Genomic DNA, 55911 nt, shown 5'->3' on the forward strand with positions numbered 1-55911 from the left:
TCGATCTGCTCGGGGGTCGCATCGGTCTGCTCGAGGGCGGCGCGGAGGTCGTCGTTGCTGACGAAGTTGAGGTTGTCCATGTCGACCTGCGTGACGAGCGAGGGCGGCAGCTCAGGATGCTCGACGACCGCACGACCGATGCTCAATCCGAGGAGCGATACGAGGAGTGCGCCGGCCAGAGCGGTGCCGACCGCGGAGGCGAGGTTCTGCGTGGTGCCTCGGAGCGAACCGACATCCCCCGCGAGCTCGGCGGGCGCCGAGGTGACGAGCACGTTGAACACGAGCGTCACGAGCGCGCCCTGGCCGATGCCGAAGACGATCAGCCCCAGGATCGTGGGCAGGGTCTCCCAGTTGTTGTTGACCACGACGGACAGCCAGACGAGCGCGACCGTGGTCAGGATGAACCCGAAGACGCCGATCACCCGCGGCGGGTAGCGCTTGTAGAAGCGGACGACGAGGGTGGCCGTGATGAAGACCGTCAGGTTGAAGGGCATCATCGCGAGGGATGTGTCGAAAGGCGTCCTCCCCTGCACGATCTGGATGTACAGCGGGATGGTGAAGTTCACGCACGCCTCGAGAGCCACGACGATGAACATCGCGTAGACGGCCGCTCGCTCCTTCGAGGAGTCCAGGATGCTGAGGTCGATCAGCGGCACCTTGCCCTCGGCCATCCGCCTCCGCGTCCACACGAAGAAGCACTGCCCGAGCACGATTCCCACGACCACGAAGGCGGGAGCTGGCGAGAGCCCCAGGATGCTGAAGGGCGCAGCCTCCGTCGCGGCGACGGCACCCCACCCGTTGAGGTTGTTGAAGCCGAGGGTGAGGAGGACGATCGCCGCACCTATGAGCAGCGACGCCACGAGGTCGATGCGGATCGACGCGTCGCCGCGATCGCCGCGAAGCGTGAAGCTGAAGGCGAACACCACCACCGCGATGCCGAACACGATGAAGAACATCGGACGCCATCCGACGAGCGTTCCCAGGGTGCCGCCGATCAGGAAGGCCGTGACCCCCGAGATGGCCCTGGCCGAGCCGATCGCACCGATCGCGGTCGCCTGCTGCGCTCCGCGATAGTTCTCGGCGATCAGCGCCACGATCGAGGGCACGATGATCGCCGCGGCAGCGCCCGCGACCGCCTGCCCGGCGATGGCCCAGCCCACGCTCGGCGACACGATCATGAGCACCGAGGATGCGGCGAAGAGGCCGATCACGATCCGGAAGATGAGCACCCACCCGATGCGCTGGCCGAGCTTCGCGCCGGTCATCACCAGTGCGGCCACGGCGAGCCCGTACATCACGATCGTCGTGCTGGCGACAGTCGGCGGCACGCCGAACTCGCTGACCATGCCGCCGAGCGAGATCGGAAGGGCGGCCACGTTGAACGACATGAGCACCTGGGCGAGGAAGAGGCTGACGAGCGGCATCCAGGAGGTCTTCGTGGGAGCCGGAGCGGTGTGTGTCATGACAGGGTCCTCCGAGCGGTGAGAGGGGTCAGTCCGTCGAGCGAGGGGTCGCCGACGGCGCGGAAGCGAAGAGGTTCAGGCCGAGTGCGCGCGAGAGATGGCCGATCGCGAGCTGCGACCGCACAGAGTTGCCGGCTCGGTCGAGGCGAGGTGAGAATCCGGCGACCGCCCCCTTGCCGGGGGCGACAGCCACGATGCCTCCGGCGACCCCCGACTTGGCCGGCAGGCCGATCTCGAACAGCCACTCCCCCGAAGTCTCGTAGAGGCCGGTCGACGCCACCACGGCGAGAGTGTCGCGGCAGACGTCCGCCGAGACGACGCGCTCACCCGTGATGGGGTTCACGCCGCCGTCTGCGAGCGTCGCGCCCATCACCGCGAGGTCATGAGCGGTGACGCTGAGCGCGCACTGACGCGTGTAGACGTCGACCACGTCATCCGGGTCGCCGGTCAGCCGCCCGTAGCTTCGCAGCAGCCACCCCATCGCTCGGTTCCGCTCGTTCGTCTCCGCCTCGGACGCATAGACGACCCCGTCAAGACTCAGCGGGCGTCCGGCGAAGGCCGACAACCCCTCCCGGACGCGCTCCCACTGCTCGACGGACGTCTGCCCCGGCATCAGCGCCGTGGTGGCGATCGCACCCGCGTTGACCATCGGATTCATCGGATGCCCCGCGTTGAGCTCGAGCGCCATCAGCGAGTTGAAGGCGAGCCCGGTGTTGTTGACCCCCACGATCTCGCGCACCCGCTCATGGCCGTGCTCCTGGATGGCCAGCGCGTACACGAACATCTTCGAGATCGACTGGATCGAGAACGGATGCAGCGCGTCTCCGGCGTCATGCAGGCCGCCATCGACCTCGATGACCGCGAGACCGAACAGCTCGGGGTCGGCCTCCGCGAGCACGGGGATGTAATCGGCGACTGCACCCGTGCGGTCGTCCGCATAGCGGCGGTGGGCTTCGCGCACGAGCTCGTCGACGCGGTCCCACCCCGGCAGGGCGCCGGTCGACACCTGCTGCGGGATGTCTGTCAGTGCCGCGACGTCCATGCGTTCTCCTCCGAGTCCACGACCCCCCAGCCGTCACCGCTCACCGTAGTGGCAATGCCTCGCTCTGCCTAGAGCACGGAGCGCCGGTTTCAGGCTGCGCCCTGAAACGCCGAGACCCACCGCCGCACGCATGCGGGGTGGGTCTCGGTGGTGCCGGTCGGGCGGCGGAGGCTCAGTACCAGTTCACGGACTGGGAGTGCCCCCACGCGCTGCAGGGGGTGCCGTACACGGAGGAGATGTATCCGAGACCCCAGCGGATCTGCGTGGCCGCATTCGTCTGCCAGTCGGATCCGGCAGACGCCATCTTGCTTCCGGGCAGAGCCTGCGGAATCCCCGTCGCGCCGCCCGAGGCGTTGTACGCCTGGTAGTTCCACCCGGATTCCTTGGTCCACAGCGAATCCAGGCAGGAGAACTGGTCGGCGCCCCACCCGTACTGACCTGACGCGATGTCGCGCGCCGCGGCCTTCGCGCCGTCGACGGTGTTCGTCTGAGCGAGTGCGGCGGCTTCAGCGGCCGCCTGCTCGGCAGCCGCATCCGCAGCGGCTTTGGCCTGCTGAGCCGCCACGTAGGATTCCTGCAGGGCGGCGGTCTCAGCGACGATCTCGTCCGTGCCGGTGACCGCATACGCAGTGAGGCTCGTGAGCTGCCTGTTCGAGAACTCATCGCGGTCGGCGAGCTGATCGACCCAGGCGGTCACGTCGGAGGTATCGACCGAGGAGGGTGCCGCGCCGAGGTCGAGGCCCGATGCCGCGACCTCGGCGTTCAGCGCCTCGGCCGCAGCAACGGCGTCCTGAGCGGCGACCATCGTCAGGGCTGAGTCGTCGGCGCTCTTCGCCGGCTGCTCGGTCTCGCCGGTGACGAAGGACGTGACGCCGGCGACGGCGTCCGGCACCTCGGCACCAGCCGCGGGCGCCGACACCATGCCGACGGTCAGGGCGAGGCCGAGCACACCGCCGGTGATCGTTCCGAGAATCAGCTTGGGGCGACGTGCCGTGATCGCGTTGCGGGCTGACGCCGCCGCGTGGGCGCGCCGAAGCGCACGGGTGTTCTGAAGCATGGGTTCGACTTTCGGGTCGTCGTACGCCCGTCACAGGACACTCATCGGGAGATCGCCCCAGGCGCAAGGTAACGATTCTGCAACGGCTCGCCTGGACGTTTCGTGAGAAAAGGGCCCTGTACAGCCGTTTTCGGCGGTACAGGGCCCTTCTCTTAGACGATTCTCAGGAGCCGGCGTCCTGACGCTTCAGGCGCGCGGTGTCGCGAGCACGCGTGTTGGCGTCGAGGTTGACCTTGCGGATGCGGACGACCTCGGGCGTGACCTCGACGCATTCGTCGTCACGCGCGAACTCGAGGCTCTCCTCGAGGGTGAGCTGGCGCGGAGGGGTCATCGACTCGAAGGTGTCGGAGCTCGCCGCACGCATGTTGGTGAGCTTCTTCTCCTTCGTGATGTTGACGTCCATGTCGTCGGCACGCGAGTTCTCGCCGATGACCATGCCCTCGTAGACCTCCTGAGTGGGCTGCACGAAGAAGGACATGCGCTCCTGCAGGGCGATCATCGCGAACGGGGTGACGACACCCGAGCGGTCGGCGACGATCGAGCCGTTCTGGCGGGTCGTGATCGACCCTGCCCACGGCTCGTAGCCGTGCGAGATCGCGTTGGCGATTCCGGTGCCGCGGGTCGTGGTGAGGAACTCGCTGCGGAAGCCGATCAGACCACGAGACGGGACGATGAACTCCATGCGCACCCAGCCGGTGCCGTGGTTCGTCATGTTCTCCATGCGGCCCTTGCGGTTCGCGAGCAGCTGCGTGATCGCGCCGAGGTGCTCCTCAGGAGTGTCGATGGTGAGGTGCTCGAACGGCTCGTAGGTCTTGCCGTCGATCTTCTTCGTGACCACCTGCGGCTTGCCGACGGTGAGCTCGAAGCCCTCGCGACGCATGTTCTCGACCAGGATGGCGAGCGCCAGCTCGCCGCGGCCCTGGACCTCCCAGGCGTCGGGGCGTCCGATGTCGACCACCTTGAGCGAGACGTTGCCGATCAGCTCCTTGTCGAGACGGTCCTTGACCATTCGAGCGGTGAGCTTGTGGCCCTTGACCTTGCCCATCAGCGGCGAGGTGTTCGTGCCGATCGTCATCGAGATGGCGGGGTCGTCGACCGTGATCGCGGGAAGCGGGCGGACGTCCTCGGGATCGGCGATGGTCTCGCCGATCGTGATGTTCTCGAAACCGGCGATGGCGACGATGTCGCCGGGGCCGGCGGACTCGGCGGGGTAGCGCTCGAGCGCGCGCGTCTTGAGCAGCTCGGTGATACGTGCGTTCTGGTGCGTGCCGTCCGCACGGACCCAGGCGACGGTCTGGCCCTTCTTCAGCGTGCCGTTGAAGACGCGGAGAAGCGCGAGGCGGCCGAGGAACGGGCTGGAGTCGAGGTTCGTGACCCAGGCCTGCAGCGGGTGCTCGTCGTCGTACTCCGGAGCGGGAACATGCTCGAGGATCGCCTCGAAGAGCGGCTCGAGGTCGTCGTTGTCGGGCAGCGATCCGTCGGCCGGACGGTTGCGCGACGCGGCGCCGGCACGGCCGGACGCGTAGACGACGGGGACGTCGAGCAGAGCGTCGACGTCGAGGTCGGGCACGTCGTCGACGAGGTCGGACGCGAGGCCGAGCAGCAGGTCGTGGGCCTCTTCCTCGACCTCGGCGATGCGAGCGTCGGGGCGGTCGGTCTTGTTGACCAGGAGGATGACGGGAAGCTTGGCCTCGAGAGCCTTGCGCAGCACGAAGCGGGTCTGCGGGAGCGGGCCCTCGCTGGCGTCGACGAGCAGCACGACGCCGTCGACCATCGACAGGCCGCGCTCGACCTCTCCACCGAAGTCGGCGTGGCCGGGCGTGTCGATCACGTTGATCGTGATCTCCTTACCCTGAGCATGCTTGCCCTTGTAGGTGATCGCCGTGTTCTTGGCGAGGATCGTGATGCCCTTCTCACGCTCCAGATCGTTGGAGTCCATCGCGCGTTCATCGACGTGCGCGTGTTCGCCGAAGGAGCCCGTCTGACGCAGCATGGCGTCGACGAGGGTGGTCTTACCGTGGTCGACGTGAGCGACGATAGCGACGTTGCGGAGGTCAGAACGGAGGGCGTGCGCCATGCAGATGTCCTAAAGAGTGTGGGGTTTTGTCGAGAAGCCGACGTTCCAGACTACCGTATGCCGACGACTCGTTCCTGAGCGCTCGAAGTACGATCGGGAGCGTGACCGTCGTCGACCTCTCTCCCCCGCCCTCGCGCGCTCGTCTGTGGTGGGAGATCGCCATCGTCCTCGCCCTCGGACTCGGTCAGTCCGCGGTGTATGCGATCGTGCAGCTGGCCTACCGGCTCACCGACGAGACGCCGCTGGCCGATCAGACCGCGACCCTGAATCCGTCCCGGAGCGACAGGGAGATCTTCGACCTGATCTACCAGGTCCTGTCGATCGGGTTCTCCCTCGTCCCGGTGCTGCTCGTCTGCTTCCTGCTGTGGCAGTCGTCCAGACCGCATCTGAGCAGGCTGGGTCTCGACGGCACCCGGGTCGGAGCGGATGTGGGCCGCGGGATCCTCCTGGTCGCAGCCATCGGCATCCCCGGTCTCGGTCTGTATCTCGCCGGTCGTGCCCTCGGACTCTTCGTCGCGGTGAACCCCGCGGGGCTCGACAGTCACTGGTGGACCATCCCGGTCCTTCTCCTCGCGGCAGCGCGCGCATCACTGCAGGAGGAGTTCGTGGTGCTCGGCTACCTCTTCGCCCGACTCCGGCAGCTGGGCTGGGGGCCGTGGGCGATCATTCTCACCACCTCCGTGCTGCGCGCGAGCTACCACCTGTACCAGGGCCCCGGAGCGTTCATCGGAAACCTCGCCATGGGGCTGCTCTTCGGATGGCTGTTCCAGCGCAGCGGACGGCTCATGCCGTTCCTCGTCGCGCACTTCCTGATCGACGCGACGGTGTTCGTCGGCTACCCCTGGGCGGCGGCCACCTGGCCGACGCTCTTCGGGCTCCCCGGCTGAGGCAGCTCCGCGCGATCAGGCGTTCGCGATGACGATCGACGTCACGGCCCAGATCACGATGACACCGAGCGCGATGAGCGCCTGAGAGTCCCAGGTGCGGCGGATCGGCGCGTCCGCGGTCGAGGGAGCCGCCTGCCAGCGGTCACGGATGTCGGTGAGCTCGCGGAGGCCGGCCGGCGCCTTGGCCTCGTCGTCCTCGCGCACCTGGCGCCGAATCGGACGCGCTCTCGCAGGCCCCCCGTAACTCGAGAGCTCCGAGCCGTCCTCGAGCGAGAAGACGAGCTGCCAGCGCAGGTCGATGTCGCGGACGCGGCTCCAGCCGAAGGTCGTCCGGCGCAGCATGTTCTGCACCATCGCTCCCTCGCCGTCGACACGCACGACCGAGACGAAGGCGATCTCGTACACGACCCAGAGACCGAGCAGCACCCAGGGGGCGAGCAGCAGCATCTGCCCCCATCCCGCGCGCACGACCGCATCGCCGAGCAGGAAGATCGCGAGCAGCGAGCAGAGGACGAGGGAGACAGGCCCGGAGGCCGCACGGAATCTCCGTGCGGCCTCCGGTCGAGGTTCGGTGCTCACTCTCAGTGACCGCCGAGGGTGATCGTCGCACCGGGGATCGCCTTCAGCAGACGATCGGTGTACTCCTGCTGCGGGTTGGCGAAGATCTCGTCGACGGTGCCCTGCTCGACGATCTTGCCCTTCTCCATGACGCACACGAGATCGCTCGAGACACGGACGACGGCGAGGTCGTGCGTGATGAACAGATACGTGAGCCCGAGCTCTGACTGGAGTTCGGCGAGCAGCTGCAGCACCTGATCCTGCACCAGCACGTCGAGCGCCGACACCGCCTCGTCGAGGACGATGATGTCGGGCTTGAGCGCCAGCGCACGCGCGATGGCGACACGCTGACGCTGTCCGCCCGAGAGCTCGTTCGGATACCGGGTCGCCAGAACGCGCGGCAGCGAGACCTGGTCGAGAAGCTCCTCGACCCGCTCACGCTGTGACGTGCGGTCGCCGACGCCATGGATCTGCAGCGGTTCTGCGATGGTGTTGCCGATGTTGCGCAGCGGGTCGAGCGAGCCGTACGGGTCCTGGAACACCGGCTGCATGCGGCGACGCAGTCCGAACGCCTGGGCGTTCGAGAGCTTCGACACGTCCTGGCCGTCGATCTCGATCACGCCGCTGGTCGGCTCCTCGAGCTTCAGCACCATCTTCGCGACGGTGGACTTGCCGGAACCCGACTCCCCCACCAGTGCGAGGGTCTTGCCTCGAGGGATCGCGAACGAGACGTCGTCGACCGCACGGAAGGCTTCGCTGCGGAAGCCGCCCTGACGGATCCGGTAGTCCTTCGTGAGCCCGGCGACGCGCACCGTCGGCGGGATGGCGGCGAGGTCGTCGAGAGTCTCGATGCCCCGGTCCTCCACCACCGCCTGGATGCGCTGCGATGCCACGCTGGGCGCCGCGGCGACCAGACGCTTCGTGTACGGATGCTGCGGGTTCTCGAGGATCTCGCGGCTGGGGCCGGCCTCGACGATGTTGCCGCCGTTCATCACGATGATCTTGTCGGCACGCTCGGCCGCGAGGCCCAGATCGTGCGTGATCAGCAGCACCGAGGTGCCCTTGTCGCGGGTGAGCGAGGCCATGTGATCGAGGATCACGCGTTGCACCGTCACGTCGAGAGCCGAGGTCGGCTCGTCGGCGATGAGCAGCTTCGGGTCGGCCGCGAGGCCCATCCCGATCAGCGCGCGCTGACGCATGCCACCCGAGAACTGGTGCGGGAACTGGTGCAGACGCTTCTCGGCGTCGGCCAGGCCCGCCTGCTGCAGCACCTCGACGGTGCGTGCTTTGGCGGCGTCGCGCCCCTGGGCGATGCCGTTCGCACGGATCGCCTCCTTGACCTGGAAGCCGATGCTCCAGACAGGGTTGAGGTTCGACATCGGGTCCTGCGGCACGAAGCCGATGTCCCGACCGCGCACAGCCTCGATCTCGCGACGGTTGAGTGTCGTGAGCTCGCGCCCTTCGAGGGTGATCGACCCGGCGGTGACCTGACCGGTGCCCGGGAGCAGGTTCACGATGGCCGTGGCCGTCGTGGACTTGCCCGAGCCCGACTCGCCCACGATCGCGACGGTCTCGCCCGGCATGACGTCGAAGCTGACTCCGTGGAGCACTTCGCGCAGACCCTCCTGCGTGCGGAACGCGACTGTGAGGTCGCGGATGCTCAGCAGCGGGACCTGTTCGGTGATTCGCTCGCTCATCGGCGTGCCCTCGCCTTCGGGTCGAGGGCGTCTCGGATGAGCTCGCCCAGGGTGACGAACGCCAGCACCGCGAGGGTGAGCGCGATCGACGGATAGATGAGTGCCATCGGTGCGACACGCAGTGATGCCTGAGCCTTCGCGATGTCGTTACCCCACGACATCACGTCACTGCCGAGCCCCACGCCGAGGAACGACAGCGTCGCCTCCGCGACGATCGCCGCCGCGAGTCCGAGGGTCGAGACGACGAGGAGCGGCGCGATGGCGTTCGGGACGACGTGATTCAAGAGGATCTTGAACTTGGACTGCCCGAGCGCCTGTGAGGCCATCACGAAGTCCGCTTGACGCACCCGGAGCACCTCAGCGCGTACGACGCGAGCCGTCGAGGCCCACGCGAATGCTCCGATGGCGAATGCGAGTGTCCACACCGAACGGGAGTCCCGGAACACGGTCATCACGACCACGGCCGCGAGGATGTACGGGATCGCGAAGAAGATGTCGCCGATGCGCGACAGCAGGCCATCGAGCCAGCCGCCGTAGAAGCCCGCGAGGGCTCCCATGATCAGTCCGAGGATCGACGAGATCAGGGTCGCGATGAGGCCGACTGCGAGAGAGGTCTGCGAACCCCAGACGATGCGGGCGTAGATGTCACAGCCCTGGAACGTGAACCCGAGCGGGTGGCCGTCGGTCGGACCGCCGTTGCTGTTCGCCAGCTGGCAGTCGTCGTTCGGAGGTGTGGCGGTGAACAGTGTCGGCCACAAAGCCATCACGAGGAAGAAGAGCGCCAGCACTATCGAGAACCAGAACAGCGGTCGACGCCGCACGTCGAACCAGGCGTCTCGCCACAGATTGCTGGGCTTGTCGGAGATGCGGACGGCGTCGACAGCGATCGACTCCGTCTCGATCGGAGCGACGTAGTGCTTCTGAGAGGTGGGATCAGGCATAGCGAATCCTCGGGTCGAGCAGACCGTAGAGCAGGTCGATGAGAAGGTTCACCAACACGTACAGGATGACGAACACGGTCACGAACGAGACGACCGTGGGTCCCTCGCCGCGCTGGATCGCCTGGAACAGCGTGTTTCCCACACCGGGGACGTTGAAGATGCCCTCGGTGACAGTGGCACCCACGAGCAGCACGCCGAAGTTCGTGGCGGAGTTGGTGATCACGGGGATCAGCGAGTTGCGCAGCACGTGCACGGGCAGCACGCGGTTGCGCGAGAGGCCCTTGCTGTACGCCGTGCGCACCCAGTCCTGGTTGAGGGTCTCGATGACGGAGCTGCGCATCAGACGCATGCTGACGGCGTAGAGGCTGAAGCCGAGCACGATCGCCGGCAGCCAGAGACCGCCCCAGTCGTTGTCGGCGCCGACAGTGGGCTTGAACCATCCGAGCTGGATCGCGAGGAAGTACTGTGCGAGGAACGCGACGACGAAGATCGGGATCGCGATCGCGACCAGCGCGACGACGAGCGAGATGTTGTCGAAGAGCTTGCCCTTGCGCAGCGCTGAGATGGTGCCGATGATGATCGCCAGCACGAACTCGATGGCGATCGCCATCACCGCGAGGCGCCCCGTCACCGGAAGCGTGGCGGCGAGCACTGCAGAAACCGGCCGACCGGAGTAGGTGGTGCCCAGGTCGCCTTGGAACACGCCGGTGATGTAGTACCAGTACTGCACGATGAACGGGTCGTTCAGGTGGTACTGCTCGCGCAGCTGCGTGACGACTGCCGGACTCGGCGTCTTGTCGCCGAACAGGGCGAGGATCGGATCGCCGGGCATGGCGAACACGAGGAAGTAAATGAGCAGGGTGGCTCCGAAGAAGACCGGGATCACCTGCAGTAGACGTCTCAGAATGTAACCGAGCATCCGCTTGTCCCTTCTTAGAGGGCAGAGAAAGCCGTGCGAACACAAGCCTGTGAGGCGGTGACGAAGAATCGTCACCGCCTCACAGGTGAAGTGCCGTCAGACTTTACTCGCCGGCCTTCGTGATCTCGTAGTACAGCGGAACCGAGTTCCAGCCGAACGTGACGTTGTCGACGTTCTCGCTGAAGCCACCGGTCACGTTCGAATACCACAGCGGGATCGCGGGAAGGTCCTGGAAGAGGACTTCCTGAGCCTTGCTGAAGTCCTCGATCTGCGCGTCGGCGTCGGGGTTGCTGATTCCGGCCTTGATGAGGTCGTCGAACTCGGGGTTCGAGTAGTCACCGTCGTTGGAACCGGCGCCCGTTGCGTAGAGCGGTCCGAGGAAGTTGTACAGACCCGGGTAGTCGGCCTGCCAGCCCGAACGCGCTGCCGTGGTGATGGAGCGGTCGTTGATCTTGGTGCGAAGATCCTGGAAGGTCGGGTACGGGTCGCCCGATGCCTCGATGCCGAGCGTGTTCTTGATGCTGTTGCTCACCGCGTCGACCCAGGCGTCGTGCCCGCCGTCGGAGTTGTAAGCGATCTTGAACTCGCCGTCCCACGGCGAGATGGCGTCGGCCTCGGCCCACAGCTCCTTCGCCTTCTCGGGGTCGTAGTCGAGGACCTCGCTGCCGGGAACCGAGTCGGACCAGCCCGCGATGACCGGCGACGTGAAGTCGGCTGCCGGGGTGCGAGTGCCCGAGAAGATGGTCTCGGTGATCTCTTCGCGGTTGATGGCCATCGACAGCGCCTGACGACGCAGCTGGCCCTCTTCGCCGCTGAAGTGCGGGAGGAACTGACCGATGGTGAACGACTGGAACACAGCCGACGGCTGGTTCACCGCGCGGTCGCCGAGCTCGTCTGCGAAGACGGGCAGGGAGTTGGTCGGGATCGCGTCGATGACGTCGACCTCGTTCGACAGCAGGTCGGCGTATGCCGCTTCCTGCGTGGCGTAGAACTTGATGGTCAGACCGCCGTTGGCCGCCTTGCGGGGGCCGTCGTAGTCGTCGTTGCGCACGAGGTCGATCTGCACGTCGTGCTGCCACGCGTCTTCGCCGTCGATCATGTACGGGCCGTTGCCGATCGGGAACTGGCCGAAGGCCTCCATGTCCTCGAAGGCGGCGTCGGGCAGCGGGTAGAACGCCGAGTATCCGAGACGCAGAGCGAAGTCGGAAGCCGGCTTGTTCAGCGCGATCGTGAAGGTGTAGTCGTCGACCTGCTTGAGGCCGGCCATGTCGCCCTGCGCGCCGAACACGTCGTCATCGGGGTTCGCGGGGTCACCGGCGTCGTTGATGAAGCCCTCGATGTCCTCGAAGAAGTAGCCCGAGAGCTGAGCGTTCTCCGCCTGAGCGCCGTAGTTCCACGCCTTGATGAAGTTGTCGGCGGTGACTTCTTCACCGTCGGTGAAGGTCAGGCCTTCCTTGATCTTGACGGTGAGGTTCTGCGGGTCCTCCGTGGTGATCTCCTCAGCGACGTCGTTGACGGGCTTGCCGTCGGCGTCGTAGTAGATCAGACCGGCGAAGATCTCGTCGAGGATCTTTCCGCCACCCACCTCGTTGGTGTTGGTGGGGATCAGCGGGTTCTCGGGCTCCGAGCCGTTCGTCGTGATGATGGCGTCCGCGTCACCGGTTGCACCGGATCCGCCGTCGCCGTCGTCGCTTCCACCGCTCGCGCAGCCCGCGAGCGCCAGGGCGCCGATCGCGAACAACGCAGTGCCCGCAAGGGCGATCTTGTTGCGCTTCACTTTGTGTCCTCCTGTGGACGGGTATTCATCAGACTGCGCGCTCATCGTCGAACGCGTAGGGATAGTTGACTGTAACCCGCGATTCAGGGGACTCCGCTCTCGGCTAATGAACCGTTACTGAGTGGTGATCAACTGAAACATCCCTGAAACACGCGGAAATGCACGGAAACGAGCGACGGCGTCGCGTCCGGATGGACGCGACGCCGTCGCTCGTCAGGATTCGTCTCAGGCGAACGCCTCGATCGGCGGGCAGGCGCACACGAGGTTGCGATCGCCGTACGCCTGATCGATGCGGCGCACCGGCGGCCAGTACTTGCCTGCCACGAGAGCGTGCACCGGGTAGGCCGCGTCCTCCCGCGTGTAGGCGTGGTTCCACTCCCCCGCGATCAGCGAGACCGCGGTGTGCGGAGCGTTGACCAGCGGGTTGTCGTCCGCGGGCCAGCGCCCGGCGGCGACGGCATCCGCCTCGGCCTTGATCATGATCATGGCCTCGATGAACCGCTCGATCTCGCCGAGGTCCTCGGACTCCGTGGGTTCCACCATGAGCGTGCCCGCGACGGGGAACGACATGGTGGGGGCGTGGAATCCGTAGTCGATGAGTCGCTTGGCCACATCGTCGACCGTTATTCCGGTCTCCTCTCGGAGGGGCCGCAGGTCGAGGATGCACTCGTGCGCCACCCGACCGTCTTCTCCCGCGTACAGCACCGGGAAGTGCTCGCCGAGGCGCGCTGCGATGTAGTTCGCCGACAGCACGGCCGCTGCGGTCGCATGGCGGAGGCCGTCCGCCCCCATCATCCGCACGTACGACCAGGAGATCGGCAGGATGCCGGCCGACCCGTACGGCGCGGCGGACACGGCGCCACCCTCGAAGACGAATCCGCCCGCATGCTCCGCGCGCTGAGCGAGCGGGTGCGACGGCAGGTACGGAGCGAGGTGCGCCTTCGCAGCGACGGGGCCGACGCCCGGGCCGCCACCGCCGTGCGGGATCGCGAACGTCTTGTGCAGGTTGAGATGCGAGACGTCGCCGCCGAGATCGCCGAAGCGGGCGTAGCCGAGCAGCGCGTTGAGGTTCGCGCCGTCGACGTAGACCTGTCCGCCGGCGTCGTGCACGGCGGTCGTGATCTCCACCACGTCCTGCTCGTACACGCCGTGGGTCGACGGGTAGGTGATCATCAGAGCGGAGAGCTCGTCGGCGTGCGCCGCGATCTTCGCCCGCAGGTCGCCGAGGTCGACGTTGCCGAGTTCGTCGCAGGCCACGACGACGACCTTCATTCCGGCGAGCACCGCCGACGCCGCGTTCGTGCCGTGCGCGGACGACGGGATCAGGCACACGGTGCGCTGGGTGTCGCCGTTCGCGAGGTGGTAGCCGCGGATCGCGAGCAGGCCCGCGAGCTCCCCCTGCGAACCCGCGTTCGGCTGCAGCGACACGGCGTCGTATCCGGTGACCTCGGCGAGCCACGCCTCGAGCTGCGTGATCATGTCGAGGTACCCCTCGACATCGGATGCCGGGGCGAACGGGTGGATGCCCGCGAACTCGGGCCACGTGATCGACGCCATCTCTGTCGCCGCGTTGAGCTTCATCGTGCACGAGCCGAGCGGGATCATGCCGCGGTCGAGCGCGTAGTCGCGGTCGGCCAGGCTCTTGAGGTAGCGCATCATCGCGGTCTCGCTGCGGTGCGCATGGAAGACCGGATGCGTGAGGTAGTCGTCCTGACGGAGCAGGTCGGCGGGAAGGCCGCCCTGCGATCCTGAGCCGAAGAACCCGAAGGCGCGCTCCCGGGCCCCACCGAACACCTGAGCCACCTGGTGGAGCTCGGCGACCGTCGTGGTCTCGTCGACCGAGATCCCGATCGTGTCGGCATCGGCGGCGTGCAGCAGGATGCCGAAACCGTGGTGCGCCTGCTCCGCATACTCCGCCGCGCGCCCGGGCACCCGCACCTGCAGGGTGTCGAAGAACGAGTCGTGGACGATTTCAGAGCCTGCGTCGACGAGCCAGTCGCGCAGCATCACGGTCTTGGCCGCGACCTCCCGAGCGATCGCCTTGAGCCCGTCGGGTCCGTGGTACACCGCGTACATCGATGCCATGACCGCAAGCAGCACCTGCGCGGTGCAGATGTTGCTGGTCGCCTTCTCCCGGCGGATGTGCTGCTCTCGGGTCTGCAGAGACAGTCGGTACGCCGGCTTGCCGTCCGCATCGACCGAGACGCCCACAAGGCGCCCCGGCAGCTGCCGCTCGAGTCCTGCACGCACGGCCATGTAGCCCGCGTGCGGCCCTCCGAAGCCGATAGGCACGCCGAAGCGCTGCGTGGTGCCGACCGCGACATCCGCACCGAGCGAACCGGGCGACGAGATGAGGGTGAGAGCGAGCAGGTCGGCTGCGACGACGGCGAGCCCGCCGGCGAGGTGCGCGGCGTCGATCACGGCGCTCGGGTCCCAGACGCGCCCTGAGGCGCCGGGGTACTGGACGAACACACCGAAAAGCTCGGAGGGTAGCTCCTCGCCTGCGGCGAAGTCGACCGTCACGAGCTCGATGCCCACGGCCTCGGCGCGGGTCTCGAGCAGCGCCTTGGTCTGCGGGAACGCATCTGCGTCGACGGCGAAGACGTTCGACGCCTTCTTGGATGCGCGACGTGCCAGCAGCATCCCCTCGACGACAGCGGTCGACTCGTCGAGCATCGACGCATTGGCCGTGGTGAGACCGGTGAGCTCGGCCACCATGGTCTGGAAGTTGATGAGCGCCTCGAGACGACCCTGCGAGATCTCCGGCTGATACGGCGTGTAGGCGGTGTACCAGGAGGGGTTCTCGAGCACGTTGCGCTGGATCACCTGAGGGGTGACGGTGCCGTAGTAGCCGAGGCCGATCATCGGCCGGTTCACCGTGTTGCGAGCGGCGATCGCCCGCAGCTCGGCGAGCGCCTCGGTCTCGCTCGCCGCGCGCGGGATGACCGAGTCCGTGGAGGCGGGGGTGAAGATCGAGGCGGGCACGGCCTGGCGCATCAGCGCCTCGACGGGGCTCCAGTCCTCGAGCTCAGACTCGACGCCGAGGGCATCGAGCATCTGACGCTGGGTGGCGGCGGTGGTTCCGATATGACGATCGGCGAAAGAGACCACTGGTCGATCAGCCCTCCGTGAGAGCGACGTACGCGTCGCGGTCCATCAGGCCGTCGAGCGCACCGGCACCGACGGAGACCTTGATGAGCCAGCCTCCGGCGAACGGCTCGGCGTTCACGAGCGAGGGGTCGTCGACGACGGAGTCGTTGATCTCGACGATCGTGCCCGTGACCGGGGCGTAGAGCTCGCCGACCGACTTGGTCGACTCGATCTCGCCCACGACCGAACCGGCGGTGACCTCGGTGCCGACAGCCGGGAGCTCGACGAAGACGACGTCTCCGAGCTTGTCGGCCGCATAGTCGGTGATGCCGATGGTCACGGTGTCGCCGTCAGCGGCGATCCACTCGTGCTCGTCGGTATAGCGCAGTGCGTTGAGGTCGGTCATTTGGTCCTCCGGTAGAAAGGCAGAGCGGTCACGGTCGCAGGGATCCTGGTTCCCCGCACATCAAGGAATACTGCGGTTCCCGCCGCAGCGGAAGAAGGGGCGACGTAGGCCATTGCGATCGGATGGCCTAGTGTCGGGCTCAGGGCGCCACTCGTGATCTCACCCAGGGCGACACCGTCTGCGTCGACCACGGAGTAGCCCGCCCGTCCGGCGCGCTTGCCCTCGGCGACGAGACCGACGAGAACCGGAGCGTCGGATGCGGCATCCACCGCTCCCTTGCCGATGAAGTCCTCTTTGTCGGACACGACGACGCGACCGAGCCCGGCCTGCGACGGCTTCGTCTCACGGGAGAGCTCGTGGCCGTAGAGCGGCATGCCCGCTTCGAGTCGGAGAGTGTCGCGCGCTGCGAGGCCGGCGGGCACGAGTCCGTGCTTCTGTCCGGCTTCGGTGAGTGCGTCCCAGAGTGCAGGGGCATCGGCGACACGCACGAGCAGTTCGAAGCCGTCTTCGCCGGTGTACCCGGTGCGGGCGAGAAGAAGCGGCGCCCCCAGGAACATCGCGTCGGCCCACGCGTAGTACTTCTGCTCGGACCAGGGAGTGCTGAGGTCGGTGATGCCGGCCGTCGACGAGACGATCGCCTCGGATGCGGGGCCCTGCACGGCGAGCAGCGCGTACTCGTCGGAGACGTCCTCGACGTCGACCCCGCGATCTCCGAGGAAGCCCTCGAAAGTGCGGTCCTCCCCTGCGGCGAGCGGCGCACGTTCACGTTCGATCCGCGAGGGGAACGAGCGCACTCGTGAAGCGAACGCCGAGTCGACGAATCCGCGGTTGCCCGCGTTCGCGATCACCAGGAAGCGGTCATCGGCGAGCCGGTAGACGATCACGTCGTCGATGATCCCGCCGTCGTCCGCGAGCATCAGCGAGTACTTCGCCTTGCCCACGGGCATCGCGGAGAGTCGTCCGGCCAGGGAGTAGTCGAGGAACTCGCCGGCGAAGTCACCGGTGACCAGGAACTCGGCCATGTGCGAGATGTCGAAGATCCCGGCGGCCTGCCGCACGGCGTGGTGCTCGGCGAGGTCGGATGTGTAGCGCACCGGCATCTGCCAGCCGCCGAAGTCGGTGAACGAGGCGCCGAGCGCCTCATGGCGCTCACGGAGCGGGGTGTAGCGAGGGTCGGACATGGAGTTCTCCCGGGCTGGGTCGGGCGGAACAGCGCAGACGCCGTTCCTCGGAACTCCCCCTCTGTCATGGGCCTGAGAGCTTCGCCCAGAGACTGGGCTTTCACCGTCGGCGGACCGCCGGCGAAGAGACGGAGACGCGCAGAATGCATGTCGCCAGGGTTTCGACTCGGGCGCCTCCGGCGGCCTCGCTCAACCCGATTTCTCGCTTCGCTGGAAATCGCTTTTCAGAGTGGCCGGAACCGCGCGGTACGCGTACCTGAGAGATTGGCGGGGAGGCTTGCTCCTTCGGTGCCCGGCTGCGTTCGCCGGGGCTCTCCCGCGTGGGTCATTCGGCCTGTCTTCACTTGTGGGATCAGTCTAGCGGGTCGTGTGCTCCGAGACGGATGCCGTTCCGGTCGCCCTTCGTGCCGCGCGAACGAGTGGACGGCGGCGCGAAGGGGGACCGGAACGGATGCTCAGCGACCGGCGAGCTCCGCCCTGACCTCATCCCGGAGGCGGCCGAGGTTCTCGGGCTCCGGCGCCGCCCCGAGGAGCGTCTTCGTGTACTCGTGCTGCGGATGGAGGATGACCTCGTCAGCGGGCCCGCGCTCGACGACGTCGCCCTTGTAGAGCACCATGATCTCGTCGCTGAAGTGCCGAGCCGTCGCGAGGTCGTGCGTGATGTAGAGCACGCCGAGATTCTCCTCCCGCTGCAGGTCGGCCAGCAGGTTGAGCACGCCCAGCCGGATCGAGACGTCGAGCATCGAGACGGGCTCATCGGCGACGATGAAGCGTGCCCCCGGCGCGAGCGCCCGCGCGATCGCCACACGCTGACGCTGACCACCGGACAGCTCATGCGGGCGGCGCTCGGCGAAGCTCTCGCCGGGTGACAGCCGCACGCGCTCGAGCAGCTCGATGGCGCGCGCACGCACTTCCCCACCGGAGAGCTTGGGGTGGTGGAGCCTGATCGGGCGCTCCAGGTGGTGGACGATCGTGTGGAAGGGGTTCAGCGAGGCGAAGGGATCCTGGAAGACCATCTGCACCTGCGAGCGGTAGTCCTCGACCGCGCGGCCCCGCATGCCCGCATCCTTGCCGTCGAGCAGGATCTGCCCGCTGGTCGGAGTCTCGAGCTTCATCAGCATCCGCGCGATGGTCGATTTGCCCGACCCCGATTCGCCCACGAGGGCGACCGTCTTACCCGCTTCGATCGTGAACGAGACGTCCTTGACCGCGTGGAGGGTCGATGTCTTGAGCCCGGATCGCAGGGTGAAGTCCTTCACCAGGTTGCGGGCTTCGAGGGTGGGAGCACTCATCGGATCTCCTCCTGACTGGGCTGGTTGCCGGTGCGGACGAAGTCTCCGCGCTCGCCGGTCAGACTCGGGAAGCTCGACAGCAGCTTCTTCGTGTACTCGTGCTGAGGCGTGCGGTAGATCTCCTCGGCGGTGCCCTCTTCCACGATCTGGCCCTGCAGCATCACGGCGATGCGGTCGCTGATCTCGATCAGCATCGGCAGGTCGTGCGTGATGAAGATCACTGCGAACCCGAGCCGCTCGCGCAGCCGCATGATCTCGCGGATGATCCCGCGCTGCACCACGACGTCGAGCGCGGTGGTGGGCTCGTCCATGATCATGACCTGCGGATCCAGTGCGAGCGCCATGGCGATCATCATGCGCTGCCGCATACCCCCCGACAGCTCGTGCGGAAAGCTCGTCAGACGCGACGGGTCGACCCCGACCAGAGTCAGCAGCTCTTCGGCCCGAGCCTGCTTGTCCTTCTTGGACATTCCGGGACGATGCGTGTCGAAGATGTCGAAGATCTGCGCCTTGACGCTGATCACCGGGTTGAGCGAGTTCATCGCCCCCTGGAACACCATCGAGATCTTGTCCCAGCGGAACGCGCGCAGACCGTCGCCGTCGAGCGCGACGATATCGATGTCGTGCCCGTCGCGGTCGTGGAACACGATCTCGCCGCTCGTCATGAGCGCCGGCGCCTTGAGCAGCCGGTTCATGCCGTAGGCGAGGGTGGTCTTGCCGCAGCCCGATTCGCCGGCCAGCCCCAGGATCTCTCCTCGGTTGAGAGTGAGCGAGACGTTGCGAACCGCCTTGACGGGCGGGTCCACCTCGTACTCGATCGACACGTTGCGTGCAGTGAGCACGGCATCCGGAGCGCTCATACAGCGACCCCCTTCGTCTTGGCCGCCTTGCGCACGCGTCGAGCGGCGTCGGGCGCATTGCGCAGCTTGGGGTTGATGACCTCGTCGATCGCGAAGTTGATCAGGGCGAGACCCGCACCGAGCATCGCGATCATGACACCCGGAGGCACGAACCACCACCACGCACCTCGTCCGAGCGCCTGCCCCGACTGCGCGTCGTTGAGGATGGTGCCCCAGGTGATCGAGGAGTTCGGTCCGAGGCCGAGATACGAGAGGCCGGCCTCACCGAGGATGGCGAAGATGATCGCGAACAGGAACTGGGCCGTGAGCAGCGGCAGCAGGTTCGGCATGATCTCGACCAGGATCACCCGGAAGGATCGCTCCCCGGCGACTTTGGACGCGTAGACGTAGTCGCGGGTGCGCAGTGATCGCGTCTGCAGCCGGAGCACGTAGGCGGCCCCGGCCCAGGAGGTGATGCCGAGCACGAAGGCGACGAGCTGCCAGCTTCGCTGCGGGACGAAGGACGAGATCACCATCACGAGCGGCAGGCCGGGGATCACGATCATCACGTTCGTCAGGAGCGCGAGAGTGTCTTCACGCCATCCGCCGAGGTAGCCGGCGAGAACGCCGAACAGCAGGGACAGGATGATGGCGATGCCGCCCGCCACCACGCCGACCAGGAGCGAGCCCTGGGCGCCGATGGCGAGCTGGGCGAACATGTCGTTGCCGAGCTTGGTGGTGCCGAGCCAGTGCTCCGGCGACGGCGGGAGCAGAGCCGGGTTGTCGGTGCTCCGCGGGTTCTGCGAGAACATCGGCGCGATGATCGCGAACAGGACGATCGCGATCACGATCGTCGCCCCGGTGATGAACTTCGGCGAGGTCGTCGGGAGCACCCTCCGGCGCTTGCGTCCCCGCTGCGTGGCCAACGAGATCGTGCTCGCCGGCTGGGTCATGGGCTGATCCTTGGTGATCAGGACTGCGTTCTCGGTGTCAGACATTCTGGCGCGCCCTCGGGTCGATGAATCCATAGACGAGGTCCATGATGAAGTTGGCGGCGAGCACCGTGATGGTGATGACGAGGAAGAGCCCCTGCATCAGCGCATAGTCGTTGTTCGTGACCGCCTGGAACATCAGCTTCCCGATGCCCGGGTAGGTGAACACCTGCTCCATGACGATGGAACCGGCTACCACGAAGCCCAGGGTGATCGAGAAGCCGGCGATCGACGGGATCGCGGCGTTACGTGCCGCGTAGGTCGTCATGATGCGACGAGGACGGAGCCCCTTGGCCTCGGCCGTGAGCACGTAGTCCTCGGCCATGGTCTGCACCATCATGTTGCGCATGCCGAACATCCACCCGCCGACCGATGAGATGACGATGGTCAGCGCGGGCAGGATCGCGTGCGAAAGCGCGTCCGTGAAGAACGCCCAGGTCGGTTCGGGGCCGTCCGGGAAATCGAACACGTCGTAGCCCCCGAAGATCGGGAACCAGCCGAGCCCGACGGCGAACACCGAGACGAGGAGCAGCGCCATCCAGAAGTACGGGATGGACTGCAGCACGGTGGTCGCCGGGATCAGGTGATCGACCCAGGTTCCGCGCTTCCATCCGGCCCAGGCGCCGAGCACGACGCCGAGGATGAAGGAGATCACGGTCACCGTGCCGACAAGGATGAGCGTCCAGGGCAGGGCCTGCCCGATCAGCTCACTCACCGGGGCCGGGAACTTGGTGACGGAGATGCCCAGGTCGCCCTGGAACATGCGTCCCCAGTACGCGATGTACTGCTCCCAGAGAGACGAGTCGTCGCCGCCGAGCAGCAGCTTGATGTTGCGGATCGTGGTCTCGGAGACCTCGCCGCCCGCTCGCTGCATCTTGGCGATCATGATGTCCGCCGGGTTCCCCGGCATGAGCCGGGGAAGCAGGAAGTTGAGTGAGATCGCGGCCCACAGCGTGAACGCGTAGAACCCGATTCTTCGTGCATAGAACTTCATGTCACTGACCGTGCTTCCTGCTCCCCCGTCTTCATGTGCTTACTTGACCGGCTCGAGCTGCGTCAGGACGTAGCCCGCCGCGATCGCTCCCCAGGACGGCGGGAAGGCGTAGAGGTCCTCTTCCGTCGGCCATCCCGTGAAGTCCTTCGTGTTGTAGAAGGTCTGGGTCGCGTTGATCACGAGCGGGATGTAGGGCAGGTCACGGACGATCTCGGTCTGGATCGTGCCGTACAGCTCCTTCTTCTCCGCCTCGTCGTTCGTGCTGACGGCGGCCTGGATCGCCTGGTCCACGACCGGGTTGCTGTAGCGGCTGAAGTTCCAGCGGCCTGCCGGCACCTCAGTGCCGACCGCAGCCGTCGACTCGACGGCCGTGCCGCCGAACCAGTCGCGGTAGATCTGGAACGGGTCGGCGACCGAGGTGCCGATGACTCCGCCGACGATGAGCTGGAAGTCGCCGCCCTGACGGGCGTCGGAGAACTCCTGCCACTGCACGGTGGATGCCGTGACCTTGATGCCGGCCGCCTCCGCCTGCTCGGCGATCAGCTTGGCGGCGTCGTTGTAGTCGGTCCATCCGTCGACCGAGATCAGGCTGAGCTCGACGGGCACGCCGTCCTTCTCGTAGATGCCGCTCGATCCCTTGGTGTAGCCGGCGGCCTCGAGGATCTCGCCCGCCTCATCGACGTTCGCCTCCTGAGGGCTGACCTCGTTGGCGGAGTCCGCGACCCACTTCTCGTCGCGCGGCAGCAGTGCGAAGGTGGGCGAGATGTCGCCGGTCAGGCCGACGAACGCCTTGTCCTTGATCGCGGTGCGGTCGATCGCGACGTTGAGCGCCTGGCGAACGGCCACGTCCGTCTGGGGACCGGTGCAGCCGAGCTCGGTGTTCGAGCAGGTGTACAGCACGGTCGGGTCCTGCGGGGTGTTGATCCAGTCGATCGCTCCGTTGCCCGTCACGTCGTCGGGGTTCGGGATGAACATTCCGGTCCAGTCGAGCTTGCCCGCGGCGAGCAGGTCCTGAGCGGTCTGGTTGTTGTCGACGGCGATGTACTGGACCTTCTTGACGCCGAGCTCGTCGGCATCGCGGAAGTTCTCGTTGGCCACGAGCGTGTACGACTCACTCGTCGTCTTGTCGACCACGTAAGCGCCCGAGCCGACCGGCTCCTCGTTGGCGAAGTTCGCGAAGTCGGTGACCTCCGACCACACGTGCTCGGGGAGGATGTAGGTCGAGCCGAGTCGCTGGAACTCGGTCGTGTACTGCGCGGTCGTGTAGGTGAGCACGACGGTGGTGTCGTCGGTCGCCTCGGCGGAGACGAGGCCGTTGCCCTCGGGGTTGTTCGCCTCGAAGGTGAATGAGAACGCGACGTCGGCCGCGGTGAGCGGCTCTCCGTCGCTCCACTTGAGGTCGGGCTTGATGGTGATCGTGATCGCCGTGCCGTCTTCGTTGTACTCGAAGGAGTCGCCGATCAGGCCGACCGGTTCGGCATCCGCCGTCTTGTTGTAGAAGAACAGCGGCTCGTAGATCGGCCCGAGCGCACCGTGGAGCACGGTCGGTGCGAACGGATTGTAGTTCGCGGTGATGGGGGTCTGGCTGCCGGCCCACACGCGAAGAGCCCGGTCGCCGTCGCCACCGCTCCCCTCGTTGCCGCCGCCTGCGCCACAGGCTGTCAAACCCAGGGCGAGGACGGATGCCCCCGCCACAGCGGTGAGCGCGATCTTGCGCCTTCCGTTACGGATCATTCTGTATTTCCTCTCGGTGCTGCACTGCAGGAGGGATCTCCGGGATGGAGCCGAGTCCCAGATCGGAACCCGCGACAGATCCCCGCGAAGGGATTTGTTAGGACAGTAACCTAACAAATCGCTTTCATAGCGACAAGAGGTCAGAACGCTGGTATATAACGTTTCGGCCTCAGGACTCATCGGGTCACGGAGGTGCACTAACAGTCCCGATGACACTAAGATCGGATCAGGAGGTTAAGGTACTTATGACCCAAAGCGGAGGGATCGACGTCGCCGTGTCGACGGTGATCCTCACTCTTCGGCGCACCGATGACGGTTCGGCGGTGCTGGCGCTGCCTCTCGTGCTGCGTACGCGCGAGCCCTTCGCCGACCAGTGGGCGCTCCCCGGAGGGTGGCTCACCGAGACCGAATCACCCGTCGACGCCGCAGCTCGAACCCTTGCGGAGACCACCGGACTGACCCCGAGCTATCTCGAGCAGCTCTATGCGTTCGGGGCGGTCGACCGCTCCCCTACGCGCGTCGTGTCGATCGTGTACTGGGCGCTGCTCCGCCAGGACGACGTCGACGCGCAGAGCTCGGCACACCGCGCATCGGGTCGCGCCCCCGAGAACGTGCGCTGGTTCGGGCTCGACGAGCTGCCAGCGCTGGCCTTCGACCACGCGAAGATCGTCGAGTACGCCCTGTGGCGGCTGCGGAGCAAAGTCGGCTACAGCCGCGTGGCGCATGGTTTCCTCCCCGCCGAATTCACTCTGGCCGACCTTCGCGAGGCCTACGAGGCGATCCTCGGCAAGAACCTGGATCCCGCCAACTTCCGCCGTCAGGTCGAGTCGGCCGGCAACCTCCTTCCCACAGACCGCTTCCGCACCGGCAACCACCGCCCCGCCCGCCTGTACCGCTACAACACCGACGTCGAGCTCGCCGATCACGGCCCGCTCGGCCCTGAGGAGACGAGCACCCGATGAGCATCACCTTCGTTCCGACACCGGCCGTGCAGCCGTTCGACGCCTCCGTCGACCACGCGATCCAGTCGATCGTGTCGGGCGCTTCGACCGACGCGACGTGCACGACCGACCTCGCCGCCGGCCCCTGGGACTTCGACTCCCGCCCCGGCTACGGCCCAGGGTCGTCGATGGGCGACGTCATCCCGACCGGAGCACCGCGTCAGGGTGAGCTCCCCGCCGCGTACCGGGAGGCGAGCGAAGCCGAGCTCGACGAGCGCATCCGCACGGCGAAGGCGGTGCTGGGCGACCGCGCCGTCATTCTCGGGCACTTCTACCAGCGCGAAGAGGTCGTGCGTCACGCCGACTACGTGGGCGACTCCTTCCAGCTCGCGACCGCGGCGAAGGAGCGGCCGGATGCCGAGGCCATCGTCTTCTGCGGCGTGCACTTCATGGCCGAGACGGCCGACCTGCTCTCCGGCCCCGACCAGGCCGTGATCCTGCCGAATCTCGCAGCCGGATGCTCGATGGCGGACATGGCGGACATCGACCAGGTCGAGGACTGCTGGGAGCAGCTCGCAGAGGTTCTCGGCGACCTCGACGCGCAGGACGAGGACGGCCGCGTGCCCGTCATCCCCGTCACGTACATGAACTCCTCCGCCGCGATCAAGGGCTTCGTCGGCCGACACGGCGGAATCGTCTGCACCTCGTCGAACGCGCAGACCGTGCTCGAGTGGGCATTCGAGCGCGGCCGGCGGGTGCTGTTCTTCCCCGACCAGCACCTCGGACGCAACACCGCGAAGGCGATGGGCGTGCCTCTCGAGCAGATGCCGATGTGGAACCCTCGCAAGGCTCTCGGCGGTTCCTCCGCATCCGAGCTCGTCGACTCCCGGGTGATCCTCTGGCATGGTTTCTGCTCCGTGCACCGTCGGTTCACCGTCGACCAGATCGACCAGGCGCGGGCCGAGCACCCCGGTGTGCGAGTGATCGTGCACCCGGAGTGCCCCATGGCGGTCGTCGACGCGGCCGACGAGGCGGGCTCGACCGACTACATCCGGAGGGCGATCGCCGCTGCGACCACGCCGACGACCTTCGCGATCGGCACAGAGATCAACCTCGTCCGCCGCCTCGCCGCGCAGTTCCCCCAGCATGAGATCTTCTGCCTCGACCCGGTGGTGTGCCCCTGCTCGACGATGTACCGCATCCACCCCGGGTACCTCGCGTGGGTTCTCGAAGAGCTCGTCGCGGGGCGCACGCCGAACCGGATCACGGTGACGGCTGATGTGGCCGACCCCGCCCGCATCGCTCTCGAGCGGATGCTGGCGGCGAAGCCGCCCGTGGTGACGAGCGCACGATGAACGTCGTCGTCGTCGGCTCGGGGATCGCCGGACTGACCGCGGCGCTGCATGCGCGAGAGGCAGGGCACTCGGTCACCCTCGTGACGAAGGGAGCGATCGGCGACGGCTCCACGGGGTACGCGCAGGGCGGCGTCGCCGGGATCTACGGCACCGGCGACTCTGCGGCGCACCACGCGGCCGACACGATCGAAGCGGGGGCAGGCCTCTCGGATGAGGTCGCGGTCGGGGTTCTCGTGCGCGACGGCGCGGCTCGGATCGCCGAGCTGATCGCCCGAGGCGTCGCATTCGACCGGTCGCCGGACGGCGAGCTCCTGCTCGGACGCGAGGCTGCTCATCGTCACGCCCGAATCGTGCACGCCGGCGGCGATGCCACCGGTGCGGCGATCGCCCAGTCGTTGGTGGCTGCTGTTCGCAGCACCGACGTCACCGTGGTCGAGGGCGCCTTCCTCGCCGACGTGCTCGTCGAAGACGGCATCGCGCGCGGCATCCGCGTGGTGGTCGACGGCGTGGCCTCCGACCTCTCCGCGGATGCGGTGATCCTCGCGACCGGCGGTGCCGGTCACCTCTATGCGCACACCACGAACCCCCTGGGCGCCACCGGCGACGGCATCGCCGCAGCTCTCCGTGTCGGCGCGGCTGTCGCGGACCTCGAGTTCGTGCAGTTCCATCCGACGATCCTGGGCGAAGGCCCCGCCTTCCTCGTCTCCGAAGCCGTCCGCGGCGAGGGCGCAACCCTGATCGACGCGGCCGGTCATCGGTTCGTCTTCGACAGCCACCCCGACGGGGAACTCGCTCCGCGCGATGTCGTCGCTCGCGCGATCGCCCGCCAGGCAGCCCGGCAAGGCTCCCCCGTGCGTCTCGACGCGACGATGATCGGAAGACTCCGGCTCGCACATCGGTTCCCGACGATCGATCGGGTGACACGCGAACGCGGATTCGACTGGGCTTCCGAGCCGATTCCCGTGACACCGGCAGCGCACTACCTCATGGGCGGCATCGTCACCGACCTCGACGGCCGCACATCCATCCGGGGCCTGTTGGCCGTGGGCGAGGTGGCGCGCACGGGCGTCCACGGAGCGAACCGCCTCGCTTCGAACTCCCTGCTCGAGGGTGCCGTCTTCGGCGCTCGCGCGGCAGCGGCACTCGAGGCTCCCTGGCAGCATCCTCCGATGACCGTGCGTGGCGGGCAGGCGAACGGCCCGACGCACGGCGATGGCCGCGGCTCAGAAGTGGACGATCACGGCACTGCATTCAGTCGGGCAGCACTCCAGCGACTGATGTGGGACCACGTGGGCCTGCTGCGCTCGGAAGACGGTCTCCGGTACGCCCTGATCACGCTGCGTCGCTGGCTCGCCACCGCTCCCGATCCGACCACCGTCGCCGAGCGCGAGGACGCGAACCTGCTCCTGCTCGCCGACGCGACGGCATCCGCAGCTCTCGCTCGCACCGACTCGATCGGCGCGCACTTCCGCGAATCCGTCGCCGCACCTCTCCTGGAGACCGTCTGATGCTCACCCCCGCCCACATCACCCGCGTCGTCGGCGCTGCGCTCGAGGAGGACGCTCCCTGGGGCGACCTCACCAGCACGACTCTGCTGCCCCCGGACGCCACCGCCACCGCCGATCTGGTCGCTCGAGAAGCCGGGATCTTCAGCGGGGGCGAGGTCTTCGCGGCTGCGTTCCATCTCACCGATCCGAGCATCTCGGTCGATGTGCACGTGGGCGACGGCGACGCATTCGCGGCGGGTGACGTGCTCGCCTCGGTGTCGGGCCCCGCCCGCGGAATCCTCACCGCCGAGCGCATCGCACTCAACTTCACTCAGCGGATGAGCGGCATCGCGACGGTCACGGCCGCATACGTGCGCGCGATCGAGGGAACGTCGGCACGCATCGCCGACACCCGGAAGACGACCCCGGGGCTCCGCGCCTTCGAACGACATGCCGTGCTCTCGGGGGGCGGACACAACCACCGCCACTCCCTGTCCGACGCGGTGATGGCCAAGGACAACCATCTCGCGGTGCTGAAGCGCTCGGGAGTCGACCTCGCCACCGCCCTGCGCGACGCCCTCTCGCGCCTGCCCCACACCACCCACGTGGTCGTCGAGGTCGACCGGCTCGATCAGATCCCGGCTGTGCTCGACGGCGGCGCGCACACCGTGCTGCTCGACAACTTCTCGGTCGACGATCTGCGCGCAGGAGTGACTCTGATCGGCGACCGCGCGCAGGTCGAGGCCTCGGGCGGGGTGAATCTCGACACGGTCGGCGGCATCGCGGCGACGGGAGTCGATGTGATCTCGGTCGGCGCATTGACGCACTCGGCCAGGGCGCTCGACCTCGGCCTGGACGTGCGGATCGACTGACGCGGATGCTCTATCTCGACCACGCCGCGACCTCCCCGGTCCGTCCGGAGGTGCTCGACGCGATGCGCCCGTTCCTCGCCGGGGTGTTCGGCAACCCGTCGAGCCATCACACATACGGCGAAGCTGCGGCGAGCGCGCTCGACGAAGCACGCGCACGGGTCGCGCGGGTGCTCGGGATGCGCTCCGGAGATGTGATCTTCACCTCCGGCGGAACAGAATCGAACAACCTCGCGGTCAAGGGGATCGTGCTCGCGGCTCTCGCGCGCGGCCGCGGGCATCTGGTCGTCTCGCCGATCGAGCACGAGTCGATCCTCGAGTCCGCCGACTATCTGCATCGCTTCCATGGGGTCGAGGTGTCGGCCGCTCCGGTCGACGCCCTCGGCAGGATCTCCGCTTCTGCACTGACGGAGACCCTGCGTGAGGACACCGCCCTGGTGGCGATCGGACACGCCAACAACGAGATCGGCACGATCCAGGACGTGCCCTCACTCGCCGCGGTGGCCCGTGATGCCGGCGTACCGCTGCACGTCGACGCCGTGCAGTCGGCGGGGTGGCTGCCACTCACCGATCTCGGGGCGGATGCGATAGCGGTGGCCGGGCACAAGCTCGGGACCCCCAAGGGGATCGGCGTGCTCGGCGTGCGCGGGCGCGTCGCTCTCGAACCCCTGATGCACGGTGGCGGGCAGGAACGGGGTCGCCGCTCCGGCACCGAGAACGTCGCGGGAGCGGTGGCCCTCGCCACGGCGCTGGAGCTCGCCGAAGCGGAGCGCGACGAGGTGAACGCCCGGCTCAGCGCATCCACGGGACGATTCATCGAGGTGGTTCAGTCGCTCGTGTCGCAGGCGTCGCTCACCGGTGATCCGGCGGCGCGGCTTCCCGCGACGGCGAGCTTCACGTTCACCGGTGTCAGCGGCGAGGCGGTTCTGCTCGAGCTCGAGCGACGGGGAGTCGTGTCGTCGAGCGGCTCTGCCTGCGCTGCCGGGAGCGACGAGCCTTCGCATGTGCTCCTCGCGTGCGGGGTGTCTCCTGCGGTCGCACAGACCTCGGTGCGCTTCACCTTCGGACGCGAGGCGCTGCCCTCCGATCTGCCCGAGCGGCTCGGCGCGCTGGTGGCCGAGTCGGTGAGGGCGGTCGGCCACCCCTGAACGGCGAGAGCTGTGCGTGCGGCCATAGACTCGGCTGGTGACCGCCACCGCCCCGATCGTGACTCTGATCGTCCCCGGCCGCGACATCGGCGCCTTCGCTCCGGCCGCTCTCGACTCGCTGCGCGCGCAGTCCGAGACGCGGTGGCGCGCTCTCCTCATCGACGACGGCTCCGTCGACGACACCGGAGAGATCTTCGCCGCAGCCGCCGCGTCGGATCCGAGGTTCCGAAGCCTGCGGCACGAGGCGTCCCGAGGGCTCGGCGCTGCGCGCAACGTGGGCCTCGACCTGGTCGACACCCCCTTCGTGGGGTTTCTCGACGGCGATGACGAGCTCACCTCGACGGCGCTCGGGCGCCTCCTCGGCACCCTCGCCGAGACCGGCAGCGATTTCGTCGCGGGCGCGTATGTGCGATCGCGCTTCGACGGCGAGAGCTATGTCGCCGGGCGGGTGCAGCCATGGGTGTCGGCGGCGACGTCTCCTGCACGGCTGGGCACCACGATCATGGAGCACCCCCGCGCGAGCGCCAACATCGTCGCGTGGTCGAAGGTCAGCCGCACCGACTTCTGGACCGACCTGAGGTTTCCCGAGGGCGTGGCGTACGAAGACCAGGTGGTCGCGCAGCTGATGTACACCCGCGCCCGCGCCTTCGACGTCATCCCCGACACCGTCGTGCGGTGGCGTCTGCGGGCCGACGGCACCTCGATCACGCAGAGCCGGGCGCAGCTCCCGGTGCTGCGCGACTACGTCGACGCTCTGCGCGGGGGAATCCGCGTGCTGCACGAGGCGGGCGCCCGGGCCGCCGTCACGGCCCGACTCGAGCTGATCCTCGCCATGGATGTGCCCCCACTGGTCGAGATCGCGCGCACTCACGCCGATCCCGCGTACTCGGCGGAGATCGACGCGTTCGTCGCCGAGATCGAAGCGCTCCCCGAGCACGCCGACGTCCGCCCCGACCCCGCCCTCACCGCCGCCCTGGCGTGGTGAGGCTCGCCACCAGGAGACCGATGAACCAGTACCTCGCCGACCTCTTCTCGCTCGAGGGCCGCACAGCCGTCGTCACGGGCGGCAGCTCGGGCATCGGACGCGGCATCGCGACCGCACTCGCGAAGGCCGGGGCCGCCACGGTGATCGTCGCACGCGGCGAAGCCCGGATCGCCGAGACCGTCGCCGAGCTCACGAGCGCCGGATGCCGGGCGGCCGGAGTCGTCGGCGATCTCGGCTCCCGAGAAGGGATCCGGACCCTCGCCGAGGCCGCCACCGAGCCGTTCGGCGAGCCGGACATCCTCGTGAACTCTGCAGGGATCAACATCCGCCCGCCGTTCGCCGAGATCACCGAGGACGACTGGGATGCGACGATGACCGTCAATGCGCTCGCCCCGTTCCTGCTCGGACAGCGCTACGCCACGGGCATGGCCGAGCGCGGCTTCGGGCGCCTGATCCACATCAGCTCGCAGCAGGCGCATCGTGCCTTCGTCGGCAGCGGCGTCTACGGAGCGTCGAAGGGAGCCGTGGAGTCGCTGATGCGCTCGGAGGCCGAGGCATGGGGCGGCACCGGAGTCACGAGCAACACCCTGGTTCCCGGATTCGTGCTCACTCCGCTCAACGCACGCTTGCAGGAGGATCCGGAGCAGATCGCGGCGCTGGCGGCCCGGACGATGATCGGGCGCAACGGACTGCCCGCCGACTTCGCGGCGGCCTCCGTGTTCCTCGCGGGCGTCGGCTCGAGCTATGTCACCGGGCAGTCGCTGTTCATCGACGGCGGCCTGTCGGTGCACTGACCGCGTCTCACCCTTCGGCCGGGTACACCCGCTCGTCCGCGCGAGGCATATCGAGCAGCGGAACCGGCGCGGTGAGCGCATCGACCGCATCCGCTCCGGCCGAATCCTCCGGCGCCCGGTCCGCTCTGCGGTCGGCGAGAGCGGCACGCATGCCTCCCGTGACCGCCGTCTCGATGACCATCTCCGTGTCGAGCACGCGTGATGCGGCGACCTGCTGCGCGGCGAGCTCGGCGTAGAGACCGCCCAGAGCGAGGAGCTCGGCATGCGTTCCCGACTCCACAATCAGCCCCGCCTCGACGACGTGGATGACATCTGCGCCCATGATCGTCGAGAGACGGTGCGCGATCGTGAGCGTCGTGCGCCCCTTCGCGGCCTCGTCGAGTGCCTCCTGTACGACCCGCTCCGACACGGTGTCGAGAGCGGAGGTAGCCTCGTCGAGCAGAAGCACGGGCGGATCCTTCAGCAGCACACGCGCGATCGCGATGCGCTGCTTCTCACCGCCCGAGAGACGGTATCCCCGCTCCCCGACGACCGTGTCGTAGCCGTCTTCGAACCCGCTGATGATGTGGTGGATGTTCGCCGCGGTGCAGGCCGCGATCATCTCCTCGTCGGTCGCCTCCGGGCGGGCGTAGAGCAGGTTCTCGCGGATCGTGGCGTGGAACAGGTAGGTCTCCTGAGACACGATGCCGACCTGATCGATGATGGACTCCTGCGTGAGGGTCTTCACGTCCGCACCCGCGAAGAGCACGGCGCCGCCGTGCGCCTCGTACAGCCGCGGAGCGAGGTACAGCACCGTCGTCTTGCCGGCGCCGGACGGACCCACGAATGCCACGTGCTGTCCCGGTTCGGCAACGAACGACACGCCCTGCAGAGTGGGTCGAGCGTCGGGCGCCGCGTCCGGGTAGCGGAAGACGACATCCGCGAACTCGATCCGTCCGCGCGGCCCCGGGGCTTCGGCGACGGTGATCGCATCCGGAGCGTCCTGGATCTCGGGGACGAGGTCGAGGTATTCGAAGATGCGCGCGAACAGCGCGGATGATGTCTGAAGGTCGAGCGACACCCGCATGAGTCCCATCAGCGGCTGCAGAAGACGCGCCTGGACGGTCGTGAAGGCCACGACGGTGCCGGCGGTGATGGCGCCGCTGCCGCCGGCGATGAGGTAGCCCGAGACGAGGTAGATGACGGCGGGCACGCTCGCCATCAGCACCTGGACGACGGCGAAGAAGCCCTGGCCGCTCATCGCTCGCCGCACCTGCAGCGTGACCTGATTGCGATTCTCGGCCTGGTATCGCTGGGACTCCGTGCGCTGGCGGTTGAACGCCTTCGACAGCAGCATCCCCGAGACGCTCAGCGTCTCCTGCGTGATGGAGGTGAGCTCCGAGAGGGACTCCTGCGTCTCTCCCGCGATGCGCGCACGCACCTGGCCCACGCGGCGTTGGACGATGATCAGGAACGGCATCAGCACGACGGCGATCAGAGTGAGACGCCAGTCGATGAGGATCATCGCGACGAGCGACGCGATCACGGTGACGACATTGCCCAGGATGCTGGTGACGGTGTTCGTCAGCACCCCTGAGACGCCGCCGACGTCGTTCTGCAGGCGGGACTGGATCACGCCTGTCTTCGTCCGGGTGAAGAAGCCGAGTTCCATCGCCTGCAGGTGCTCGAACAGGCGCACACGGAGGTCGCCGGTGACGCTGTTGCCGACCGTCGAGGTGAGCCAGGTCTGAGCCACTCCGAGCACGGCCGAGACGAGGAAGAACCCGACCATCGCCGAGACGAGCCAGATCAACAGCTGCAGCTGCGGACCCCCGCCGTCTACCGGGAAGAGGGCGTCGTCGAAGATGCGCTGGACGATCAGCGGAGGGATCACCGCGATCGCGGCGCCGATGACGACCAGCACGCCGGTCCAGAAGATGCGCCATCGGTAGGGCCGGAAGAGGGCGATCACTCTGGCGCCCAGGCCGCTGATCCGCGGCGCCTCTGCGTTGAGCCGACGCTGCGCGGTCTCATCCACCCCGCGGAATCCACCGCGTCCGCCACCCATGCTCATCTCGCCAGCGTAGTCAGCGAGGTCGACATCGGGACCGATCCGGCGCGGCTGAGCCTCCGCTGAGAGCGGATTCGCCCGGATCCGGAATGGAATGTCCGAAGCTGTGGTTACGCTGAATGTCCAACGCGCACTCGCGCGCCTTCCCTCTTTCTCTCGTGCCCAGGAGGCCGTATGTCTGCCGTCGACACCGGTTCGATCACCACGCCCCCGGCTGCGGCGAGCGGTGAGATCGCTCGCAGCGACATGCGCGTGATCTGGCTGCTTCTCGTCGCCGCGTTCGTCGCCATCCTCAACGAGACGACGATGGGGATCGCGATCCCGCATCTGAACGCCGATCTGGGCATCCCGCCCGAGCTCGGGCAGTGGCTGACGAGCGCGTTCATGCTGACCATGGCCGTCGTGATCCCGACCACCGGGTTCATCCTGCAGCGCTTCACGACCCGCCAGGTCTTCATCGCGGCGATGGTCTCGTTCTCGCTCGGCACGCTGGTCGCCCTCGTGGCGCCCGGCTTCGGGGTCCTCCTCGTGGGTCGAGTCATCCAGGCCGCCGGCACCGGAATCATGATGCCGCTGCTCATGACGACGATCATGAACGTGGTCCCTCCGCAGTCGCGCGGTCGCATGATGGGCCGGGTCGGTCTCGTCATCTCGCTCGCTCCCGCGATCGGCCCGACGCTCGCCGGCGCGGTCCTCGAGACGCTCCACTGGCGCGCGCTGTTCGCGATCATCCTGCCGATCGCCCTCATCTCGCTCTTCATCGGGGTCAAGTGGATGACGAACCTCGGAGAGACGCGCAAGGTTCCCCTCGACGTGCTCTCCATCCCGCTCGCGGCACTCGGCTTCGGCGGCATCGTCTTCGGTCTCAGCCAGTTCGGCGGCGAGGGCGGATCCGGCGAGACCAGCGGCGTGATCGCACTCGTCGTGGGTGCCGTCGCCCTCGCGCTGTTCGTCTGGCGTCAGCTGGTGCTGCAGCGCATCGATGACGCTCTGCTCGATCTGCGGGTGTTCCGCTCGGTCAACTTCACGTTCGCGGTCATCATCATGGCGATCCTCGCGCTGTCGATGTTCGGCACGCTGACGCTGCTCCCGCAGTACCTGCAGAACGTCGCCGGACTCAACGCCCTCGAAGCAGGTCTCATCCTGCTTCCCGGCTCCGTGCTGATGGGTCTGCTCGGCCCCGTCATGGGCCGCGTGTACGACGCTCGTGGAACGCGCCCGCTGCTGATCCCCGGAACGATCCTCGTGTCGGCAGCGCTGTTCTACTACTCGACCGTCGGAGAGCACACCGTGTGGTGGGTGCTGATCATCGTGCAGGCCGCGATGTCGATCGGGCTCGCGATGTCCTTCACGCCCCTGTTCTCCGCATCGCTCGGATCACTGCCACGCTCGCTGTACTCGCACGGCTCCGCGGTGCTGAACACTCTCCAGCAGGTCGGCGGGGCCGCCGGCGTCGCCGTCCTCACCGTCACCTATTCCGCCATCCTGCACGCAGGAGAGGCCGAGGGACTGGAGACGGCCGCGGCTGGAGCACCTGGCGCTCGGATGGCGTTCCTCATCGCCGCGATCATCTCGCTCGCCGCCGTCGCGCTGAGCGCGTTCGTCCGCAAGCCCGCAGACGATCTGGCCGACGCGATGCATGGCGGGCACTGAACGTCGCCGCTGCGGCGGCGTCTGATCGCTACTGCGTCTTCGGCGCAGGGAAGTGGCAGACGCCGCCGCTGCAGTACCCGGCGGCGTCGTCATCGAGAAGGTTCGGAGTTCCGGTCAGCGGCTGAAGCACGGTCGGTGCGTCCTGCTCTGCGGAGTCCTGTGTCTTGGCCATCATTCGATCGTACGCCCGTGGCGACGAGATGGCGCGAAACGGCCCTCCTTCGCCCGACGACAGTGGCTCACCAGGAGTTCTGCCCTACGGTTGACGAGTGCTCAAACGACTCCTCGCCCGCCTCTTCTGGGCAGTCAGCCGCTGGACCCTCACTGCCGAGGCGACGCCTGTGCGACCCACCATCCTGATCGGTGCGCCGCACACGTCGAACTGGGACTTCGTCCTCATGCTGGCGATCGCGTGGCGGCTCGACATCGAGGTGCATTGGCTCGGCAAGAACAGTCTGTTCCGGGGTTGGCGGGGGCCGATCATGCGGAGCATCGGCGGCATCCCAGTCGATCGAGCCGACCCGGCACGAGTGGTCAACGACGTCGTCGCGCAGGTGCATTCCGGCAGCGTCTTCGGTCTCGTCATCACGCCCGACGGCACTCGCGGGGGCAACGAGTACTGGAAGTCCGGCTTCTACCGCATCGCAAGAGAGACCGGGATGCCGGTGACGCTCGGATTCGTCGACCGCACCACGATGACCACCGGTCTCGGGCCCACTCTCGAGCTGACGGGGGACGTCGCCGCCGACATGGACAGGATCCGCGCGTTCTACGCCGACAAGGCGGGTCTGCGTCCGGAACGCCGAACCACACCCCGACTGCGCGAGGAGCAGGCCCCCGAAGACAGCTGAGTGCGTCGAGTCAGTCGGAGTCCTCGTCGGCGATCTCCGAGCGCGTCTCGGAGCGGGCGTATTCGAGGTCCTCGTCCGAGAGGGTCTCCTTCATGCCGACCACCGCACCCGTGATCGTCCGGATCTCCTCTCGAGTCCGTTCGCTCAGCTGCGGCGCCGACTCGCCGAGCACGTCGACCCGCGCCTCGAGCGACAGCGCTGACCACCATTCCCGGATCGGGGGAAGCGTCATCATGGTCTCCTTCTCGGTCGACGCACAAGTGGCTGGACAGGATTCGAGGCCTCCCGCGAGACTGGCCGCATGGAACCCGATGACCACCCCACGCGCTCCGCGGAGCTCGACGACCGCCGTGACGGGCGCGATGAGACGCGTAACGAGCGAGCAGACCGCAACTGGGAGGAGCTGCTGCAAGAACTGCGCGTGATGCAGACGGGCACCCAGATCCTCACGGGGTTCCTGCTCGCCGTGGCATTCACTCCTCGATTCGAGGACATGGACGAGTTCCAGCGAGACGTGTACGTGGTGCTGGTGGGGCTCGCCGCGGTGGCCACGATTCTGGCGCTGGCACCGGTGGGGATGCATCGAGCGCTGTTCGGCCGCCGCCGCAAGCCCGAACTCGTGCGGGTTGCCGCTCGCATCGTGAAGATCGATCTCGTGGCGATCGCCGCGCTCACGATCGGCGTCACGACCCTCATCATCGATTTCACCGTCGACCGCTCCGCGGGGCTCATCGCGCTCGTGTCCTCATGCGTGGCTGTGCTCCTCCTGTGGCTCGTCCTCCCCCGCCTCGTGCGGCGCGAGGCCGAACGAGGCGGGGCGGACGACAAGACCTGACGCGAGGTTCCCCGCAGAGGTCAGCGGCCGGCCGGGGTGCGGTTCTCGGCGCTGACCATCCATGCGAACTGCTCGAGGCTCTCGAGCACCGCGTGCAGGATGTCGGCAGAGGTGGGATCTTCTTCGTCGACCGCGTCGTGCACGTCGCGGATCGTTCCGACGACGGCATCCAGACGCGCGGTCACGAGATCGATGGTGTCGGTCGTCGAGACCTCGCCCATCGGGAACGCGGGAAGCGACGTCGACTCGGCGATCGTATCGGTGCGCCCGTCGGGCACGGCGTGCAGCGCGCGCATGCGCTCCGCGACCGTGTCGCTGAACGTGCGCGCGGCGTCGATGATCTCATCGAGCTGTCGGTGCGTGTCCCGGAAGTTGCGGCCGACGACGTTCCAGTGCGCCTGCTTGCCCTGCAGCGAGAGCTCGATCAGGTCGACGAGCACGAGCTGCAGATTGGCGGCGAGCGTCGTGGATGCCGTGAATCCCTTCTCGGCGTTCTGTCGTCTGGTCGTCTTCGCTCCGCGCTTGGATGCGGTGCCGGTCTTGGACGCGGTCTTCTCAGCCATGGAGTCCTCCTGAGGTTGGGAACTGCGAGGCTAGCTCCGCGGCGCGCCCGGATCGAGGGGGTTGACAGTCCCCCCGGTCTCATCAGATCGTGGCGCAGTGACGAAATCAGAGAGAGCACAGACGGACATCGACGAGAACGCATCGGACGTGGTGATCGGGCCCGTCTCAGAATCGGATGCGGGCGAGGTGCTCACCCTTCAAAGGGCGGCGTTCGTCTCGGAGGCGCAGATCTACGGCAGCGCCGACATGCCTCCGCTGACCCAGACCCTGCCCGAAGTCGAGGCCGAGCTGCGGTCGAGCAGGGGGCTGACAGCCCGCCAGAACGGCCGTCTGGTGGGAGTGATCCGATTCGTCGAAGCCGACGGAGTGCTGCTGATCGGCCGGATAGCGATAGCCCCCGACATGCAGGGCGAGGGCATCGGACGCACGCTGCTCGACGCGGCCGAGCGTTCGTCGACGGCCCGTGAAGCCGAGCTCTTCACCGGCAGCCTGAGCGAGGCGAACATACGTCTTTACAAGGCGTGCGGCTATGAAGAGGCGGAGCGGGTGCCCCAGGGCGACGGAACCGAGCAGGTGTTCCTGAGAAAACCTCTGCATCAGGTGGGAGACCCCTCCGAACCGGGCGCGTCGGGTTGAATCGCCCCAGGGGTGTGCGGAATCGTAGCCCGGACACGTCGCACCCGCGGCGTGACCGCAACCGGAAGGAGAGTCTCGTGCTCACCCTCACCGATAACGCCACCGCAATCGTGAACACCCTCGTCAGCCGTCAGACCGACGCCACCGACGCAGGCCTTCGCATCCATTCCACGCCTACTGCCGGCCCGGACGGGGGCGCACGCCTCGCGGTCCTCGTGACCCCGGACCCCGAGCCCGACGACCGGGTGGTCGAGGTCGCCGGCACCCGACTCTTCCTCGACGAGGCCGCTGCCGCAGCGCTCGATGAGAAGGTGCTCGACGCCGGTGTCGACGACGAAGGCTCTGTGTCCTTCGCGGTTCTCCCGCAGGTCGCCTGAACGACAGGATCACCGGATGCCGCGGCTCATCGAGCCGCGGCATCCGTGTCTGTGTGGGGCGGCCGCGCATCCGCCTCGCGTAGGTTAGGTGGGGACCCGCGATCGTCGCGGATTCAGAGAGATCGTTCACCCGCATGAAGCTGGCACTGCTCCGTCGCTACGTCGTCGTCGCCGAGACGCTGCACTTCCCCCGAGCCGCCAAGCAGCTGGGCATCCCCCTGGCATCGCTCTACACCTCTCTCGACAAGCTCGAGGACGAGGTGGGACACACCCTGATCAACCGCGAAGGGACACCGAGGCTGACGAGCGTCGGCGAGCTGTTCCTCGTCGAGGCTCAGGCGACTGTGGCCGCTGCTCCCCCGCCCGCGCCGAAGACGGTGGGCCCGGCCGGCGGCAAGGCCAAGGCGTCGAAGGGCAAAGGCCGTGCGCCCGTCGTGAAGGGGCAGCCGAAGCCCTACAAGAAGCGTCAGGGGCGCTGAGCCTCAGACCTCGCTCACCTGGCCGTTCTCGACGCTCCATCGACGGTTCGTCTGCACGGCCTCCAGCATCCGCCGGTCGTGCGTCACGAGCAGCAGCGTGCCCGCGTACGACTCGAGCGCCTGCTCGAGCTGCTCGATGGCCGGCAGATCGAGGTGGTTCGTGGGTTCGTCGAGCACCAGCAGGTTGACTCCGCGCGCCTGCAGCAGCGCCAGCGCCGCCCGGGTGCGCTCGCCCGGAGACAGGGCGCCGACGGGGCGGGTGACGTGGTCGGCTCTGAGGCCGAATTTGGCCAGCAGGGTGCGCACCTCCGCCGATGTCAGCTCGGGAACGAGAGCCTCGAACGCGTCCGCGAGCGCCGCGTCACCGGTGAGCAAGGATCGGGCCTGATCGATCTCGCCGATCTGCACGCTGCTCCCGAGACTCGCCGTCCCCTCGACCGGCTCCTGCCGCCCGAGAAGAGCTCGCAGCAGCGTCGACTTGCCGGCACCGTTCGGGCCGGTGATGCCGATGCGGTCGCCGGCATCGATCTGCAGCGAAAGCGGCCCCATGGTGAAGGTCCCCTGCCGGAACACCGCACCGCTGAGCGTGGACACCACACTGCTCGATCGAGGCGCCGAACCGATCGTGAACTCCAGCTGCCACTCCTTGCGGGGCTCCTCGACCTCGTCGAGGCGCGCGATCCGGCTCTCCATCTGACGCACCTTCTGCGCCTGCTTCTCGCTCGACTCGGCTGACGCCTTGCGCTTGATCTTGTCGTTGTCCGGCGACTTCCTCATCGCGTTGCGCACACCCTGGCTCGACCACTCGCGCTGGGTGCGGGCACGCGAGACGAGGTCGGCCTTCTTGTCGGCGAACTCGTCGTACTTCTCCCGCAGGTGCCGGCGCACGACGGCTCGTTCTTCGATGAAGGCGTCGTAGCCGCCGCCGTAGAGGCGATTCGATCCCTGTGCGAGATCGAGCTCGAGCACACGAGTCACGCTGCGCGCCAGGAACTCGCGGTCGTGGCTGACGAGCACGACACCGCCACGGAGTCCGCGGACGAACGACTCGAGTCGATCGAGCCCATCGAGGTCGAGATCGTTGGTCGGCTCGTCGAGGAACACGATGTCGAAGCGCGACAGCAGCAACGCCGCGAGCCCGACGCGAGCAGCCTGACCACCCGAGAGCCCCGTCATGAGCGCATCAGCCGCGACACCGCTGCCGCTCGGGAGCCCGAGGTCGGCGAGCACGGCAGGGATGCGTTCGTCGAGATCGGCCGCCCCGCTTGCGAGCCACCGGTCGAGCGCCTGAGAGTAGGTGTCGGCCGGGTCTGTGCCCGCCGGCGCGAGCGTCGGGTCTCCGAGCGCCGCCGCAGCCGCATCCATATCTCGCGTCGCCGCCGCGCACCCGGTGCGGCGCGCGATGTACTCCGCGACCGTCTCACCTTCCACTCGCTCGTGCTCCTGTGGCAGCCACCCGACGAACGCGTCGCTGGGTGCGAGCGAGATCGACCCTCCCATCGGCGCGTCCACGCCGGCGAGAAGGCGGAGAAGCGTTGATTTGCCCGCTCCGTTCGCCCCGACGACGCCGATCACGTCGCCAGGAGCGACCGTCAGATCGAGCCCCTCGAAGAGGATGCGGTGGCCGTAGCCGCCTGCCAGGTTCTGGGCGACGAGGGTGGCGGTCATCAGACCATCATCTCAGGCGGCGAGGGAATCTCAGACTCGGGTCGGGTCGTCAGAGAACGACCTGATCGTGCGTCGCGATCCCGAACTCCTGCTCCGGATACCGCAGTCCTGAGAAGTACATGTTGGTGTGTGCGACGATCTGCTCGCCCGAGATCGGCACGCCGTCCCATTCGGTGTCGACCGTGGTGTGCGCGTCGCTCACGAGCGTGACGTCGTACCCCTCGGCTGCTGCGCGCTGCGTGGTGGTGCGCACGCAGAAGTCGGACTGCGCGCCGGTGATCACCAGACGCGTCGCACCCAGCTCGTCGAGCGTCGCTCGCAGGGTCGTGTCTGCGAACGAGTCCCGGTAGTCCTTGCACACGAGGGGCTCGCCCTCGGCGCGATGCAGTGGAGCCGCCAGCTCCCATTCAGGCGTGCCCACGCCGACGGGGTCGTGATGCACCCAGACGACGGGCACTCCGGCTGCGCGAGCTCTGTCGACCAGGGCTGCGGCGCGGGAGAGCACGCCCTGTTCGTCGAAGCACCCGGGTGTCACTCCGGCCTGCAGATCGATCGCGAGGACGACGGTGCGGCCAGATGCTGCCATCGGAGTCAGTCCCAGTCCAGGTATTCCTCGATGATCACGCCGGTCTCGATCGGGTGGTGCATCGGGAACAGGTGGTCGCCCGCGATCGTCTTGATGCTCGACCGGTCAGGGATCGTCGCCTGCAGTGCTTCTGCGTTCGCTGCGGGGGTGTCGGTGTCTTCGGTCCCCTGCACGATGAGCACGGGGATCGCCGGTGCGACCGCGATGTCGACGTCCTCGACACCGAGCAGCAGCAGGCCGTTGGCCCGGTCGCTGTGCGCTGACACCAGCGCACGTGCGATCGTGCCGCCGAAGCCGTGACCGCCGACCCAGGTGTCTTCGATGCCCACGTGATCGATCACGGCGATGACGTCCTCGACGCGCTCGTCGAGCGTCGCCTCGGACTCCGACCGGTGCCCGATCCGCAGCACGTGGAAGCCCGCCTCCTCGGCGAGGTAGTGCGCGGCGACGCCCAGAACGTCGGCGGCGAGCCCCTGCTCCTGGATCAGAACCAGCTTCACGGGGCCGTCTCCCTCGTCCACGAAGGGGATGGCGCGGCCCTCTGGCTCGAAGATCTGGGTATCGGTCATGGGCGCGCGGCTCCTCGTTCGAGTGTCAGGGATCGACATCAAGCGTAGCCCGAGCAGGATGCGAAGATCGGCCCCGCGCGACGCCCCGCCGCCCAGGGGCATAGAGTCAGGGCAGGAGCTGACCCTGGTTCCCCGAAGATGGGAACCCGTTGTCCGACACGACACGCTCGTCCGCAGTTCGCACGTCACCCTCGACTTCGACCGCGACCCAGGGGCTTCTGACCCTCGGTGTGCTGGCGAACTCCTCGATGGAGAACGAGCGGCGCCTCCCCCTCCATCCCCGCCATCTCGACCGCATCGACGCAGACATTCGTGCTCGCATGATCGTCGAGCGCGGCTACGGCACCGACTTCCAGCTCGAGCCCGGCTACGTCGAAGCCCGCGTGGGACGCGTCGCCGATCGCGCCGAGGTGCTCGCCTCCGCCGACGTCCTGCTGCTGCCCAAACCGCAGCTCGCAGACGTCGCCGAGCTCGCCGAGGGGCGGATCCTCTGGGGCTGGCCGCACTGCGTGCAGGATGCGGCCCTCACGCAGACCGCGATCGACAGCCGCCTCACACTGATCGCGTTCGAGGCCATGAACCACTGGACCTCACAGGGCGACATGAGTCTGCACGTCTTCCACAAGAACAACGAGCTGGCCGGTTACTGCTCGGTCATCCATGCTCTGAGCCTCGTCGGTTCGACCGGCGACTACGGGCCGCGACTTCGCGCCGTCGTCATCGGTTTCGGCGCGACGGCACGAGGTGCAGTGACCGCACTGAACGCGCACGGAGTCCACGACATCGAAGTCCTCACGCAGCGCGGGGCAGCGGCGGTGGGCTCCCCCATCCACAACTCTCATCTCACCCAGCTCAACACCGACGACGGGCCCACGCACCTCAGCACAGTCGAGACGGAGGACGGCCCCGTGCTCCTCCCCGATTTCCTGGCGACGTACGACATCGTCGTCAACTGCACCCTGCAGGACGTCGCAGCGCCGTTGACGTATCTGCGAACCGAGGACCTCGACCGATTCGCATCGGGCAGCCTGATCATCGACGTCTCCTGCGACGAGGGCATGGGCTTCGAATGGGCCATCCCGACGTCGTTCGAGGAGCCGATGTTCACGGTGGGTCAGGGCGTGAACTACTACGCCGTCGATCACAGCCCGTCATACCTGTGGAATTCCGCCACGTGGGACATCAGCGAAGCGCTGCTGCCCTTCCTCCGCACCGTGCTCTCGGGTCCCGAAGCATGGGCTGAGAACTCGACGCTCACACGCGCGATCGAGATCCGCCAGGGAGTGATCCAGAACCCCAGCATCCTGAGCTTCCAGGGCCGAGACGCCACCTACCCGCACCCCCTCGTCGCGTAGCGAGGGTCCGAGCTTCGCAGACGGCGACGGCAGCCGCCGTCACCGGCCCGAGGCGAGATCAAGACCGTGCGCGTGGCCTTGCGCGACTACGCGTGCCAAGCACGCGCCACGGCCTCACCCCAGCCTCAGACGCCTTCTCACTCGGAGTGATCGCTGCGGTCTTCGAGGTCGGGTTCCGTCCGCAGCACATCGGCGATCTCCTCCTCCGGTCGCGGCGCGACGGTCTCGTCGAGTTCGAGTTCCGGGACCGACGGCTCGTCCGGGGCGGGTATGTGCACATTGTGATCAGACACGGCGAAGTCCTTCGGTCGGCAACACGGCTAGCGTACGCCGCTAGATGTGCCGTTTCAGCCCGACGTGGGCAGTCTGATATCCGAGTCGGGTATAGAAGGCGCGAGTCCGATCCCGTGCTTCGTCTGTGGTCACCTGCGCCAGTCGCGCGCCCCGCGCGCGACCGAATTCGTGTGCCCACTCGAGCATCGCCGTGCCCAAGCCCCGTGACCGCTCCCCCGGCGCAACCCGCAGTCCCTCGATCTGCAATCGGGTCGAACCACCGCGCGAGAGGCCGGGGATGACGGTGAGTTGCATCGTGGCGACCATGTGGTCGGCACTGTCGCGGACAACCCCCAGATAGTGGGAACTGTCGCGAGCGACCGCGCTGAAGGCGGCTTCATATCGCTCGAGCTCGACGCTCTCACGGTCCGAGCCGAATTGATCATCGAGCAGCAGTGCGGCGATGGCCTCGATGTCATCGCGGCTCGCACGCTCGAGCCGGAAGGTCCGGTCGGCGACCTGCAGTCGCCCACGGACAGAGGACCGCGCGTCCGCCTGCAGTCTGGCCACAAGCAGGTCGAGCCACCCGCCGACGTTGGCGCGAGCCTCAGCGGTATCGGGATAGCGGCATCGCAGGTGCAGGCCCGACTCATCGAGGATGAACCACAGCATGACGCCGTCGGTGTCGGTCGCCGCGCTGACATACTGGGCGTCGAGCGCGACGGAGTCGATTCGCACAGGCAGCCTGCGCAGGTCCAGCCATGAGATCGCGAACATCCCAGGCGCTACGGGCATGCCACCCCACGGAGCGAGTACGTCGGCGAGCGGCCACGCACCGAGTTGCACCGCCTCTTTCACCGCGGCCGCCGCCGCGCGCGGCTCGGCGACGTCCGACTCGAGGACGGAGTTGGTGATGAACCAGCCGACCGAGTCATGCCACGTGTCCTCGAAGCGGCTGTGCACGGGAAACACGGCTCGAAGCGGGGTGCCCGCCAACTCGCGCGTCACCGCGGTCATCGCGACCACCGCGCGTGCGAGGGTCGAGACGCCGTCGTCACGCGCCTGCACGGCAAAGGCTGCGGCGTCGTCGACGTCGAACACATCGCGCACTTCCACGCGCTCACGATGCGGCTCGGGCGTGCCGAGCGGCAACGGGAACTGCGGCATCACACCGCCGCTGTCCTCGATGATGGCTTTCCATCGCTGACGAACGTGGTCTGGCGCAGCATCCCGATCGAGCAATGCTTGCGTGTGTTCGACGAACGCCGGCGCCGCCCCCGGCATCGGTGTCGCGCCTGCCCTCTCGGCGTCGAGCGCAGACAGCAGGTCGCGCGCGATCACCAGCATCGACCACATGTCGACGTGCGCGTGGTCCGCCGCGATCACGACCGTGAGCCCCGCAGCGGTCTCCAACACGCACAGGCGATGCGAAGGATGCTGGTACGGCGAACATGCCGCGTCGAGGATGTCCCGCAAGGCATCGTTGACTGCCTGGCCGGGGGCGACCTGATGCTCGACCCAGCTTCCGGGGCCGATCTCGATCTCGTGAAGCACGGGATCGCCGTCAGCACCGGGCGCGAATGCCGATCGCAGCGTGCCGTGGCGAGCGACGACAGCCAGCCAGGCATCGGCGATCGACTCGCGTCGAGTCGCTGCAGGCAGCCGGAAGGACAGTGCCATCCAGGAGCCCGATCGGTCGCCTGCTCCGACATGGAGTCGCTGATCGAATGACACGGGGATGCGTCGCCCGAGCCCAGACGCGCTCACGTCATACCCCCAGAGCCGTCCGAACGGGAGGCGGAGGTGCGTGACGTTGGTCAGTCGCATGGGCAGTACCTTAGCGGCCCCAGATAACCTGAAACTCAACGACTGCCCGAGCCGACGCGGTGAGTCCCCGATCGAGGAGCCCGATGCCCACTTTCGAGGTGCCCGGAGCCGAGCTGGCTGTGTCCTTGAGCGATGAAGGCGGACACCCGGTGGTCCAGCTGCACGGTCTCACGTCGAGCCGTGCCCGCGATCGAGTGCTCAATCTCGATCTGGGTCGAGGGCTCAGCGGAACACGACTGCTGCGATACGACGCACGCGGCCATGGCAGGTCGACGGGGCGAAAGATCCCCGAGGACTACCGCTGGCACAACCTCGCCGAGGATCTTCTGCGATTGCTCGATCACTGGTTCCCGGGCGAACGCGTCCATGGAGTCGGCCCCTCCATGGGCGCCGCGACGCTCTTGCACGCCGCGTCGCTCGAGCCTGACCGCTTCACCGGGCTCACGCTCATGGTGCCGCCCACCGCGTGGGACACCAGACCCGATCAGGCCGCGAACTACCGAGCAGCGGCTGCGCTCATCGAGTCTGACGGTGTGGAAGCGTTCCACGCCGCCACGCGGGGATCAGTTCCGCCCCCGGCCACCGTCGGCGCCCCGGAGACATGGCCCGACGTCGCCGACGCTCTGTTGCCGTCGTTGCTGCGCGGCGCGGCCCTCAGCGACCTTCCTGCCCCTGAGGCCGTCGCGCAGATCGATGTGCCGACGACGATCTTGGCGTGGGTCGATGATCCAGGCCACCCGTTGTCGACCGCCGAATCCCTCGCCGCACTGCTCCCGAATGCAACTCTTGCGGTCGCTCGCACCCCGGGAGATGTCGAAGCGTGGCCCGAGGTCTTGCGTCAGGACGTCGAGCGTCGCGGCTAGACCGACTGTTCGCGCCGAGTGATACCTTCATGCGGTGAGGCCAGAGTTCCGGGATACCGCAAACGCGGCTTTCGTCGTGACCATCGTCGTGGACATGCCGATCACCAAGCTCCATGCGCTGGACGTCATCGCTTTCGCGTCGGACAGTGCCATCAGAGACGCACGCACCGCGTCCCCTCGGGTACCGCTTTCGCCCGACGCCTGGGCGGAGGTGCAGATACCACGCTTCGCCGATCCGCCGCCGATCGCCGTCGACGTCTGCTCCGATGCGAGCTTCGACGTCGCGCGCGCTGCCGCCGACCGCCTTGCGGAGGCATTGGTGCGGGTCGGCTGGACCGTGCGCGCTCTGCGTGGCGACGAGATCTGATTCGCGACCCGCGGCGTCGTACGAGCCGCCCTCAATCTCCTCAGCACTCGGGCCGGACCCCGCTCAGTTGTTGAAGCGGAACTCCACCACGTCGCCGTCCTGCATGACGTAGTCCTTGCCCTCGAGGCGGGCCTTGCCCTTGGATCGGGCTTCGACGACGGAGCCGGTCTCGACGAGGTCGTCGAACGAGACGATCTCGGCCTTGATGAAGCCCTTCTCGAAGTCGGTGTGGATGACGCCGGCAGCCTGCGGCGCCTTGGATCCCTTGGGGATCGTCCACGCGCGAGCCTCTTTGGGGCCAGCGGTGAGGTAGGTCTGCAGACCGAGGGTGTCGAAGCCGATGCGGGCGAGCTGGTCGAGACCGGACTCGTCCTGGCCGGTCGACGCGAGCAGCTCTGCGGCATCCTCGGGGTCGAGGTCGATCAGCTCGGACTCGATCTTCGCGTCGAGGAAGATCGCCTTCGCCGGAGCGACCAAAGCGGCGAGCTCCGCCTTGCGCGCATCGTTCGTGAGCACGCCCTCGTCGACGTTGAAGACGAAGATGACCGGCTTGGCCGTGAGAAGCCCGAGCTCGCGGATCGGGGTCAGATCGATGCCGGCGACAGACAGCAGCACACCGCGCTCGAGGGCGTCCTTGGCCGCGTGGGCGGTCTCGAGGACGACGGGCTCGATCTTCTTGCCGCGCACCTCCTTCTCGTACCGCGTGATCGCCTTGTCGACGGTCTCGAGGTCGGCGAGCATGAGCTCGGCGTTGATGGTCTCCATGTCGGATGCCGGGTTGACCGCGCCGTCGACGTGCACGACATCGTCATCTGCGAAACCGCGCACGACCTGGGCGATCGCATCGGCCTCGCGGATGTTCGCGAGGAACTTGTTGCCGAGCCCCTCGCCCTCGCTGGCACCGCGCACGATACCGGCGATGTCGACGAACGACACCGCTGCGGGCAGGATGCGCTCGCTGCCGAAGATCTCGGCGAGCTTGTCGAGACGCGGATCGGGAAGATTCACCACCCCGACGTTCGGCTCGATCGTCGCGAACGGGTAGTTCGCCGCGAGCACGTCGTTCTTGGTGAGAGCGTTGAAAAGGGTGGACTTGCCGACATTGGGCAGGCCGACGATTCCGATAGTGAGAGCCACGGGGGTCGAGTCTACCTGGCGCAGATGCGCAGCCCCTCCGGGATGCCGGTCAGGCGCGCACGGCGCGGAACGCGTGCGTCACGTAGGGGAGGTCGATCGTCGAGTCGCCCTCGAGCCCCAGCTCGTCGAACAGGTCGTCCATCTGTCGCGTGATCTCCGCGCGTTCGTCGGCGGGAGCGGTGATGAGGTAGCTGCGTGAGAGCGCCATCTGGTGCAACTTCGTCCTGCTCATCGCGCGCGTCCACTCCCACTGCTGCTTCTCGACGTGCGTGAAGGGCGCCTCGATGCGCGGACCATCGGACCCGGGGCCGTTGACCATGTTCTCGGCCGGGCTGCTGTGCATGATGTCCGTCAGGCGACGAACCCACTCCACGCGCTCGTCGCGGATGTTCCAGATCAACCCGAGGACTCCCCCGGTGCGGACGACTCGTCCGAGCTCGGCAGACGCGGCTGCCGGCTGCACCCAGTGCCACGCCTGACCGAGCACGACGGCGTCGAGGCTCGCGTCGGGCAACGGCATCCGCTCGGCGGTCCCCTGGAACGTGGGAACACCGGGAACGCTCAGACGCAGGGTCTCGAGCATGGTGGCGTCCGGGTCGACGGCCACGACCTCGGCGTCCGGCGCCTGAGCGAGCACGCGAGTGAGCTTGCCCGTTCCCGCGCCGACATCGGCGATGCGACGAGAACCGTGCGGCATCGGGTCGAGCATCCACGCGACCGCTTCGAAGGGATAGTCGGGTCTCCCGGCCTCGTAGTTCGCGGCTTCGGCACCGAAGGATGTCGCTCGCTCGGTACTCATGTCGCCAGCCTACGGCGAGTCATCCGGGAGCGTCTCGGATGCCGGGAGAGAGTGGGGATGTGCCACTGGACTTCACCGCTATCGACTTCGAGACGGCGAATTCCAGCCCCGCCTCCGCCTGCTCCGTCGGCCTCGTGCGTGTGCGCGATGGCCGGATCGTCGCGACGGCCGGATGGCTGATCCGCCCGCCCGCCGGGCACGACGAGTTCCAGGAGTGGAACACGAAGATCCACGGCATCCGGGCGCACGATGTGCGGGACGCCGCGAGCTGGGCGGATCAGTTCGACCGCCTGTGCGCCTTCGCAGGTGCAGATGTGCTCGTGGCGCACAACGCGGGCTTCGACCTCAATGTGCTCCGCCGCGCGTCAGAGGCCACGGGTGGCGATTGCCCGCCGTATCGCTCGCTGTGCAGCCTGCAGGTGGCGCGCAAGACCTACGAGCTCGAGTCGTACCGTCTTCCGAAGGCCGCCGAGGCCGCCGGTTTCACCGGATTCTCGCACCATGACGCGCTCGCTGACGCGCTCGCCTGCGCGCACATCATCATCGATGCCGCCCGCCGGCACGGCGCGTCCGACGTCTTCTCCCTGGCCGATGCGCTCGCGCTGCGTGTGACCGATCCGGTCATCGCCACTCCGGAGCGCGCGGTCGCCTGAGTCGCACCGGACGAATGTCCGTGGCCGAGCGCATCATGGAGCACATGGATGCTCTCACGCTCGTTCTCCTCCTGGCCGCGCTCGTGGCCGGCGTCGCAGTGGGCTGGTTCCTCCACGGCTCGCGCGGTGCGGCGGATCTCGCCCGCATCGAGGCGGAACTCGCCGCCGCCCGAGACGATCGCGACCGGCAGTACGACCTGTATCGGGATGCCGTCGAGCACGCGCGACTCGAGCAGCGCGCCGAGGCGCAGCGTGTGCAACAGCAGAATGCGGTGCTCACGGCGCTCGCCCCCGTTCGCGAGAGCCTGCAGCAGATGCAGCAGAAGGTCTCGGCCATCGAGCAGGAGAGGCATGCGCAGTTCGGTTCCCTCGCGGAGCAGCTCAGGCGCGCGCAGGAGTCCGACGAGGCGCTGCGATCGACCACCGAATCGCTCGCCGGGGCGCTGCGGTCGACAGCCACGCGCGGCGTCTGGGGCGAGACCCAGCTGCGCCGCGTCGTCGAGGCCGCAGGGCTGATCCGTCACGTCGACTTCGACCTGCAGTCGACGATCTCGTCAGACCGCGGCCAGGGCCGCCCCGACATGGTGATCCGCCTGGCCGGCGGCACGTCGATCGCGGTCGACGCGAAGGTGCCGCTCGACGCCTATCTCGAGGCCTCGGCGCTGCCGATCGGCGACGCGCACGAGGCCCAGCGACGCGCGCACATGCAGAAGCATGTGAAGGCGGTGCGCGCCCACATCGACGCACTCGCGAAGAAGGCCTACTGGTCGGGTCTCGACGCGAGCCCCGAGTTCGTCATCTGCTTCCTCCCGAGCGAGTCGCTCCTCGCGGCGGCCATCGACGAAGACCCGACGCTGCTGGACTACGCCTTCAGCAAGCGGGTGGCGCTCGCATCGCCCGTGAACCTGTGGGCGGTGCTCAAGACCGTCGCCTACAGCTGGACGCAGCAGGAAGTGTCGACCGAAGCACGAGCGCTGTTGAACCTGGGAACGCAGCTGTACGACCGGCTCGGTGTGCTCGCCGGTCATGCCGATGATCTTCGCCGCGCGCTCGAGCGCACGGTCGACAGCTACAACAGGTTCGCCGGCTCGCTCGAGAGCCGAGTGCTCGTGACAGCTCGGCAGTTCCCCGGCATCAGCTCGTCGACACTCGACTCGGTCGCACCCGCGGTCACCGCGCAGACCCGACGCTTCACCGCGCCTGAGCTCATGATCGATTCGGAGAAGGAACTCGACTCGAACGTCGGCATCCGCAACGCCGAGGGCGAGGCATCCGAGGAGCCGGGTTCACCGATTCAGGCCGACGTCGGAGACGTCCGCTCTCGTCTCGGCAACGGAGAGTCGGTGCAGACGGGCTCGGCCTTCGGAGCGATCGACCCCGAAGAGCCCCGGAACTGATGTCAGGCGACGCCCGGCACGCCACTGAGAAGAAGGATGACGAGACCGCTGGTCACGACGAAAGCGCCGATCATCCACCAGGAGCTGACTTCGTGCCCCTCATCGAGGCGCTTTCGGAACAGCACGTCAGCGCGACGAGCGGGGTCTGCGACAGCGGTCTTGACCACAGGCGGCGCCGGAGTCCCCGTCGGAAGAGGCACACCGGCCTCATCGACATTGATCCGCATGATGCGACCGGTGGGCGTCGTCACGATCTTGGTCGGCGCGGCCTTGGAACCATTCGTGTGCTGCGTTGTCATCGGTCTGCCCTCCTGTGCCTGCGGTGCCTGGTGGCTCCGTCGACGGCGACAAATCCAGTGACAATTGTGACACGGACGCGCGAGAAACCTCGGCTCGGCGCTGCGCACGGCGGTACCGGGTCGGTAACGATGACCGGTTCCGCTCAGATATCAGAGATCAGAGCCACTTCGAGACGAGGTGCTCCGAGGCGATCCTCCGAAGGGTTCCCGACGCGCCGCGCAGCACGACGCTCTCGGTGTAGATGTACCCGTGCTCACGGCGGACGCCGGCCACCAGCTGCCCATCCGTGACACCCGTGGCAACGAAGATCGTGTTGTCTCCGCGCACCAGGTCGTTGGCTTCATAGACCTTGTCCATGTCGAGTCCGGCATCGATGCCGCGCTGGCGCTCGTCGTCGTCGCGAGGCCAGAGTCTCCCCTGGATGTGCCCGCCGAGCGCCTTGATGGCACACGCCGTCACGATTCCCTCAGGGCTGCCTCCGACGCCCACGCACATGTCGGTGCGCGCGGCGTGCCTGGCCGCGTTGATGCCACCGGCGACGTCACCGTCGCTCATCAGTCGCGTACCGGCCCCGGCATCCCGGATCTCCTGAATCAGCTGCTCATGACGCGGGCGGTTCAGCACCGATACGACGATCTCGTCCACCGGCTTTCCGAGGGCCCCCGCGAGCTTGCGGATGTTCTCACCGATCGGAAGACGGATGTCGACCACTCCGACGCCGGCGGGTCCCGTGACGAGCTTGTCCATGTAGAACACGGACGACGCGTCGAGCATCGAGCCCCGGTCGGAGACGGCGATGACGGAGAGCGCGTTCTGGCGCCCCGCGGCTGTCAGCGACGTGCCATCGATCGGGTCGACCGCGATGTCGCACTCGGGGCCAGTGCCTGTGCCGACCTCCTCGCCGTTGAAGAGCATCGGCGCGTTGTCCTTCTCACCCTCGCCGATCACGACACGACCCTGGAAGGCCACGGTTCCGAGGAACGCACGCATGGCATCGACGGCTGCGCCGTCGGCCGCTTCCTTCGCGCCACGACCGATGAAGGGGACGGCACGGATGGCGGCTGCCTCAGTGGCCCGCACCAGCTCCATCGCGAGATTTCGATCGGGACGAAGGGGGCTCAGATCCGCTGTAAGACTAACCATGCGGTCAGCCTAACCATCGGGCGGGCGCGAGACGCCTGTTTTCGGTCAGGCGGCGACGAAGGAAGTGCGATTCTTAACGTGGGCGCAGGAGGAGGAGGTCGGCCGGTCCGCTCCGACAGCATCCGACAGTCAGCCCCGATAGAGTGACTGCTGTCCCGGCTTCCCAAATCGCAGGAGTTCTCATGCCCGTCGCCACCCCGGATCAGTACGCCGAAATGCTCGACCGCGCGAAGGCCGGCGGCTTCGCGTACCCGGCTTTCAACGTCTCCAGCTCGCAGACGATCAACTCGGTCCTCCAGGGCCTGACCGAGGCAGGTTCCGACGGAATCATCCAGGTCACCACCGGTGGAGCGGACTACTTCGCCGGCCACACGGTCAAGGCACGCGCGACCGGCGCACTCGCCTTCGCCCGCTTCGCGACCGAGGTCGCGAAGAACTACCCGATCACCGTCGCGCTCCACACGGACCACTGCCCGAAGGATGCCCTCGCCGGCTTCGTCGAGCCGCTGATCTCCGCCTCTGAAGAAGAGGTCAAGGCCGGACGCAACCCGATCTTCCAGTCGCACATGTGGGACGGCTCGGCTGTCCCCCTGGCGGAGAACATCGAGATCGCCAAGGATCTCCTCCCCCGCATGAAGAACATCAACGCGATCCTCGAGGTCGAGATCGGCGTCGTCGGCGGCGAGGAAGACGGTGTCGCGCACGAGGGCTCCAACGACGCGCTCTACACGACCTTCGCGGACGTCGACCAGGCCGTGCAGGCTCTCGGCCTCGGCGAGCAGGGTCGCTACATCGCCGCTCTCACCTTCGGCAACGTCCACGGCGTGTACAAGCCCGGCGGAGTGAAGCTGCGCCCCGAGCTCCTCGGCGAGATCCAGCAGCAGGTCGCCGCGAAGTACAACACCGGCCCGAAGCCGCTCGACCTCGTCTTCCACGGCGGCTCGGGCTCGACCGACGACGAGATCGCCCTCGCGGTGGCCAACGGCGTCATCAAGATGAACATCGACACCGACACGCAGTACGCGTACACCCGTGCGATCGCGGACTACATGTTCAAGAACTACGACGGCGTCCTGAAGGTCGACGGCGAGGTCGGCAACAAGAAGCAGTACGACCCGCGCGCCTGGGGCAAGATCGCCGAGACGGCCATGGCCGCTCGCGTGGTCGAGTCCACGCGCCAGCTCGGCTCGTACGGACAGTCGAAGAGCTGATCCGTCCCGAATGACAGATGCCCCCGGCCGATCGGCCGGGGGCATCTGTCGTTCAGACGGTCACTGACCGGCTGTCTTGGCGACGAAGTCGATGAAGGCGGGATCGTTCATCAGCGGGATCGAGGCGCAGACGGACGCCACGAGCAGAGTGATCGCCGCGCCGGCGAGCGGCACCCACCACGAGCGCTTGCCGGTGCGAAGGCGACGGATGGAGAAGAACGCGGTCAGCGACCAGCCGACCGCCAGGACGATCGCCGCGATCGTGCCCCAGGTTCTCCCCTGCGCGAAGTTCGTGAACTCTCCGCCCACACCGAGCACGCTCATCATCTGATTCATCGCCGTGGAGAAGTCGAGGTACGACAGGCCCGTCATGACGACGTTCACCAGACCGTAGGCGAGCAGGGCGATCGTGACGAATCGGTCGACCGGACGCGGACGCGCGGGGGCCGAACCGGTCGGAGCGCTGCCAGTCTGAGCGGGCCGGCTCGAGGGTGCACCGACCTCGGCGGTCGGAACCTCGCCCAGCGGAGGCAGCCCGGCTGCCCTGCGCTGCTCGTCGAGGGTCGCGATTTCGCCGTATTGGGGCCGCTGGTCCGTCATCCCAGCATGCTAGTCCGATCGACTAGGAGATGTTCCCAGGGAGCGTCTGAACCGCCCGCACATGATGGCGGCCCCGGAGGAGTGGGGACTCCTCGGGGCCGCGGACTCGGAACGCTGGGGACGTTCGTCATCCAAGTGGATCGAGGAACGCTGGGGACGTTCCACCACCAGTAGCGCCGATTGCACAGACGACTACTTCTCACATGTTATGGAAAGCGTGTGCCCGAGCACCAGTGGCACTTCTTCAGATAGTGAAGAGACGCAGGCGCTGTAAGCGGCGAGCGTCAGAACGACGTCGCGAGACGGGAGGCACTGCCGCCCAGCGCTTCTGCACCCAGCTGGAGCGACAACCGCCGTGCCACCAGTCGGAGCTTCTCGACGAGGCCGCGATCGAGCCGCGGATGGCCTATCGGAAGCGAGACGGCGAGCGACGCTCTGATGTTCGGAGCGGTCACCGGAACGGCGACACAGGCATTTCCGATCGCGTACTCCTCACAGTCCACGGCGAATCCGCGGGAACGCTCGAGCGCCGTCAGCAGAGCCTGTGGGTCCCGTATCGTGCGGGGCGTGAGCTGCTCCAGCGGGTGGCGCGAGAGATAGTCCATCCGCTCATCGCGACTCAGGTCCGCGAGGATCTGCTTGCCGAGCGCTGTCGCGTGCGCGCTCGAGTCGAGACTGACCGACAGGTCGATCCGCGGGCTGCGAGCAGCATCCACGATGTCGACGAGGTGCAGCTCGCCATTCTCGTAGCGGGAGAGGTAGGCGGTGGCGCCCACCTCTTCGGTGGCGCGGCGCAGGGCCGCGCGGACATGGGCGAAGAACACGCCGCCCGCATCGGACCGCGAACGGAATGCGGGAAAGTTCTCGCCGAGGACCAGACCGTCGGGCTCGCTCACGAGATACCCCTCATGCACCAGCGTCCGCACGAGGTTGTACGTCGTCCCGGGGGTGAGACCCGTTCGCGCCGCGAGACTCTTGACCGGCACGGGTCGTGGCGAGTTCGCCACGATGTCGACCAGCCGGAGCGCACGCTGAACCGAGCCGATCAGCGTCGGTGCCGCCTCAGTGGCGCCACTGTCACGCATTCCCACCGGAGGAACGACCTCCCAGCGCACGCGCATCGCGCTGGCCCGCGGCATCCTGCCGCAGTTCCTTCGGCAGCGAGAACATCAGGTCCTCTTCCGCCGTCTTGACCTCTTCGACGTCGCGGTAACCGGCTCCTTCGAGCGCCTCGAGCACCTCGTGCACGAGAACCTCCGGAACGGAGGCACCGCTGGTGACGCCCACCGTGGCGACGCCGTCGAGCCACTCCTGCTTGACCTCTTCGGCGTAGTCCACGCGATAGGCGGCCTTCGCGCCGTACTCGAGTGCGACCTCGACCAGGCGCACCGAGTTCGACGAGTTCGACGAACCGACGACGATCACGAGGTCGGCGTTCGCCGCGACCTTCTTGATGGCGACCTGACGGTTCTGCGTCGCGTAGCAGATGTCATCGGACGGCGGATTGTGCATCTCGGGGAACCGCGCACGCAGGCGATTCACCGTCTCCATGGTCTCGTCGACCGAGAGCGTGGTCTGCGAGAGCCAGACGACCTTCGAGGGATCCTTCACCTGCACGGTGTCGGCTTCGGCCGGCGAGTTCACGATGGTCACGTGCTCGGGGGCTTCACCCGCAGTGCCTTCGACCTCTTCGTGGCCCTCGTGGCCGATGAGTAGGATCTCGAAGTCGTCGCGGGCGAAGCGGACGGCCTCGCGGTGCACCTTCGTGACCAGAGGGCAGGTCGCGTCGATCGCATGGAGTCCGCGGTCGGATGCCGCCTCGACGACGGCAGGTGAGACGCCGTGCGCGCTGAAGACGACGTGCGCACCCTCGGGAACCTCGTCGACCTCCTCGACGAAGATCGCACCCTTGTCCTCGAGCTCGGTCACCACGTGGATGTTGTGCACGATCTGCTTGCGCACGTAGACAGGGGCGCCATAGCGCTCGAGCGCCTTCTCGACGGCGACCACGGCGCGGTCGACCCCGGCGCAGTATCCGCGCGGAGCGGCGAGCAGAACGCGCTTGTTCCCGACGACCGGGTTATCCTGAAGCCGCCCGGCCGCCCCACGTACTCGTGGAACGCGCGGAAGGGGCAGATGAACGGCAGTCGAGGTCACTCTTGAATTCTACCGTCGACAACCTGAGCAGGAGCGGGAAGGTGCACTGAGCGGATGACGGTCTTCGAAGCCTCGACGGGATCCGGCGAGACTCCCCCGGCGGATGCGGTCGCTCCGCGCGACTCATCGGCCGATGCTCCGACATCGGTCGCACGTCTCAACGCCACGATCCGCGACTTCGTGGCCCGGTGGAACACCGTGTGGGTGGAGGGCGAGATCACGTCCTGGAACGTCCGCGGCGGCAACATCTTCGCCCGTCTCAAGGACACCCGCTCCGACGCGCAGATCTCGATCCGGATCTGGTCGAGTGTGCGCCCGCGGATCCCCGGCGACCTGGCAGTGGGTGATCATGTCGTGGCCGCGGTCAAGGCCGACTACTTCGTGAAGGCCGGCGACTTCAGCTTCGCCGTCTCCGCGATGAAGCACGTCGGTCTCGGCGACCAGCTCGAGAAGCTCGAGAAGCTCCGTCTGCAGCTGCGCCAGGAGGGACTGTTCGATCCGGCACGCAAGAAGCGCCTGCCCTTCCTCCCGCACGTGATCGGTCTGATCACCGGCGAGAAGTCCGATGCCGAGAAGGACGTGCACCGCAATGCGGAGCTCCGCTGGCCGCAGGTGCGGTTCCGCACCGAGTACGCCGCCGTGCAGGGCGACCGATGCGTGCCGGAGACGCTCGCGGCGCTGGCGCGTCTCGACGCCGACCCCGATGTCGACGTCATCGTCATCGCCCGGGGCGGTGGCGACCCGCAGACGCTTCTCGGATTCAGCGACGAGCGTCTCGTGAGGGCCGTGGCGGCAGCATCCACGCCGATCGTCAGCGCGATCGGCCATGAGAACGATCACCCGCTGCTCGACGACGTCGCCGATCTGCGCGCCTCGACTCCCACGGATGCCGCGAAGCGCGTCGTCCCCGACGTGAGCGAGCAGCGCGCGTTGATCGCGCAACTGCGCTCGAGAGCGACGACGAGGCTCACGCAGCGGCTCTCGCACGACATCGCGCAGCTGGAGCAGTTGCGCTCGCGCCCCTCTCTCCGCTCTC

The 55911-nt window shown here is 67.5% G+C and carries 54 protein-coding genes and 1 riboswitch (2 of these 55 running past the window's edge); of the genes, 21 read left to right on the forward strand and 33 right to left on the reverse strand.

The features are described from left to right. From OB895_RS05905 to typA, 4 genes are all read right to left on the reverse strand, one after another. A protein-coding gene (locus tag OB895_RS05905; RefSeq protein ID WP_079112532.1) for an MFS transporter crosses the window boundary here: on the reverse strand, positions 1–1463 show its 5' portion. 181 nt of this gene lie to the left of the window's left edge; the window shows 1463 of its 1644 coding nt (coding positions 1–1463); its start codon is at positions 1461–1463; the stop codon falls past the left edge of the window. Between the two features lie 28 nt (positions 1464–1491). Beyond that, a complete protein-coding gene (gene glsA / locus OB895_RS05910) occupies positions 1492–2505 on the reverse strand; it encodes a glutaminase A (RefSeq protein ID WP_042542006.1) in 1014 nt (337 codons plus the stop codon). A gap of 172 nt (positions 2506–2677) precedes the next feature. Next, positions 2678–3562, reverse strand: a complete 885-nt coding sequence (locus tag OB895_RS05915) for an aggregation-promoting factor C-terminal-like domain-containing protein (protein ID WP_052493020.1) — start codon at positions 3560–3562, stop codon at positions 2678–2680. Between the two features lie 163 nt (positions 3563–3725). After that, positions 3726–5639 (reverse strand): translational GTPase TypA, encoded by a 1914-nt coding sequence (typA, locus tag OB895_RS05920; RefSeq protein ID WP_042542007.1) that lies wholly within the window; start codon positions 5637–5639, stop codon positions 3726–3728. A gap of 101 nt (positions 5640–5740) precedes the next feature. On the opposite strand from typA, the gene OB895_RS05925 reads away from it, so the two are divergent. Next, complete coding sequence (locus OB895_RS05925; RefSeq protein ID WP_228385671.1) at positions 5741–6526, forward strand: CPBP family intramembrane glutamic endopeptidase; 786 nt, start codon at positions 5741–5743, stop codon at positions 6524–6526. Between the two features lie 15 nt (positions 6527–6541). Here OB895_RS05925 and OB895_RS05930 read toward each other — a convergent pair whose 3' ends face one another. From OB895_RS05930 to OB895_RS05990, 13 genes are all read right to left on the reverse strand, one after another. Beyond that, positions 6542–7105, reverse strand: a complete 564-nt coding sequence (locus OB895_RS05930; RefSeq protein WP_079112531.1) for a hypothetical protein — start codon at positions 7103–7105, stop codon at positions 6542–6544. A gap of 2 nt (positions 7106–7107) precedes the next feature. Next, the gene (locus tag OB895_RS05935) at positions 7108–8781 is read right to left on the reverse strand and encodes a dipeptide ABC transporter ATP-binding protein (protein WP_079112530.1); all 1674 of its coding nucleotides are present in this window, start codon (positions 8779–8781) and stop codon (positions 7108–7110) included. Continuing rightward, positions 8778–9722 carry an ABC transporter permease gene (locus OB895_RS05940; RefSeq protein WP_042542010.1) on the reverse strand — a complete coding sequence of 315 codons (945 nt, stop codon included), beginning with the start codon at positions 9720–9722 and terminating at the stop codon, positions 8778–8780. The genes OB895_RS05935 and OB895_RS05940 overlap by 4 nt, the downstream gene beginning before the upstream one ends. After that, positions 9715–10641, reverse strand: a complete 927-nt coding sequence (locus OB895_RS05945; protein WP_042542011.1) for an ABC transporter permease — start codon at positions 10639–10641, stop codon at positions 9715–9717. The genes OB895_RS05940 and OB895_RS05945 overlap by 8 nt, the downstream gene beginning before the upstream one ends. A gap of 103 nt (positions 10642–10744) precedes the next feature. Further along, a complete protein-coding gene (locus OB895_RS05950) occupies positions 10745–12418 on the reverse strand; it encodes a peptide ABC transporter substrate-binding protein (RefSeq protein WP_153302152.1) in 1674 nt (557 codons plus the stop codon). A gap of 225 nt (positions 12419–12643) precedes the next feature. Then, complete coding sequence (gcvP, locus tag OB895_RS05955) at positions 12644–15475, reverse strand: aminomethyl-transferring glycine dehydrogenase (RefSeq protein WP_042542196.1); 2832 nt, start codon at positions 15473–15475, stop codon at positions 12644–12646. A 61-nt stretch (positions 15476–15536) separates the two neighbouring features. Then, positions 15537–15914, reverse strand: coding sequence for a glycine cleavage system protein GcvH (gene gcvH / locus OB895_RS05960; RefSeq protein ID WP_042542013.1), 378 nt, complete (start codon positions 15912–15914; stop codon positions 15537–15539). Beyond that, entirely contained in the window at positions 15911–17095 is a 1185-nt protein-coding gene (locus tag OB895_RS05965) for a glycine cleavage system aminomethyltransferase GcvT (RefSeq protein WP_079112528.1), read from the reverse strand. Before OB895_RS05965 ends, gcvH begins: the two co-directional genes overlap by 4 nt. A 234-nt stretch (positions 17096–17329) precedes the next feature. Then, positions 17330–17424, reverse strand: a riboswitch (glycine riboswitch). 126 nt (positions 17425–17550) lie between these two features. Next, a complete protein-coding gene (locus OB895_RS05970) occupies positions 17551–18387 on the reverse strand; it encodes an ATP-binding cassette domain-containing protein (protein WP_079112527.1) in 837 nt (278 codons plus the stop codon). Then, the gene (locus OB895_RS05975; RefSeq protein WP_042542016.1) at positions 18384–19247 is read right to left on the reverse strand and encodes an ABC transporter ATP-binding protein; all 864 of its coding nucleotides are present in this window, start codon (positions 19245–19247) and stop codon (positions 18384–18386) included. Before OB895_RS05975 ends, OB895_RS05970 begins: the two co-directional genes overlap by 4 nt. Then, positions 19244–20224, reverse strand: coding sequence for an ABC transporter permease (locus OB895_RS05980; protein WP_079112526.1), 981 nt, complete (start codon positions 20222–20224; stop codon positions 19244–19246). The genes OB895_RS05975 and OB895_RS05980 overlap by 4 nt, the downstream gene beginning before the upstream one ends. Next, on the reverse strand, positions 20217–21212 hold the full coding sequence (locus OB895_RS05985; protein ID WP_042542018.1) for an ABC transporter permease: 996 nt from the start codon (positions 21210–21212) through the stop codon (positions 20217–20219). Before OB895_RS05985 ends, OB895_RS05980 begins: the two co-directional genes overlap by 8 nt. 39 nt (positions 21213–21251) lie before the next feature. Beyond that, a complete protein-coding gene (locus tag OB895_RS05990; protein ID WP_079112525.1) occupies positions 21252–22946 on the reverse strand; it encodes an ABC transporter substrate-binding protein in 1695 nt (564 codons plus the stop codon). 245 nt (positions 22947–23191) lie between these two features. Here OB895_RS05990 and OB895_RS05995 point away from each other — a divergent pair, with 245 nt between their 5' ends. The 7 genes from OB895_RS05995 to OB895_RS06025 are packed head-to-tail and all read left to right on the forward strand — an operon-like array spanning position 23192 to position 30525. Then, complete coding sequence (locus tag OB895_RS05995) at positions 23192–23908, forward strand: NUDIX hydrolase (protein ID WP_042542020.1); 717 nt, start codon at positions 23192–23194, stop codon at positions 23906–23908. Then, positions 23905–25242 carry a quinolinate synthase NadA gene (gene nadA, locus OB895_RS06000; RefSeq protein ID WP_311879448.1) on the forward strand — a complete coding sequence of 446 codons (1338 nt, stop codon included), beginning with the start codon at positions 23905–23907 and terminating at the stop codon, positions 25240–25242. The genes OB895_RS05995 and nadA overlap by 4 nt, the downstream gene beginning before the upstream one ends. Beyond that, positions 25239–26750, forward strand: coding sequence for an L-aspartate oxidase (gene nadB, locus OB895_RS06005; protein ID WP_311879450.1), 1512 nt, complete (start codon positions 25239–25241; stop codon positions 26748–26750). Before nadA ends, nadB begins: the two co-directional genes overlap by 4 nt. Next, positions 26750–27601, forward strand: a complete 852-nt coding sequence (nadC, locus tag OB895_RS06010; RefSeq protein WP_311879451.1) for a carboxylating nicotinate-nucleotide diphosphorylase — start codon at positions 26750–26752, stop codon at positions 27599–27601. The genes nadB and nadC overlap by 1 nt, the downstream gene beginning before the upstream one ends. A 5-nt stretch (positions 27602–27606) precedes the next feature. Then, positions 27607–28746 carry a cysteine desulfurase family protein gene (locus tag OB895_RS06015; protein ID WP_311879452.1) on the forward strand — a complete coding sequence of 380 codons (1140 nt, stop codon included), beginning with the start codon at positions 27607–27609 and terminating at the stop codon, positions 28744–28746. 37 nt (positions 28747–28783) lie between these two features. After that, positions 28784–29731: a glycosyltransferase family 2 protein gene (locus OB895_RS06020; RefSeq protein ID WP_311879453.1), complete on the forward strand. Its 948-nt coding sequence runs from the start codon at positions 28784–28786 to the stop codon at positions 29729–29731. A 20-nt stretch (positions 29732–29751) separates the two neighbouring features. Beyond that, complete coding sequence (locus OB895_RS06025) at positions 29752–30525, forward strand: SDR family NAD(P)-dependent oxidoreductase (protein WP_311879455.1); 774 nt, start codon at positions 29752–29754, stop codon at positions 30523–30525. A gap of 7 nt (positions 30526–30532) precedes the next feature. Here OB895_RS06025 and OB895_RS06030 read toward each other — a convergent pair whose 3' ends face one another. Continuing rightward, entirely contained in the window at positions 30533–32578 is a 2046-nt protein-coding gene (locus OB895_RS06030) for an ABC transporter ATP-binding protein (RefSeq protein ID WP_079112518.1), read from the reverse strand. Between the two features lie 171 nt (positions 32579–32749). Between OB895_RS06030 and OB895_RS06035 the strand changes: the two genes are divergently transcribed. Then, positions 32750–34228, forward strand: coding sequence for an MDR family MFS transporter (locus OB895_RS06035; RefSeq protein ID WP_311879456.1), 1479 nt, complete (start codon positions 32750–32752; stop codon positions 34226–34228). A gap of 28 nt (positions 34229–34256) precedes the next feature. Here the strand turns inward: OB895_RS06035 and OB895_RS06040 are convergent, their stop codons facing one another. Then, positions 34257–34400, reverse strand: a complete 144-nt coding sequence (locus tag OB895_RS06040) for a hypothetical protein (RefSeq protein WP_164481686.1) — start codon at positions 34398–34400, stop codon at positions 34257–34259. A 97-nt stretch (positions 34401–34497) separates the two neighbouring features. Here OB895_RS06040 and OB895_RS06045 point away from each other — a divergent pair, with 97 nt between their 5' ends. Then, the gene (locus OB895_RS06045) at positions 34498–35079 is read left to right on the forward strand and encodes a 1-acyl-sn-glycerol-3-phosphate acyltransferase (protein WP_042542029.1); all 582 of its coding nucleotides are present in this window, start codon (positions 34498–34500) and stop codon (positions 35077–35079) included. A 10-nt stretch (positions 35080–35089) separates the two neighbouring features. Here OB895_RS06045 and OB895_RS06050 read toward each other — a convergent pair whose 3' ends face one another. Continuing rightward, on the reverse strand, positions 35090–35311 hold the full coding sequence (locus OB895_RS06050; protein WP_042542030.1) for a hypothetical protein: 222 nt from the start codon (positions 35309–35311) through the stop codon (positions 35090–35092). A 69-nt stretch (positions 35312–35380) separates the two neighbouring features. Between OB895_RS06050 and OB895_RS06055 the strand changes: the two genes are divergently transcribed. Next, on the forward strand, positions 35381–35914 hold the full coding sequence (locus OB895_RS06055) for a DUF6328 family protein (RefSeq protein ID WP_311879459.1): 534 nt from the start codon (positions 35381–35383) through the stop codon (positions 35912–35914). A 20-nt stretch (positions 35915–35934) separates the two neighbouring features. Here the strand turns inward: OB895_RS06055 and OB895_RS06060 are convergent, their stop codons facing one another. Further along, the gene (locus OB895_RS06060) at positions 35935–36477 is read right to left on the reverse strand and encodes a Dps family protein (protein WP_042542032.1); all 543 of its coding nucleotides are present in this window, start codon (positions 36475–36477) and stop codon (positions 35935–35937) included. A 97-nt stretch (positions 36478–36574) separates the two neighbouring features. Between OB895_RS06060 and OB895_RS06065 the strand changes: the two genes are divergently transcribed. The 3 genes from OB895_RS06065 to OB895_RS06075 all read left to right on the forward strand — a co-directional run bounded on the left by OB895_RS06065 (position 36575) and on the right by OB895_RS06075 (position 37970). Then, on the forward strand, positions 36575–37114 hold the full coding sequence (locus OB895_RS06065) for a GNAT family N-acetyltransferase (protein WP_228385670.1): 540 nt from the start codon (positions 36575–36577) through the stop codon (positions 37112–37114). A 77-nt stretch (positions 37115–37191) separates the two neighbouring features. Further along, complete coding sequence (locus tag OB895_RS06070; protein WP_042542033.1) at positions 37192–37491, forward strand: iron-sulfur cluster assembly accessory protein; 300 nt, start codon at positions 37192–37194, stop codon at positions 37489–37491. Positions 37492–37625: 134 nt separating this feature from the next. Continuing rightward, positions 37626–37970, forward strand: a complete 345-nt coding sequence (locus OB895_RS06075; protein ID WP_079112513.1) for a LysR family transcriptional regulator — start codon at positions 37626–37628, stop codon at positions 37968–37970. A gap of 3 nt (positions 37971–37973) precedes the next feature. On the opposite strand, the gene OB895_RS06080 is transcribed toward OB895_RS06075, so the two are convergent. Genes OB895_RS06080 through OB895_RS06090 form a run of 3 tightly spaced genes read right to left on the reverse strand, consistent with a single transcriptional unit; the run spans position 37974 to position 40793 of the window. Then, positions 37974–39638, reverse strand: coding sequence for an ABC-F family ATP-binding cassette domain-containing protein (locus OB895_RS06080; protein WP_311879460.1), 1665 nt, complete (start codon positions 39636–39638; stop codon positions 37974–37976). 49 nt (positions 39639–39687) lie between these two features. After that, positions 39688–40224, reverse strand: a complete 537-nt coding sequence (locus OB895_RS06085) for an isochorismatase family protein (RefSeq protein ID WP_311879461.1) — start codon at positions 40222–40224, stop codon at positions 39688–39690. 5 nt (positions 40225–40229) lie between these two features. Beyond that, complete coding sequence (locus tag OB895_RS06090) at positions 40230–40793, reverse strand: alpha/beta fold hydrolase (RefSeq protein ID WP_042542037.1); 564 nt, start codon at positions 40791–40793, stop codon at positions 40230–40232. Between the two features lie 248 nt (positions 40794–41041). On the opposite strand from OB895_RS06090, the gene OB895_RS06095 reads away from it, so the two are divergent. After that, on the forward strand, positions 41042–42148 hold the full coding sequence (locus tag OB895_RS06095; protein ID WP_311879914.1) for a N(5)-(carboxyethyl)ornithine synthase: 1107 nt from the start codon (positions 41042–41044) through the stop codon (positions 42146–42148). Between the two features lie 137 nt (positions 42149–42285). Here OB895_RS06095 and OB895_RS06100 read toward each other — a convergent pair whose 3' ends face one another. Together OB895_RS06100 and OB895_RS06105 are read right to left on the reverse strand one after the other, a co-directional pair. After that, positions 42286–42441, reverse strand: coding sequence for a hypothetical protein (locus OB895_RS06100; protein WP_153302151.1), 156 nt, complete (start codon positions 42439–42441; stop codon positions 42286–42288). 40 nt (positions 42442–42481) lie between these two features. Continuing rightward, entirely contained in the window at positions 42482–44248 is a 1767-nt protein-coding gene (locus OB895_RS06105) for a GNAT family N-acetyltransferase (protein ID WP_311879464.1), read from the reverse strand. A gap of 83 nt (positions 44249–44331) precedes the next feature. On the opposite strand from OB895_RS06105, the gene OB895_RS06110 reads away from it, so the two are divergent. Then, entirely contained in the window at positions 44332–45111 is a 780-nt protein-coding gene (locus OB895_RS06110) for an alpha/beta fold hydrolase (RefSeq protein ID WP_311879466.1), read from the forward strand. Positions 45112–45187: 76 nt separating this feature from the next. Continuing rightward, entirely contained in the window at positions 45188–45478 is a 291-nt protein-coding gene (locus OB895_RS06115; protein ID WP_228385668.1) for a hypothetical protein, read from the forward strand. A 63-nt stretch (positions 45479–45541) separates the two neighbouring features. Here the strand turns inward: OB895_RS06115 and ychF are convergent, their stop codons facing one another. Next, the gene (ychF, locus tag OB895_RS06120) at positions 45542–46615 is read right to left on the reverse strand and encodes a redox-regulated ATPase YchF (protein WP_042542040.1); all 1074 of its coding nucleotides are present in this window, start codon (positions 46613–46615) and stop codon (positions 45542–45544) included. Positions 46616–46664: 49 nt separating this feature from the next. Continuing rightward, a complete protein-coding gene (locus OB895_RS06125; protein ID WP_311879468.1) occupies positions 46665–47414 on the reverse strand; it encodes a class I SAM-dependent methyltransferase in 750 nt (249 codons plus the stop codon). A 59-nt stretch (positions 47415–47473) separates the two neighbouring features. Between OB895_RS06125 and OB895_RS06130 the strand changes: the two genes are divergently transcribed. Then, positions 47474–48067: an exonuclease domain-containing protein gene (locus OB895_RS06130; RefSeq protein WP_042542042.1), complete on the forward strand. Its 594-nt coding sequence runs from the start codon at positions 47474–47476 to the stop codon at positions 48065–48067. Positions 48068–48111: 44 nt separating this feature from the next. Continuing rightward, positions 48112–49464: a DNA recombination protein RmuC gene (locus OB895_RS06135; RefSeq protein WP_311879916.1), complete on the forward strand. Its 1353-nt coding sequence runs from the start codon at positions 48112–48114 to the stop codon at positions 49462–49464. A 2-nt stretch (positions 49465–49466) separates the two neighbouring features. Here the strand turns inward: OB895_RS06135 and OB895_RS06140 are convergent, their stop codons facing one another. Both OB895_RS06140 and glpX read right to left on the reverse strand, forming a co-directional pair. Continuing rightward, a complete protein-coding gene (locus tag OB895_RS06140) occupies positions 49467–49763 on the reverse strand; it encodes a hypothetical protein (RefSeq protein ID WP_042542043.1) in 297 nt (98 codons plus the stop codon). A 157-nt stretch (positions 49764–49920) separates the two neighbouring features. Then, the gene (glpX, locus tag OB895_RS06145; protein WP_042542044.1) at positions 49921–50907 is read right to left on the reverse strand and encodes a class II fructose-bisphosphatase; all 987 of its coding nucleotides are present in this window, start codon (positions 50905–50907) and stop codon (positions 49921–49923) included. A 182-nt stretch (positions 50908–51089) separates the two neighbouring features. On the opposite strand from glpX, the gene fbaA reads away from it, so the two are divergent. Next, positions 51090–52118 (forward strand): class II fructose-bisphosphate aldolase, encoded by a 1029-nt coding sequence (gene fbaA / locus OB895_RS06150; RefSeq protein ID WP_042542045.1) that lies wholly within the window; start codon positions 51090–51092, stop codon positions 52116–52118. 60 nt (positions 52119–52178) lie between these two features. Here the strand turns inward: fbaA and OB895_RS06155 are convergent, their stop codons facing one another. The 3 genes from OB895_RS06155 to OB895_RS06165 form a co-directional block, all read right to left on the reverse strand. Next, the gene (locus OB895_RS06155) at positions 52179–52718 is read right to left on the reverse strand and encodes a DUF6264 family protein (protein ID WP_042542046.1); all 540 of its coding nucleotides are present in this window, start codon (positions 52716–52718) and stop codon (positions 52179–52181) included. Positions 52719–53002: 284 nt separating this feature from the next. Further along, entirely contained in the window at positions 53003–53803 is an 801-nt protein-coding gene (locus OB895_RS06160; RefSeq protein WP_042542201.1) for an IclR family transcriptional regulator, read from the reverse strand. After that, a complete protein-coding gene (locus OB895_RS06165; protein ID WP_197066103.1) occupies positions 53796–54875 on the reverse strand; it encodes a 4-hydroxy-3-methylbut-2-enyl diphosphate reductase in 1080 nt (359 codons plus the stop codon). The genes OB895_RS06160 and OB895_RS06165 overlap by 8 nt, the downstream gene beginning before the upstream one ends. Positions 54876–54929: 54 nt before the next feature. Here OB895_RS06165 and xseA point away from each other — a divergent pair, with 54 nt between their 5' ends. Continuing rightward, on the forward strand, positions 54930–55911 hold the 5' portion of the coding sequence (gene xseA, locus OB895_RS06170) for an exodeoxyribonuclease VII large subunit (protein WP_309687036.1). It continues 311 nt past the right edge of the window; only the first 982 of its 1293 coding nucleotides appear in the window; it begins with the start codon at positions 54930–54932; its stop codon lies beyond the right edge, outside the window.

This window comes from Microbacterium forte, from assembly GCF_031885415.1.
Taxonomy (GTDB): domain Bacteria; phylum Actinomycetota; class Actinomycetes; order Actinomycetales; family Microbacteriaceae; genus Microbacterium; species Microbacterium forte.

Excerpts from the sequence above, each read along its gene's own strand:
- glsA (WP_042542006.1), bottom strand. The coding sequence starts at position 2,505 with ATGGACGTCGCGGCACTGACAGACATCCCGCAGCAGGTGTCGACCGGC.
- OB895_RS05915 (WP_052493020.1), bottom strand. The coding sequence starts at position 3,562 with ATGCTTCAGAACACCCGTGCGCTTCGGCGCGCCCACGCGGCGGCGTCA.
- typA (WP_042542007.1), bottom strand. The coding sequence starts at position 5,639 with ATGGCGCACGCCCTCCGTTCTGACCTCCGCAACGTCGCTATCGTCGCT.
- OB895_RS05935 (WP_079112530.1), bottom strand. The coding sequence starts at position 8,781 with ATGAGCGAGCGAATCACCGAACAGGTCCCGCTGCTGAGCATCCGCGAC.
- OB895_RS05940 (WP_042542010.1), bottom strand. The coding sequence starts at position 9,722 with ATGCCTGATCCCACCTCTCAGAAGCACTACGTCGCTCCGATCGAGACG.
- OB895_RS05945 (WP_042542011.1), bottom strand. The coding sequence starts at position 10,641 with ATGCTCGGTTACATTCTGAGACGTCTACTGCAGGTGATCCCGGTCTTC.
- gcvP (WP_042542196.1), bottom strand. The coding sequence starts at position 15,475 with ATGCTCGATGCCCTCGGCGTCGAGTCTGAGCTCGAGGACTGGAGCCCC.
- gcvH (WP_042542013.1), bottom strand. The coding sequence starts at position 15,914 with ATGACCGACCTCAACGCACTGCGCTATACCGACGAGCACGAGTGGATC.
- OB895_RS05965 (WP_079112528.1), bottom strand. The coding sequence starts at position 17,095 with ATGTCCGACCCTCGCTACACCCCGCTCCGTGAGCGCCATGAGGCGCTC.
- OB895_RS05970 (WP_079112527.1), bottom strand. The coding sequence starts at position 18,387 with ATGAGTGCTCCCACCCTCGAAGCCCGCAACCTGGTGAAGGACTTCACC.
- OB895_RS05975 (WP_042542016.1), bottom strand. The coding sequence starts at position 19,247 with ATGAGCGCTCCGGATGCCGTGCTCACTGCACGCAACGTGTCGATCGAG.
- OB895_RS05980 (WP_079112526.1), bottom strand. The coding sequence starts at position 20,224 with ATGTCTGACACCGAGAACGCAGTCCTGATCACCAAGGATCAGCCCATG.
- OB895_RS05985 (WP_042542018.1), bottom strand. The coding sequence starts at position 21,212 with ATGAAGTTCTATGCACGAAGAATCGGGTTCTACGCGTTCACGCTGTGG.
- OB895_RS05990 (WP_079112525.1), bottom strand. The coding sequence starts at position 22,946 with ATGATCCGTAACGGAAGGCGCAAGATCGCGCTCACCGCTGTGGCGGGG.
- OB895_RS05995 (WP_042542020.1), top strand. The coding sequence starts at position 23,192 with ATGACCCAAAGCGGAGGGATCGACGTCGCCGTGTCGACGGTGATCCTC.
- nadA (WP_311879448.1), top strand. The coding sequence starts at position 23,905 with ATGAGCATCACCTTCGTTCCGACACCGGCCGTGCAGCCGTTCGACGCC.
- nadB (WP_311879450.1), top strand. The coding sequence starts at position 25,239 with ATGAACGTCGTCGTCGTCGGCTCGGGGATCGCCGGACTGACCGCGGCG.
- nadC (WP_311879451.1), top strand. The coding sequence starts at position 26,750 with ATGCTCACCCCCGCCCACATCACCCGCGTCGTCGGCGCTGCGCTCGAG.
- OB895_RS06015 (WP_311879452.1), top strand. The coding sequence starts at position 27,607 with ATGCTCTATCTCGACCACGCCGCGACCTCCCCGGTCCGTCCGGAGGTG.
- OB895_RS06025 (WP_311879455.1), top strand. The coding sequence starts at position 29,752 with ATGAACCAGTACCTCGCCGACCTCTTCTCGCTCGAGGGCCGCACAGCC.
- OB895_RS06030 (WP_079112518.1), bottom strand. The coding sequence starts at position 32,578 with ATGAGCATGGGTGGCGGACGCGGTGGATTCCGCGGGGTGGATGAGACC.
- OB895_RS06035 (WP_311879456.1), top strand. The coding sequence starts at position 32,750 with ATGTCTGCCGTCGACACCGGTTCGATCACCACGCCCCCGGCTGCGGCG.
- OB895_RS06040 (WP_164481686.1), bottom strand. The coding sequence starts at position 34,400 with ATGGCCAAGACACAGGACTCCGCAGAGCAGGACGCACCGACCGTGCTT.
- OB895_RS06050 (WP_042542030.1), bottom strand. The coding sequence starts at position 35,311 with ATGACGCTTCCCCCGATCCGGGAATGGTGGTCAGCGCTGTCGCTCGAG.
- OB895_RS06055 (WP_311879459.1), top strand. The coding sequence starts at position 35,381 with ATGGAACCCGATGACCACCCCACGCGCTCCGCGGAGCTCGACGACCGC.
- OB895_RS06060 (WP_042542032.1), bottom strand. The coding sequence starts at position 36,477 with ATGGCTGAGAAGACCGCGTCCAAGACCGGCACCGCATCCAAGCGCGGA.
- OB895_RS06075 (WP_079112513.1), top strand. The coding sequence starts at position 37,626 with ATGAAGCTGGCACTGCTCCGTCGCTACGTCGTCGTCGCCGAGACGCTG.
- OB895_RS06080 (WP_311879460.1), bottom strand. The coding sequence starts at position 39,638 with ATGACCGCCACCCTCGTCGCCCAGAACCTGGCAGGCGGCTACGGCCAC.
- OB895_RS06085 (WP_311879461.1), bottom strand. The coding sequence starts at position 40,224 with ATGGCAGCATCTGGCCGCACCGTCGTCCTCGCGATCGATCTGCAGGCC.
- OB895_RS06090 (WP_042542037.1), bottom strand. The coding sequence starts at position 40,793 with ATGACCGATACCCAGATCTTCGAGCCAGAGGGCCGCGCCATCCCCTTC.
- OB895_RS06095 (WP_311879914.1), top strand. The coding sequence starts at position 41,042 with ATGGAGAACGAGCGGCGCCTCCCCCTCCATCCCCGCCATCTCGACCGC.
- OB895_RS06105 (WP_311879464.1), bottom strand. The coding sequence starts at position 44,248 with ATGCGACTGACCAACGTCACGCACCTCCGCCTCCCGTTCGGACGGCTC.
- OB895_RS06110 (WP_311879466.1), top strand. The coding sequence starts at position 44,332 with ATGCCCACTTTCGAGGTGCCCGGAGCCGAGCTGGCTGTGTCCTTGAGC.
- OB895_RS06125 (WP_311879468.1), bottom strand. The coding sequence starts at position 47,414 with ATGAGTACCGAGCGAGCGACATCCTTCGGTGCCGAAGCCGCGAACTAC.
- OB895_RS06135 (WP_311879916.1), top strand. The coding sequence starts at position 48,112 with ATGGATGCTCTCACGCTCGTTCTCCTCCTGGCCGCGCTCGTGGCCGGC.
- OB895_RS06140 (WP_042542043.1), bottom strand. The coding sequence starts at position 49,763 with ATGACAACGCAGCACACGAATGGTTCCAAGGCCGCGCCGACCAAGATC.
- glpX (WP_042542044.1), bottom strand. The coding sequence starts at position 50,907 with ATGGTTAGTCTTACAGCGGATCTGAGCCCCCTTCGTCCCGATCGAAAT.
- fbaA (WP_042542045.1), top strand. The coding sequence starts at position 51,090 with ATGCCCGTCGCCACCCCGGATCAGTACGCCGAAATGCTCGACCGCGCG.
- OB895_RS06155 (WP_042542046.1), bottom strand. The coding sequence starts at position 52,718 with ATGACGGACCAGCGGCCCCAATACGGCGAAATCGCGACCCTCGACGAG.
- OB895_RS06160 (WP_042542201.1), bottom strand. The coding sequence starts at position 53,803 with ATGCGTGACAGTGGCGCCACTGAGGCGGCACCGACGCTGATCGGCTCG.